Annotated in this window: 42 protein-coding genes and 1 pseudogene (1 of these 43 only partly in view); 25 read left to right on the top strand and 18 right to left on the bottom strand. The window is 51.6% G+C overall.

Features of this window, described 5'->3' with window-relative positions:
- From EOJ37_RS00815 to EOJ37_RS00790, 6 genes are all read right to left on the bottom strand, one after another.
- Nucleotides 1-161, bottom strand: the beginning of a protein-coding gene (locus tag EOJ37_RS00815) for a DcrB-related protein (protein WP_127956680.1). The gene continues 271 nt to the left of window position 1, outside the view; 161 of the gene's 432 nt are visible here — the first part of the coding sequence; the start codon lies at nucleotides 159-161; its stop codon lies off the left edge, out of view.
- A gap of 35 nt (nucleotides 162-196) precedes the next feature.
- Nucleotides 197-2,146 (bottom strand): type VI secretion system Vgr family protein, encoded by a 1,950-nt coding sequence (locus tag EOJ37_RS00810; RefSeq protein WP_240651642.1) that lies wholly within the window; start codon nucleotides 2,144-2,146, stop codon nucleotides 197-199.
- 175 nt (nucleotides 2,147-2,321) lie between these two features.
- Nucleotides 2,322-2,639 (bottom strand): hypothetical protein, encoded by a 318-nt coding sequence (locus tag EOJ37_RS00805; protein ID WP_127956676.1) that lies wholly within the window; start codon nucleotides 2,637-2,639, stop codon nucleotides 2,322-2,324.
- Between the two features lie 177 nt (nucleotides 2,640-2,816).
- Nucleotides 2,817-3,176, bottom strand: coding sequence for a hypothetical protein (locus tag EOJ37_RS00800; protein WP_127956674.1), 360 nt, complete (start codon nucleotides 3,174-3,176; stop codon nucleotides 2,817-2,819).
- 2 nt (nucleotides 3,177-3,178) lie between these two features.
- Nucleotides 3,179-6,007, bottom strand: a complete 2,829-nt coding sequence (gene tssI, locus EOJ37_RS14995) for a type VI secretion system tip protein TssI/VgrG (RefSeq protein ID WP_162473633.1) — start codon at nucleotides 6,005-6,007, stop codon at nucleotides 3,179-3,181.
- A gap of 383 nt (nucleotides 6,008-6,390) precedes the next feature.
- Nucleotides 6,391-7,212, bottom strand: a complete 822-nt coding sequence (locus tag EOJ37_RS00790; RefSeq protein ID WP_127956672.1) for a pyridoxal phosphatase — start codon at nucleotides 7,210-7,212, stop codon at nucleotides 6,391-6,393.
- 433 nt (nucleotides 7,213-7,645) lie between these two features.
- Between EOJ37_RS00790 and EOJ37_RS00785 the strand changes: the two genes are divergently transcribed.
- From EOJ37_RS00785 to darG, 3 genes are read left to right on the top strand one after another with little or no spacing between them, the layout of a single operon-like run.
- Nucleotides 7,646-7,948, top strand: coding sequence for an N-6 DNA methylase (locus EOJ37_RS00785; protein WP_127956671.1), 303 nt, complete (start codon nucleotides 7,646-7,648; stop codon nucleotides 7,946-7,948).
- Entirely contained in the window at nucleotides 7,941-8,591 is a 651-nt protein-coding gene (gene darT, locus EOJ37_RS00780) for a type II toxin-antitoxin system toxin DNA ADP-ribosyl transferase DarT (protein WP_127956669.1), read from the top strand. Before EOJ37_RS00785 ends, darT begins: the two co-directional genes overlap by 8 nt.
- Nucleotides 8,591-9,667 (top strand): type II toxin-antitoxin system antitoxin DNA ADP-ribosyl glycohydrolase DarG, encoded by a 1,077-nt coding sequence (darG, locus tag EOJ37_RS00775; protein WP_127956667.1) that lies wholly within the window; start codon nucleotides 8,591-8,593, stop codon nucleotides 9,665-9,667. Before darT ends, darG begins: the two co-directional genes overlap by 1 nt.
- A gap of 157 nt (nucleotides 9,668-9,824) precedes the next feature.
- Here the strand turns inward: darG and EOJ37_RS00770 are convergent, their stop codons facing one another.
- A complete protein-coding gene (locus EOJ37_RS00770; RefSeq protein ID WP_127956665.1) occupies nucleotides 9,825-10,604 on the bottom strand; it encodes a DeoR/GlpR family DNA-binding transcription regulator in 780 nt (259 codons plus the stop codon).
- Nucleotides 10,605-10,681: 77 nt separating this feature from the next.
- The gene (locus EOJ37_RS00765) at nucleotides 10,682-11,614 is read right to left on the bottom strand and encodes a sugar kinase (protein ID WP_127956663.1); all 933 of its coding nucleotides are present in this window, start codon (nucleotides 11,612-11,614) and stop codon (nucleotides 10,682-10,684) included.
- A 276-nt stretch (nucleotides 11,615-11,890) separates the two neighbouring features.
- Between EOJ37_RS00765 and yihU the strand changes: the two genes are divergently transcribed.
- From yihU to EOJ37_RS00730, 7 genes are all read left to right on the top strand, one after another.
- Nucleotides 11,891-12,781 carry a sulfolactaldehyde 3-reductase gene (yihU, locus tag EOJ37_RS00760; protein ID WP_127956661.1) on the top strand — a complete coding sequence of 297 codons (891 nt, stop codon included), beginning with the start codon at nucleotides 11,891-11,893 and terminating at the stop codon, nucleotides 12,779-12,781.
- A 48-nt stretch (nucleotides 12,782-12,829) separates the two neighbouring features.
- A complete protein-coding gene (locus EOJ37_RS00755; protein WP_127956659.1) occupies nucleotides 12,830-13,693 on the top strand; it encodes a class II fructose-bisphosphate aldolase in 864 nt (287 codons plus the stop codon).
- Nucleotides 13,694-13,740: 47 nt separating this feature from the next.
- On the top strand, nucleotides 13,741-14,799 hold the full coding sequence (locus EOJ37_RS00750) for an aldose epimerase family protein (RefSeq protein ID WP_127956657.1): 1,059 nt from the start codon (nucleotides 13,741-13,743) through the stop codon (nucleotides 14,797-14,799).
- 27 nt (nucleotides 14,800-14,826) lie between these two features.
- Nucleotides 14,827-16,170 (top strand): L-fucose/L-arabinose isomerase family protein, encoded by a 1,344-nt coding sequence (locus EOJ37_RS00745; protein WP_127956655.1) that lies wholly within the window; start codon nucleotides 14,827-14,829, stop codon nucleotides 16,168-16,170.
- 54 nt (nucleotides 16,171-16,224) lie between these two features.
- Entirely contained in the window at nucleotides 16,225-18,258 is a 2,034-nt protein-coding gene (locus EOJ37_RS00740; protein WP_127956653.1) for an alpha-glucosidase, read from the top strand.
- A gap of 76 nt (nucleotides 18,259-18,334) precedes the next feature.
- Nucleotides 18,335-19,726 carry an MFS transporter gene (locus EOJ37_RS00735; RefSeq protein ID WP_127956651.1) on the top strand — a complete coding sequence of 464 codons (1,392 nt, stop codon included), beginning with the start codon at nucleotides 18,335-18,337 and terminating at the stop codon, nucleotides 19,724-19,726.
- A 141-nt stretch (nucleotides 19,727-19,867) separates the two neighbouring features.
- Nucleotides 19,868-21,262: an MFS transporter gene (locus EOJ37_RS00730; RefSeq protein WP_127956649.1), complete on the top strand. Its 1,395-nt coding sequence runs from the start codon at nucleotides 19,868-19,870 to the stop codon at nucleotides 21,260-21,262.
- A gap of 240 nt (nucleotides 21,263-21,502) precedes the next feature.
- On the opposite strand, the gene EOJ37_RS00725 is transcribed toward EOJ37_RS00730, so the two are convergent.
- From EOJ37_RS00725 to EOJ37_RS00715, 3 genes and pseudogenes are all read right to left on the bottom strand, one after another.
- Nucleotides 21,503-21,856, bottom strand: a complete 354-nt coding sequence (locus tag EOJ37_RS00725; RefSeq protein WP_127956647.1) for a VOC family protein — start codon at nucleotides 21,854-21,856, stop codon at nucleotides 21,503-21,505.
- 413 nt (nucleotides 21,857-22,269) lie between these two features.
- Nucleotides 22,270-23,112: pseudogene (locus EOJ37_RS00720) on the bottom strand (IS5 family transposase).
- Nucleotides 23,113-23,283: 171 nt separating this feature from the next.
- The gene (locus EOJ37_RS00715; protein ID WP_127956645.1) at nucleotides 23,284-30,999 is read right to left on the bottom strand and encodes an invasin domain 3-containing protein; all 7,716 of its coding nucleotides are present in this window, start codon (nucleotides 30,997-30,999) and stop codon (nucleotides 23,284-23,286) included.
- A gap of 500 nt (nucleotides 31,000-31,499) precedes the next feature.
- Between EOJ37_RS00715 and EOJ37_RS00710 the strand changes: the two genes are divergently transcribed.
- Nucleotides 31,500-32,378, top strand: a complete 879-nt coding sequence (locus EOJ37_RS00710; RefSeq protein WP_127956643.1) for a phosphatidate cytidylyltransferase — start codon at nucleotides 31,500-31,502, stop codon at nucleotides 32,376-32,378.
- Nucleotides 32,379-32,391: 13 nt separating this feature from the next.
- Nucleotides 32,392-34,182, top strand: coding sequence for a bifunctional alpha/beta hydrolase/class I SAM-dependent methyltransferase (locus EOJ37_RS00705; RefSeq protein ID WP_127956641.1), 1,791 nt, complete (start codon nucleotides 32,392-32,394; stop codon nucleotides 34,180-34,182).
- On the opposite strand, the gene EOJ37_RS00700 is transcribed toward EOJ37_RS00705, so the two are convergent.
- Nucleotides 34,133-34,747 carry a CDP-alcohol phosphatidyltransferase family protein gene (locus EOJ37_RS00700; RefSeq protein WP_127956639.1) on the bottom strand — a complete coding sequence of 205 codons (615 nt, stop codon included), beginning with the start codon at nucleotides 34,745-34,747 and terminating at the stop codon, nucleotides 34,133-34,135. The genes EOJ37_RS00705 and EOJ37_RS00700 overlap by 50 nt on opposite strands.
- Nucleotides 34,748-34,760: 13 nt before the next feature.
- Nucleotides 34,761-35,912, bottom strand: coding sequence for a phosphatase PAP2 family protein (locus EOJ37_RS00695; RefSeq protein WP_127956637.1), 1,152 nt, complete (start codon nucleotides 35,910-35,912; stop codon nucleotides 34,761-34,763).
- 21 nt (nucleotides 35,913-35,933) lie between these two features.
- On the opposite strand from EOJ37_RS00695, the gene EOJ37_RS00690 reads away from it, so the two are divergent.
- Together EOJ37_RS00690 and EOJ37_RS00685 are read left to right on the top strand one after the other, a co-directional pair.
- The gene (locus EOJ37_RS00690) at nucleotides 35,934-37,052 is read left to right on the top strand and encodes a patatin-like phospholipase domain-containing protein (protein ID WP_127956635.1); all 1,119 of its coding nucleotides are present in this window, start codon (nucleotides 35,934-35,936) and stop codon (nucleotides 37,050-37,052) included.
- A 5-nt stretch (nucleotides 37,053-37,057) separates the two neighbouring features.
- Nucleotides 37,058-37,777, top strand: a complete 720-nt coding sequence (locus EOJ37_RS00685; RefSeq protein ID WP_240651645.1) for an SDR family NAD(P)-dependent oxidoreductase — start codon at nucleotides 37,058-37,060, stop codon at nucleotides 37,775-37,777.
- 149 nt (nucleotides 37,778-37,926) lie between these two features.
- On the opposite strand, the gene EOJ37_RS00680 is transcribed toward EOJ37_RS00685, so the two are convergent.
- From EOJ37_RS00680 to otnK, 3 genes are read right to left on the bottom strand one after another with little or no spacing between them, the layout of a single operon-like run.
- A complete protein-coding gene (locus EOJ37_RS00680; protein WP_127956630.1) occupies nucleotides 37,927-38,703 on the bottom strand; it encodes an HPr family phosphocarrier protein in 777 nt (258 codons plus the stop codon).
- Nucleotides 38,703-39,338 carry a 3-oxo-tetronate 4-phosphate decarboxylase gene (gene otnC, locus EOJ37_RS00675; protein ID WP_127956628.1) on the bottom strand — a complete coding sequence of 212 codons (636 nt, stop codon included), beginning with the start codon at nucleotides 39,336-39,338 and terminating at the stop codon, nucleotides 38,703-38,705. Before otnC ends, EOJ37_RS00680 begins: the two co-directional genes overlap by 1 nt.
- Nucleotides 39,335-40,597 carry a 3-oxo-tetronate kinase gene (otnK, locus tag EOJ37_RS00670; RefSeq protein ID WP_127956626.1) on the bottom strand — a complete coding sequence of 421 codons (1,263 nt, stop codon included), beginning with the start codon at nucleotides 40,595-40,597 and terminating at the stop codon, nucleotides 39,335-39,337. The genes otnC and otnK overlap by 4 nt, the downstream gene beginning before the upstream one ends.
- A gap of 395 nt (nucleotides 40,598-40,992) precedes the next feature.
- Between otnK and acuI the strand changes: the two genes are divergently transcribed.
- From acuI to rimI, 3 genes are read left to right on the top strand one after another with little or no spacing between them, the layout of a single operon-like run.
- Nucleotides 40,993-41,979 carry an acrylyl-CoA reductase (NADPH) gene (gene acuI, locus EOJ37_RS00665; RefSeq protein ID WP_127956625.1) on the top strand — a complete coding sequence of 329 codons (987 nt, stop codon included), beginning with the start codon at nucleotides 40,993-40,995 and terminating at the stop codon, nucleotides 41,977-41,979.
- A gap of 48 nt (nucleotides 41,980-42,027) precedes the next feature.
- Nucleotides 42,028-42,465 (top strand): DNA polymerase III subunit psi, encoded by a 438-nt coding sequence (locus tag EOJ37_RS00660; protein WP_127956622.1) that lies wholly within the window; start codon nucleotides 42,028-42,030, stop codon nucleotides 42,463-42,465.
- The gene (gene rimI, locus EOJ37_RS00655) at nucleotides 42,410-42,853 is read left to right on the top strand and encodes a ribosomal protein S18-alanine N-acetyltransferase (RefSeq protein ID WP_127956620.1); all 444 of its coding nucleotides are present in this window, start codon (nucleotides 42,410-42,412) and stop codon (nucleotides 42,851-42,853) included. The genes EOJ37_RS00660 and rimI overlap by 56 nt, the downstream gene beginning before the upstream one ends.
- A gap of 105 nt (nucleotides 42,854-42,958) precedes the next feature.
- Here rimI and EOJ37_RS00650 read toward each other — a convergent pair whose 3' ends face one another.
- Nucleotides 42,959-44,308, bottom strand: coding sequence for an amino acid permease (locus EOJ37_RS00650; RefSeq protein WP_127956619.1), 1,350 nt, complete (start codon nucleotides 44,306-44,308; stop codon nucleotides 42,959-42,961).
- A 684-nt stretch (nucleotides 44,309-44,992) separates the two neighbouring features.
- On the opposite strand from EOJ37_RS00650, the gene pdhR reads away from it, so the two are divergent.
- The 6 genes from pdhR (at nucleotide 44,993) to EOJ37_RS00620 (ending at nucleotide 55,612) form a co-directional block, all read left to right on the top strand.
- Nucleotides 44,993-45,757 (top strand): pyruvate dehydrogenase complex transcriptional repressor PdhR, encoded by a 765-nt coding sequence (gene pdhR, locus EOJ37_RS00645; protein WP_127956617.1) that lies wholly within the window; start codon nucleotides 44,993-44,995, stop codon nucleotides 45,755-45,757.
- 167 nt (nucleotides 45,758-45,924) lie between these two features.
- The gene (gene aceE, locus EOJ37_RS00640) at nucleotides 45,925-48,588 is read left to right on the top strand and encodes a pyruvate dehydrogenase (acetyl-transferring), homodimeric type (RefSeq protein ID WP_127956616.1); all 2,664 of its coding nucleotides are present in this window, start codon (nucleotides 45,925-45,927) and stop codon (nucleotides 48,586-48,588) included.
- Nucleotides 48,589-48,602: 14 nt separating this feature from the next.
- Complete coding sequence (aceF, locus tag EOJ37_RS00635; protein WP_127956615.1) at nucleotides 48,603-50,216, top strand: pyruvate dehydrogenase complex dihydrolipoyllysine-residue acetyltransferase; 1,614 nt, start codon at nucleotides 48,603-48,605, stop codon at nucleotides 50,214-50,216.
- 421 nt (nucleotides 50,217-50,637) lie between these two features.
- A complete protein-coding gene (gene lpdA / locus EOJ37_RS00630; protein WP_162473632.1) occupies nucleotides 50,638-52,062 on the top strand; it encodes a dihydrolipoyl dehydrogenase in 1,425 nt (474 codons plus the stop codon).
- A 368-nt stretch (nucleotides 52,063-52,430) separates the two neighbouring features.
- Complete coding sequence (gene acnB / locus EOJ37_RS00625; RefSeq protein ID WP_127956612.1) at nucleotides 52,431-55,028, top strand: bifunctional aconitate hydratase 2/2-methylisocitrate dehydratase; 2,598 nt, start codon at nucleotides 52,431-52,433, stop codon at nucleotides 55,026-55,028.
- A gap of 158 nt (nucleotides 55,029-55,186) precedes the next feature.
- Entirely contained in the window at nucleotides 55,187-55,612 is a 426-nt protein-coding gene (locus tag EOJ37_RS00620; RefSeq protein WP_127956610.1) for a hypothetical protein, read from the top strand.
- 42 nt (nucleotides 55,613-55,654) lie between these two features.
- Here the strand turns inward: EOJ37_RS00620 and EOJ37_RS00615 are convergent, their stop codons facing one another.
- Nucleotides 55,655-56,314, bottom strand: coding sequence for a glutathione S-transferase family protein (locus EOJ37_RS00615; RefSeq protein ID WP_206193999.1), 660 nt, complete (start codon nucleotides 56,312-56,314; stop codon nucleotides 55,655-55,657).
- A 542-nt stretch (nucleotides 56,315-56,856) separates the two neighbouring features.
- On the opposite strand from EOJ37_RS00615, the gene EOJ37_RS00610 reads away from it, so the two are divergent.
- Both EOJ37_RS00610 and EOJ37_RS00605 read left to right on the top strand, forming a co-directional pair.
- Nucleotides 56,857-57,156: a PAAR domain-containing protein gene (locus tag EOJ37_RS00610; protein ID WP_127956608.1), complete on the top strand. Its 300-nt coding sequence runs from the start codon at nucleotides 56,857-56,859 to the stop codon at nucleotides 57,154-57,156.
- Nucleotides 57,153-57,671, top strand: a 519-nt coding sequence (locus EOJ37_RS00605) for a PAAR domain-containing protein (protein WP_155522467.1), incomplete at its 3' end; no start/stop codon positions are given. The genes EOJ37_RS00610 and EOJ37_RS00605, both read left to right, overlap by 4 nt.

Here is a 57,671-nt window from a genome sequence, read left to right as displayed (position 1 = left end):
TGGTAGTAGGCGTCGAGCGACTGCCCGTCAGGCAGTACCGCACGGGTGATCACCAGTGCCGATTGCCGTGCTGGGAATTTGAGGATGTTGAGGCTTTCGTCCTGGATCTGTTCTTTCTCTTCGGCCAGGGTAAATACGCCTTCTAGCATGTGATATTGCATGTGCTGTTCCTGTCTGTTGGCGGTGCGAACCGGAATTATTTTTTCGTTGGTGGAAAGGCCTGTTGTAACGCAGCCTGGATCTCTTCCGGGCTAGGGCCAGTGCTGATACCCGGTCCAGCACCATCCATGTTGAGATCTAACCCCCCGGTCGCGGTGATCTGGCCACGCTGGCTGGCATAGAAGGTGAAGTTTTTGCAAATTAAGCTGATGTTACCGCTGGCATCGAGTTGTATTGCCGAATCACCGCTGACCAGACGGATGCCGGTGGCTGAGCTGAGTATCATCGGGCCGACTACGCTTTCAATGTGTTCACCGCCAATCAGTGTGTTTTGATCGCCCTGGATGTTGACTTGGTGCTGGGCATGTACCGTGAGTCCGTGGCTTTGCAGGATTTCGATAATCTGGTTCTGCTGTACTTTTTCCAGGTGGTTTGCCCCCACTTCGGTGACGCGGTTGTTCAGCACCTGGGTGGTCATGTCACGCTGGGCGTGCAGGAATAGCCCTTCCATGCCTTTGGCATCTTCAAAGCGCAGTTCGTTGTAGCCTTCGCCTTTGTGGGTTTTGCTGCGCAATACCATCTGGGTTTTTGCCATCGGCAGTGGGAAGGTTGCTCGATTGACGGCGTGGTAAGTACGGCCGGTGACGATCGGTTGATCCGGGTCGCCGTGCAGGAAGTCGACCACCACTTCTTGGCCAACGCGTGGGATGGCGATCATCCCCCAGCCTTGTCCTGCCCACGGCTGGCTGACGCGGATCCAGCATGAGCTGTGGTCGTCGCTGTTGCCGTAGCGATCCCACGGGAATTGTACCCGCACGCGGCCGTGTTCATCGCAGAAGATCTCTTCGTTACCGGGGCCGACCACTTTGGCGATTTGTGGGCCATCCATCAGCGGTTTTGGCAGTGGGCTAGGGCGCCAGGTCTGGGTGCGCGGGATAAATTGGAACTCGGTATTGAGGTGAGTGCCTTTGTCACCGGCTTCTTGCTCCATGGCTTGCGGTTGTTGGCCGCTGTGGCGGGTGGCGATCAGTTGCCAGGCGCAGTTGAGGTCAGCGCGCGGGTGCTGGCTCAGCGTCAGGCGGATGCCGGGTTGCAGGCGGAAGTCGTTGCTGTGGCCGTGGCCGAGGCTGGCATCATTGCGCAGGGCGTCCAGCCGGTAGCGGGTGAAGTCTTTGCCGTGCTGCTCATCTTTGAAGCGACCAGGAAAATCAAAGTGTTCGTAGCTGGTGCGCTGGTAGATTTGGCCGCTGGCCTGTTGGGTGAATGTTGCATCCCAGCGTGGGTTTTTGAAGGTGTAATCCTTCATTTGTACCACGGCGGGGCGCACTTGGGCGCTGCGGATAAAGCTGTTGACGCACAGCTCTTGCGCTTGTGCCGCGACGTTCGGGTTGTAGGGTAGGCTGGCTTTTTTCGGGATGATGCCGTTGTCATCGGCAAACACCACGGTGTGGCGGCCTTGGTTGAACTCAAAGTAGTAGAAGATGCCCTCTTCGGCGGCCAGGCGCTGGATAAACTCAAGGTCGGTCTCTTGATACTGCACGCAGAATTCGCGTGCTGGGTGCGGGTGGCGCAGACCGAAGGCGTAGTCGACGATTTGTGCTTCACGCAGCAGTTTGCTGATGATCTCCTCAATCGTTTCAAGCTGGAAGATGCGTGAGTTGCGGCGTAAGCCTAAGCGCCACAGGCTGGGGCGCACTTCCATGCGGTAGCGGGTTTGGTGGAAGCCGGTGTCGCCCTGTTCAAAGCGGGTGACGATGCCGGAAACCGCGCGTTGTAGCACGCCGTCGCGCCACACCGAGAGTTTGGCGCCGCGATCGAGCACCGCATCAAAGTCAATCGCCGGATCGGCGCTGGCGAGGTTAAGTTCCAGTTCAAACAGCGAGGAGTAGTGTTCGTTCAGGGTGAAATCGACTACGGCGAAGGTGCCAGCCGGTTGGCCGCCGGCACTGAGGGTAAAATAGAGGCCATTCGGTTGCTTATCACTCACCGGCATAACGTTTCCTTGATCTGGTGTTAATGTGCTGCGTAATAATGGGCTTTAATTTTTTGTCTTATTGACTGTTGATACAGAAACGACTGAAAAGCACAATTTGCGCGATATGTTAACAACTATTTCCGGATTAAATCACGTAATCACATGGAAAGAAAGTGGTTTTCTCACCCTACTTTAATACAGGGTGTCTGATTGTTACAGGGCAATAATCGGTGTTCGTGTGCTGGCGAAGGCAGGGTAAGATCACGAACTTACCATACAGCCGTTGTTTGGCTACCAACGTCTCTAATTGGCTCGCCTCTTCAACCCACTTCGACGCCCCGGCGACATCGCCTTTTTTCAACGCGTGTTTCGCTGCTTTCAGCGCGTTGCCAGCGACGTCGCCGACAACCGGGATCACGCCGATAGCGGCGGCGAGAAAGTCGAGCGTGTCTTCCGCTTCAGCAAAGCCTTTAATATCACCGACTACCGGGACAAAATCGGCCAAGGTTGAGAGCTGGCCGATCCCTTCTTCAGCGCATAGAACGTAGTGCTCATTGTTACAAGTGGCGAGTATTTTGCCATTCTTAGGTTCGGTAGAGTTGCCAATTTCATAATAGAACCAGCAATTCTATTATAGGGTAAGAGTAATAAAAAATCAGACTAACATCACTGAGGATTTTTATTATTCCTCACCTTTAAGAAAAATAGGGTTATAGAGCGGTGATACTTGCATTTTTGGCTTTATTTCATTATGCCAAATTATAACAGCCCACTCATAGGAACGACCATTGATAACTGGTTCAGCTGTTAAGTCTACTTCAAATGCCTTTGCTAGCTGTTTGTAACATTTCATGTAATCTTCAGTTGATAAGTTTGAGAAATCTAGCGTGTCATCAAAAAGATCGTAAGTTTCATAAACTTGATTTACTGTATGTTTGTTAACTGCAGCAATGTATGGACGCAAGTAATAGGCAATGAAGTCTATTAATTGAGAACCCAATGAAACACCATTTTTTTTGGAAAAATACAAAAAGCCGGCCATGATTACCTCATAATTACAATTTTCGCTTTATATTCTGGTTTCAATGAATTGATATACTCAATCATTTTTAATTTATTTTCAGCGTTAAGATTTCTGAAATCTAGTGGTACTATATCCGATTTTTGCAAGTGGATGTGTAATTGTTCAATATTCTTACTCCAGTTCTTATCAAAAAACTTATTCATGCCTTCTATTTCTTTCTGAGTTCCTCCTGCGGTTGTAAACATAAAGTCAACAGTTTTTCCTTTACTGGGTCCACTCGTAAAAATGAAGTCAGCGTTACTAATTCTTTCGTCCACGCGCTCTAGGTTTCCATCCAAATATTTTTGCAATTCAACCGCAGCTGAACTTTCCGCCATCTTACTCTTACCTGCGTGAGGATCATATTTCAGTCGATTGACCTCTTTGAGATCAACGGCATTTCCTGTATTAACAACAGCGGAAATTTCCTCGCTGGCCTGATTAACCAACTTCGACGCCCCAGCGACATCGCCTTTTTTCAGTGCTTGTTTCGCTGCTTTCAGCGCTTTGCCAGCGGCGTCGCCGACAACCGGGATCACCCCGATAGCGGCAGCGAGAAAGTCGAGCGTGTCTTCCGCTTCGGCAAAGCCCTTAATATCGCCTACCACCGGGACAAAATCGGCCAAGGTTGAGAGTTGGCTGATGACCTCTTGGGAGCGTGGGTCTTGGTAATCAGCATGATAGGCGTTTAGCGCTTCGCCGCCCAACTGTTCGGCGATAGTAGCAAATGTTTCTGGGTTTTGGTGATACAGCGCACCGGCGGCCAGTAATCGCCCCACCGCTGCACTGTTGAGTGTGCTCAATGTCGGTTCAGTGCGGTTGTGCTCGCCGTCCGCTGTGGTGTTTGCCGTGGCAGCCGCTTCCGCTGTGATATTGGCAGCGGTTTCGACCGTTAATGGCTGGCCAACCAACGCATTTTTTATCCATTGGCTGGCTTCGGCAAGCTGCTGTTCATCGTTGAGATCGAGCGCTTGGCTGGCGGTGATCTGGCCGTTGTGTGTGGCATAGAGGTTGAAGTTTTTGCCGTGTAGGCTGATACGCCCATCGGCGTGCAGTTCCAGTGCCGATGCGCCGCTCTCCAGTCGAATGCCGCGCGCCGAGGCCAGTTCCAGCACCTGTTGTACCGTGCGTTGCTGTTGGCCGTTGATTTCTGTGCGTTGATCACCCTGAACCGTCAGGGTGTGGTTGCCGTGCGCGGTGAAATGATAATGTTGGCCAATTTCAATCTGCTGATTTTGTTGCACCGTTTCGATGTGGTTAGCCCCCACTTCGGTGACACGGTTGTTCAGCACTTGGGTGGTCATGTCGCGCTGGGCGCGCAGGAACAGGCCTTCCCTGCCTTTGGCATCTTCAAAACGCAGTTCGTTGTAGCCTTCGCCTTTGTGGGTTTTGCTGCGCAGCACCATCTGGGTTTTCGCCATCGGCAGTTTCAGCGCAGCGCGGTTGACCGCGTGATAGGTACGCCCAGTCACTATCGGTTGATCCGGGTCGCCGTGCAGGAAGTGGATCACCACTTCCTGGCCGACGCGCGGGATGGCGATCATGCCCCAGCCTTGTCCTGCCCACGGCTGGCTGACGCGGATCCAGCATGAGCTGTGGTCGTCGCTGTTGCCGTAGCGATCCCAACGGAACTGTACGCGGATGCGGCCATGTTCATCGCAGAAGATCTCTTCGTTGCCGGGGCCGACCACGTTGGCCAGATGTGGCCCGTCGATGACCGGTTTCGGCAGTGGCGTTGGCCGCCAGGTTTGGCTACGCGGGATAAATTGGAACTCGGTATTGAGGTGGGTGCCTTGCTCGCCGGCTTCTTGTTGCAGCGCTTGCGGCTGTTGGCCGTGATGCTGGGTCGCCACCAGTTGCCAGGCACAGTTCAGGTCGGCGCGCGGGTGCTGGCTCAGCGTCAGGAGAATGCCAGGTTGCAGGCGGAAGTCGTTGCTGTGGCCGCGCCCCAAACGGGCGTCGTTGCGCAGCGCCTCCAGCCGGTAGCGGGTGAAGTCTTTGCCGTGCTGCTGATCTTTGAAGCGACCAGGAAAATCAAACTGTTGGTAGCTGCGACGCTGAGCGATTTCACCGCTGGCCTGTTGGCTGAATGTCGCATCCCAGCGCGGGTTTTTGAAGGTGTGATCCTTCAGTTGCACCTCTGCCGGGCGCACTTGCGCGCTGCAGATAAAGCGGTTGACGCACAACTCGTTGGCTTGTGCCGCGACGTTCGGGTTGTAGGGCAGGCTGGCTTTTTTCCGGATGATGCCGCAGTCATCGGCAAACACCACGGTGTGGCGGCCCTGGTTGAACTCAAAATAGAAGAAAATACCCTCCTCGGCGGCTAGGCGCTGGATAAATTCAAGGTCGCTCTCTTGGTACTGCACGCAAAATTCGCGTGCCGGGTGCGGGTGGCGTAGGCCGAAGGCGTAGTCGACGATTTGCGCTTCGCGCAGCAGTGTGCTGATGATCTGTTCGATGGTTTCAAGCTGAAAGATGCGTGAGTTACGGCGTAAGCCTAAGCGCCACAGGCTGGGGCGCACTTCCATGCGGTAACGGGTTTGCTGGAAGCCGCTGTCGCCCTGTTCAAAGCGGGTGACGATGCCGGAAACCGCGCGTTGTAGCACGCCGTCGCGCCACACCGAGAGTTTGGCGCCGCGATCGAGCACCGCATCAAAATCAACCGCCGGGTTGCGGCTGGCGAGGTTAAGCTCCAGTTCAAACAGTGAAGAATAGTGTTCGTGCAGGGTGAAATCGACCACCGCGAAGGTGCCAGCCGGTTGGCCTCCGGCGCTGAGGGTGAATTGCAATCCACTGGCTTGAGTGCGCATGTTCACATTCCCTGTTATCACGTTGATTGTGCGCGTAAATGGCTTGGTTTTAGTGGTTCTGATCACGGTGAGTGATGGTCGGTACAGAAACGGCTAAAAAGCCTAATCGAGACGATAGCTTAATCACTGCTTGCGGATTAAATCACGCAATTACATGGAAAGAAAGTGGTTTTCTTACCCTACTTTAATACAGGGTGTCTGGCTGTTACAGATTAATAATCGGCGTTCGTGGGCGGGCGGAGGTGCAAACCCGCTACCGACTGGCGCCCTATTAGCGGGAGATATGGGTTGGCTTGCACCTGGTGTGCCGTTTTCTCGGGGAGGAAACGGCCCGTTGTGGCGATCAGCGCGCGGCTTAGGCCAGTGTTTTTTTGTCCAGTCGGTCAATGTGCCAGTTGTTGTAGGATCAGTTGTGCGATGCCGGGTTGTTGGTGGTCGGCAATCACCAGATCGGCGCGCTGTTTGACTGCCTGGTCTGCATTGCCCATTGCCACACCAAGCCCAGCCGCTTCCAACATGCTCAGATCATTATAGTTGTCGCCAAAAGCGATCACCTGTTCCATGCTGAGGCCTTGTGATTCGACCCACTCTCGCAGGCGTTTCCCTTTGCTGTTGCCTGATTTGGCGATGTCGATCTGATCATGCCATGACCATTCACAACTTAGCCCTAATTCAGCTTCGACCTGCTGGGCAAACTGGCGTAGCGCTGGCAGGTTTTCATGTGCGATGGCAAATTTCCAGATGGTGTGTACTTGTTCTACTGCTTGGTGCAGGCTGTCGACCTGTTGCAGTATTGGGCGCAGTGCTGCCGGTAAACTGCTGGCCCAGTTCAATGTGCGTGTGACGTGGCCGGTCGGCTGTTGGTATAGCATGGCGTCATCCACATACATTAGGCCGTTGATCGCGCTGCGCTCCAGCAGTTGCAGTACCTGTTGTGCCTGCGGTTTTGCCAGTGGATCTGCCGCCAGTACCTGCTGTTTGAGTGGGTCATACAGGTAGGTGCCGTTGCAGCAGATGGCGGGGGTGTCCAGTTGTAGCGCTTGGTAGAACGGGCGGATCGCGACATGGTGGCGGCCGGTAACCAGGAGTACTTTGATACCGGCGGCACGTGCTTGTGCCAGTGCATGGAGTGATTCAGGCAGGATGCGCTTTTGGCTGTCGAGCAGGGTGCCATCCAGATCAAGGGCGATTACACGGTAACGCATAAGATTTCCATCACGCAAAAGGTAGGGTGGCTGCGATGGTACACCGCTTCAGTGCTGAATAAAACTACGGTTAATCAAAGGATGCTTAGCTTGCTCGGAATTGTTGTCGAGTATCACCATCATTTGCACGTTTGCAGCAGAACAACGTCAATACGACCTGCCGCAGCATTCAGTTTCAGGCGCTGCAATGCAAACCTCGTCATAGCGCTATCTGACTGTTAGAATCAGAACCGTTTCCCAACTGTAAAAACGCTCTGTAATGAGGTTTCAGGCAGATGCTCAACCTGTGTGCGTAGTGTGCTAATGATGCAACAATATTCTCTGATTATTTTGATAAAGAACCGAAACACGAGCCCCCTGCACTGGTAACCAAATTTCTGATGCCACTGATTTGAACTACAGTGGCGATAACAATCGAGGAATAGACTGAATAATGTCATCCCAAAAGCTCACACTGGTTGGTTCGGAGCCTTTGCGACTTACTGCATGTGATGACCTGCTTGGCAACATAGATGCCGGTGAGTTTTACGCCCCAGTCAAGGTGGTATGTATCTGTGCCGAGATTTGCCACACCAAAGAGGGAATGCGTATGTTCAATCAAACTGCCGGCTCGGGCGGCATGTTGATCCAGACTCAGGTTGTTAAGTTGCAGAACCCAAAATCCAGTCAGATGCAAGACCTGTTAATTGGTAAAGCGCTGTTCAAGGTTGAAGAACCCGAGGTGTTCGATGGCTAAGGTCTATCGTAACCTTAATCCCAATAAGGCGCTGATCTGGCGGATTGTCCACCGAGACAATCTGCCGTGGGTGCTGGATAATGGCCTGCATTGCGGCAACAGTACGGTGAAAGCACCAAGTTGGGTGCCTATCGGTAACCCGGAGTTGATCAACAAGCGTGCTTATCATCCAGTACCGTTACCGCCGGGCGGTCGGTTGAATGACTACGTGCCGTTCTACTTCACCCCCTTCTCGCCAATGTTGCGCAACATCTACACCGGCAGGGGGGGAGTGCAGAAGCGGTCCAATGATGAGATCGTGATTCTAGTCTCCAGCCTGCACCGCATTGCCGAGTTGGGTTTGCCGTTTCTGTTCACTAACAGTCATGCTTATTACCAATGGGCAGACTATTACTCGGACTTGGCCGATCTTGACAAAATTAACTGGCCCTTGCTACAACGGCGCGATTTCAAACGCGATCCGGACGATCCGGCCAAGTTTGAGCACTACCAGGCCGAGGCACTGATTCATCAGTACTTGCCAGTCATTGGGCTTCTCGGCATTGTATGCTACACAGAAACATTGAAACAATGCATTGAGCAACAAGTTCAGGATCGCCATCTGGACCTTCCGGTTCATGCTAGAACAGAGTGGTACTTCTGATGATCACATTTACTCAAGGCAACTTGTTGGAGGCCCGCGTTGAGGCGTTGGTCAACACCGTCAACACTGTTGGTGTGATGGGCAAAGGCATTGCGCTGATGTTCAAGGAACGCTTCACCGAAAACTTTCGCCGTTATGCTGCCGCCTGCAAGGCCAAGGAAGTGCAGACCGGCAAAATGTTCGTGACGCCTGTAGATGAGTTGGACGGCCCGCGTTGGATTGTCAACTTCCCTACCAAGCAGCACTGGCGTGCTCCATCACAAATGGAATGGATCGTTGAGGGCTTGCAGGATTTGCGTCGCTTCCTGATCGAGCAGCAGGTTCAGTCCATCGCGATCCCGCCATTGGGTGCAGGCAATGGTGGTTTGGAATGGGCCGAAGTACGTAAGCTGATCGAGCAGGTTCTGGGTGATCTGAACCTCAACATTCTGGTGTTTGAACCTACCCAACAGTACCAGAATGTCGTCAAGCGTGTGGGTGTTGAGAAGCTGACTCCCTCCCGTGCGCTGATTGCTGAGTTGGTGCGACGTTACTGGGTGCTGGGAATGGAATGTAGTTTGCTGGAGATCCAGAAGCTGGCATGGTTCTTAGAACGAACCATCAAACACTACAATCATGCAGATAACCCATTAAATTTAGATTTTATTCCACATAAATATGGCCCTTACGCCAACCGACTCGATCATCTGTTGAACAACTTGGATGGTAGCTACCTACACTGCGAAAAGCGCATCAGCGACGCTGAACCATTGGATGTGATTTGGTTTGACGATCAACGCAAGGCTTTTGTGCAGACTTATCTCAAGAACGAGGCTAAAGCCTACACGCAAGCACTAGAGGCTACCACCGTACTGATTGATGGCTTTGAATCTCCTTTTGGTATGGAACTGTTGGCCACTGTAGACTGGCTGCTAGTCCGCGAAGGTGTGGCACCTAACGTGCCTGCCTTGCGTGAAGGGCTGCGCCACTGGCCGGCTGGCTCAGATGCTGCTGCACGTAAGGATCGTCTGTTCAATGATCGAGCGTTGTCCATTGCCCTGGCGCGGCTGACTGAGCCCGAAACTATTCAGCTTTGAAGGGGGAATACAAGCAGAAAAGCGTATTGCATTCCATCAGCCTTAGAGGACGCAATAGATCAACGTGCTGCTGATCCTGCTCTCTCTTTCTAGCCACTCTATTTCTGATTGCTAACCTGCCGTCGCACTCAGTTGTTAAGTCTTCTGGCAGCTTCGGTTATGGCGGTGTCAGCACCACCTCTACCTGCTGTTGTTCCAGTAACGAGGCCAGTGCTGCGGGCGGCGCTGCGTCGGTGAACAATGTAGTGACTTGGCGGGTGTTGCCAATCTCGACTGCCGCCGAGGTGTGAAACTTGGTGTGATCTGCTGCCAGTAGGATATGGCGTGAATGGGCCATCATTGCTTTGGCGACGCTCGATTCGTTGACATCAAATTCCAGTAGATCACCATTGGTTTCAATCGCGCCGATGCTGGTGATCAGGTAATCAGCACGGAAGCCGCTGACGAAGCTGACCGCGCTGGGGCCGATGATGCCGCCGTTGTTCGGGCGTAGGGTTCCCCCTGGGATCATCACTTCAAATTGGGTGTTTTTGTACAGGATGTGTGCGACACGCAGGCTGTTGGTGATGATGCGCAGGTGGTTATGGTGCATCAGCGCGCGTGCAATGTGTTCAACTGTGGTGCCAATGGTGATAAAGATGGTTGAGCGATCCGGGATGTGGCTGGCGATTGCGCGCGCAATCGCCATTTTTTCGTTGGTGTAGGAGATTTCGCGCTGTTCGAAGGCCGTGTTGACGACGCTGGATGCTCGACCGGCTCCGCCATGATGGCGGGTGATCAAGCCCTGTTCACTCAGTTTGCGGATATCGCGTCTGACCGTTTGTGTCGAGACTGCCAGCAGTTCGGCTAATTCGTCGATGTTCATGTAGCCACGTTTGGTGATCAGTTCTATCAGTTGATCATGACGTGGGTTCCCGGTTAATGCGGTCGGACTCATGCGCTATTCTCTGGTTGTTATTTCAACTGATGTTATTTCGGCTGATGTTATTTCGGCTGATGGTATTTCGGCGGGTATTATACCGCAGCGGCCAAAAATGCGTCAGCCTGTTCCTTGGTCGGGATACCTGCTCGCCCACCCGGGCGGGTACATTTCAATGCCGCAACCGCATTCGCGTAACGCACTGCTTCAGCAATGGTTGGCTGGCTGGCCAGTGCAACCGCGAGTGCGCCATGAAAAACGTCGCCTGCACCTGTGGTATCGACCACATCAACCTTGAAACCCGGCTGGTGATGTAACTGATTATCCTGTAACCAGAAACAGCCCTGTTTGCCTTTGGTGACGTAAACTTGTCCGTTTTTGTCATTTTCGGCGCTGCTTAATCCGTTGGTTGCGCTTAGCGCTTTGGCCATGCGTAGTCCGCGTTCAACTTCACTTTCGCCTGTCATGCGCAGGAGTCCCGGTTCTGAGAATGCGGCGTGATCGGCCAGTGCCACCAGCGGTTCGATCTGTTGTGGTGTTACGTCGGCATCCAGCAGTGTGGTTACACCCGCCTGCCGCGCCAGTGTGAAAGCGGTCAGTGCGCCTTGATGCCAGCGCACATCAGCCAGCACCAGATGATACTGGCTAAAGTCGATGTCGTGTAACCAAGCCGCATCTTCAGGCAGATCCGGGCTGGGGTGGTTGATGATCATCCGTTCACCCTGGCTGTCAACGATGATCGCGGATTGTGACGAACGCGCCTGTGGGTAACGGCGGCAGTGTTCAACATTCACGGCGTAACTTTGTAGTTCATTCAGTAAGGTCTGTCCGGTGGCGTCGTCACCTACGCGACCAATAAAATCAACTTGTGCCCCTAGCCGTGCCGCCGCTACCGCTGCTGTTGCCGCTGGGCCGCCGCCGATTTCACGGTAGTCACCAGCAACATATTTGCCGCCAGCGGTCGGTAACTTCTCAACGTAGTACAAGCGATCTTGCACCGTAATACCTACACAGGCGATTCGCATCATAGCTTGGATACCTTATTTGTTTATTGATTTGTTTGTTTATTGATTGTTTTTACAACAACAGCCTAGTGAGTTGTCGCTGATTTGCAAAACGTGTTCAGAAAAAAGTAGCGGTCGATCACGCTCTGGCTATTTTAATTTTCTCAAATGTTAAAAAAGTGACCAGCGTCAATTTTTTGACCATAAATTACAAATACGATCAAAAACAGACAAAAATAATCTGACTCATGGCGACCAAGTTGACATGAAAATGACATTTCTAACCAATAGGAGATAACCATGGCACAGATCGGATTTATTGGGCTTGGCCAAATGGGTGCCCCAATGGCCAGTAATCTGCTTAAGGCCGGGCATCAGCTCGCCGTTTTTGATGTGAGTCCTGCGGCGGTTAATGCGTTAGTCGCACAGGGTGCTCAGGCGGCAGGTAGCCCAGCTCAAGCCGCTGAGGGTGCTGAGTTCGTTATCACTATGCTGCCAAACGGTGATTTGGTGCGTGAGGTGCTGTTTGGTGAGCAGGGCGTTTGTGACGGTTTGTCTGCCTCTGCGCTGGTGATTGATATGTCTACTATTCACCCACTACAGACTGATCGCTTGATCGCCGATATGAATCAGCGCGGTTTCAGCCTGATGGATGCGCCTGTTGGCCGTACTTCGGATCACGCGATTGCCGGTACGCTGCTGATCCTGGCTGGCGGTACTGGTGAGCAGGTTGAGCGCGCAACACCTTTGCTGATGGCAATGGGTTCCGAGCTGATTAATGCCGGTGGCCCAGGTATGGGGATCCGCGTGAAGCTGATTAATAACTACATGAGTATCGCGTTGAATGCACTGTCGGCAGAAGCCACGGTGCTGTGTGAGGCGCTGGGGCTGTCGTTTGATGTCGCGCTGAAGGTGATGAGCGGTACCCCGGCCGGTAAAGGGCATTTCACGACCACTTGGCCGAATAAGGTGCTGAAAGGTGATCTTAGCCCGGCGTTTATGATCGATTTGGCGCATAAAGATCTCGGTATTGCGCTCGATGTCGCCAATCAGTTGCATGTCGCTATGCCGATGGGAGCCGCTTCGCGTGAGGTTTACAGCCAGGCGCGTGCCAGTGGACGTGGGCGGCAGGATTGGAGTGCCATTCTTGAACAGGTTCGTGCGGTCTCTGGCCGAGCGAACAAACAGTAATTTTATTTGCAACGACGGCTGAGTGTCAGTTCGTCAAGGGGAGTTAAAATGCCGTACATATCGGGTAACACCATGATCCAACAGGCGTGGAAGAATGGTTATTCCATTGGTGCCTTCAGTGCGCATAACGCCGAGACTATCCGCGCGATTCTGTTGGCCGCTCAGCAGGAGCAGGCACCGATCATGATCCAGGTCGGTCAGAAGGTGATCAGCGTGATGGGGCTACAGCCAATGAAAGCGATGATCGATGCCTTTATGCACGATATTACCGTGCCGGTCTGTATCCATCTCGATCACAGCCGTAATTTCAAGCAGACCATGCAGGCGGTGCAGGCAGGGTTCCAGTCAGTGATGTTTGATGGTTCACATCTATCATTTGATGAAAATGTGCGTATTACCCGTGCGGTGGCCGATGTTGCTCATGCGCTCGACATTGGTGTTGAGGGGGAGATTGGCAAAATTGGTGGCACTGAAGATGATATTTCGGTCGATGAAAAAGATGCTCTGATCACCAGTTGCGATGAAGCATTGCAGTTTTCTGAGTTGACCACGGTCGATTATCTGGCGGTCTCTATCGGTACTGCACACGGCCTGTATAAGCAGGAGCCTCAGTTGGCACTGGATCGCTTAAGGGAGATCCGTGAGGTGGTGAAGAAGCCGATTGTGCTGCACGGTGGTTCTGGTGTGCCGGACGATCAGATCCGTGAAGCGATCGCTAGAGGGGTTGCCAAGATTAATGTCGACACCGAATTGCGCCAGGCTTTCACTCAAGGGGTTTCCGAGGTGTTGAACCGTGATCCGGAGGAGTTTGTGTTAGCGGTGTCGCTCGGTCATGGACGCGACATGATGCAAGCCAAGGTAGCAGAAAAAATAAGGCTGTTTGGCAGCCAGGGTAAGGCTGCTCAGTTTTAACGTTCTGTCGCGCGGTGAATGCCGCGCTAACCATGAAGGCTCAGATTATGACCACCATTCAACGCCAACACTTTGGCGATCACCAAGGGCAGGCCGTCACCCTGTTCACCTTGACCAATAGCCAGGGTATGCGGCTGTGTGTCACTAATTATGGTTGTATTATCACCCAACTCTGGGTGCCTGATCGGCATGGCCAGTTAGAGGATGTGGTGCTGGGATTTGATCAGTTGGCTGACTATCAGGCTGGGCATCCATTCTTTGGCGCCATTGCCGGCCGTTGTGCTAACCGTATCGCCGGTGGGCGTTTCACTCTCGATGGCGAAGAGTTCATTCTGGCGACTAATGAAGCACCAACCGGGCAGCATCTGCACGGTGGTCGCCACGGTTTTGACAAATATGTCTGGCAGGCTGAAGAGGATGGCGACGGTGTTATTTTCCGCCGCACCTCAGTTGATGGCGAGGAGGGCTATCCTGGCAATCTACAGGTTGAGCACCGTATCGGTTTGAGCGAAGAGAATGTGATGACGCTCAGTTTTAATGCCCGTACTGATCGCCCAACACTGGTGAACTTGGTCAATCACAGCTACTACAACTTGCAAGGGCATCAGCGGCGGATTGACGATCAGTGGTTGAAGATTGAAGCCGATTTCATTACGCCGGTCGATGATAGCACCATGCTGCCAACCGGTGAGATTGTGCGTGTTGCCGCAAGTGCATTTGATTTCCGTAGCGCGCGGCGGATTGGTGATGCGATGTTGCACCGTCCGGCACAGGATTTTGATGTTAACTACATGCTGAAACCGGCTGCCGGCTCAGCAGGCAAGGCCGTGGTGCGCCCTGCTGCGACGCTGAGTTGTCCACACAGTGGGCGCGTGATGGAGGTACACACCTGTCTGCCTGGTATCCAGTTTTACAACGGATTTAAGCTCTCTAACAAAGTTTGGAACGGTAAGGCCGGGCAGCGCTATCAGGCTTTCTCTGGTCTCTGCCTGGAAACACAGGCGTTCCCGGACAGTATTCACCATGCCCACTTCGGCAATGTGGTGCTGCGCCCCGGCGAGGAGTACCACAGTCGGACGGAACACCGTTTTAGCACTGTGGCATAACCCTGTTAGATTACTGGAAGCAATAAAATGAAAAATAAAGCAAAAGTTGGCATTTTAGCCTTAGGTAGAACCACCTTTGATGTGCCTTATGCTGAGCAGATGTTGGCACAGGCGTGGCAGACGCTAAATGGGCTGAATATTGAGCTGGTTGGTGAGGCAGTGCTGCATTTTGACGCCGATTCGGCGCTACAGGCACTGCCAGCACTGAAGCAGGCCGATCTCGACCTGCTATTGATTCTGCAAGTCACGTTTACCGATGCCTCACTCACTACCGAGGTACTGGGTGAGTTTTCGGTGCCCGCAGTGATGTGGTCGTTCCCAGAGGCGCGTACCGGTGGCCGTTTACGTCTGAATTCGTTCTGTGGTGTCAACTTGGCCTGTCATGCGTTGAGCCGTGCCGGGATCAAAGTGCAGACACTGCACGGTGTGCCAGATGATCAGCGCGTTGTGCAAGAGTTGCAACAGTTGGCTGATGCTGCTGCCATTGTTAAGCGTTTCAAACAAGCCAAAGTGATGGTGATTGGTGAGCACCCACTCGGTTTTGATGCCTGTAACTATAACCAGCAGCAACTGACTGAGCATTTTGGTGTTTCGGTGGATCGTCAGCCGGTGCTCGATTTTATCGAGCAAGTGAAAGTGCTGCCGGACAGTGTCGCGGATCAGCCATATGCACGTAGAGCGAAAGATTTCGCTAATCTGGCCGAGATGGATCAGACCGCGACGCGTAAGACGCTTAAGGTGTATGCCGCACTGCGTGAAAAAGCACAACGCGAGGGTTACAACGGTATTGCTGTTCGCTGTTGGCCAGACTTCTTTACTGACTACGGCTGTGCGGCTTGTGGTGCGTTGGCTCTGATGAATGAAGATAAGGTGCCTTGCGGCTGTGAGGCCGATATGTTTGGCGTGCTCTCTTCGCTGATGGCGCAATGGGCTTCAGGCAATGCGGTGTTTAATACCGATCTGGTCGATATCGATCCACAGGATGATAGCGTGGTGTTCTGGCACTGCGGCCAGGCACCGATCGAGATGGCGGATCGCGATGGCCCGGTACAAGCCACGATCCACTCTAACCGCAAGTTGCCGCTGTTGTCTGAATTTGCACTGAAACCCGGTCGTATCACTCTCTGCCGTATCACTCAGGGCGAGGGCAAGTTGCGCCTGATGCTGGCTGGCGGTGAGATGATCAAAGCGCCACTGGCTTTTTCCGGTACCGCAGGCACTGCACGCCTTGATGTACCCGCCGATCTTTACCGTCAGCGTTTGATTGCTGCCGGTATGGAGCATCACACCTCGCTGGTTTACGGCGAACACCGTCCACTGCTACGGAAAGTGGCCGATCTGCTTGGCTTAGAGGTTATTGAACTGACTTAACTGTGGCGCTATCGCATGAAATAACACCCTCTTTCATTTTTTGGAGAATTGATCATGACTTCTCAGCAAGGCTTAGAACTGACGCAGCATGAGCACGGATTCACCCTGACATTTCAACGCCGTGTGCTGTTGCAGCATACGACACAAGCACCCTGCCTATGGATTGGCCGTGGTAAAGCGGACATCGATATGTTCCGTGGCAACTTCAGTATTAAAGATCAGCTCAGTGAGAAACTGGCACTGACCGATGCGCAGATCACACCACAAGCGGGTGGCTGGTCAATCTGCTTTAGTCGTGGCAATGTCGCGCACTGCACGCTGGAGATCGGCACTGATGCGCAAGGGCGCTTGCAGATGCAGTTGCGCAATGGTGATGCCGATAATAACCGCATGTGGCTACGCCTGGCGGCACAACCGGAAGATCATGTCTATGGTTGTGGCGAGCAGTTTTCCTATTTTGATCTGCGTGGCAAACCGTTCCCACTCTGGACCAGTGAACAGGGTGTTGGCCGTAATAAGCAGAGTTACGTCACTTGGCTGGCAGACTGCAAAGAGAATGCCGGTGGTGATTACTACTGGACGTTCTTCCCGCAGCCTACCTTTGTCAGTAGCCAGAAGTATTACTGCCATGTCGAAAATAGCTGCTACATGAATTTCGATTTCTCTGCCGAACAGTTTCATGAGTTGGCGATCTGGCAAGATCATGCGGTGCTGCGCTTTGAGTGCGCCGATAGCTACATCAGCCTGCTGGAAAAACTGACCGCGCTGCTCGGGCGTCAGCCTGAATTGCCGGATTGGGTCTATGACGGCGTTATTCTCGGTATCCAGGGCGGCACCGAAGTGTGTCAGAAAAAGCTGGATCTGATGCGCGAACATGGCGTTAAGGTCAGTGGCATTTGGGCGCAAGACTGGGAAGGGCGACGCATTACGTCGTTCGGTAAGCGCTTAATGTGGAACTGGCGTTGGGACAGTGAACTCTACCCTGAACTGGATAAACGTATTCCAGAATGGAAAAAACAAGGGGTGCGTTTCCTCGGCTATATCAACCCTTATGTGGCGATTGAGAAAGAGCTTTATGCCGAAGCGGCTGAGAAAGGCTATCTCACCAAAGATTATAGTGGTAATGACTATCAGGTTGAATTTGGAGAGTTTTATGCCGGTGTGGTTGATCTGACCAAGCCTGAGGCCTATGACTGGTACAAGAATGTTATCAAGAAGAATCTGATCGAATTTGGCCTTGATGGCTGGATGGCGGATTTTGGCGAATATCTGCCGACCGATACGGTGATGTATAACGGTGTTGATGCTGAGATTATGCATAACGCGTGGCCGGCGTTGTGGGCGAAGTGTAACTACGATGCCCTGGTCGAAACCGGTAAACTGGGTGAAATTCTGTTCTTTATGCGCGCGGGTTACACCGGCAGCCAAAAATATTCGGTGATGATGTGGGCCGGTGACCAGAATGTTGACTGGAGCTTGGATGATGGGTTGGCTTCGGTGATCCCGGCAGCGTTGTCACTGGCCATGACCGGTCATGGCCTGCACCACAGTGATATCGGTGGCTACACCACGCTGTTTGATATGAAGCGCAATAAAGAGTTACTGATGCGCTGGTGTGAGTTCAGTGCCTTTACCCCACTGATGCGTACCCATGAGGGTAACCGCCCGGACGATAACTGGCAGTTTGATCATGATGTTGAGACCATTCGTCAATTTGCCCGTATGAGCCTGGTCTTCACCACACTGAAGCCGTATATCAAGCAGGCGGTGGCGCTCAATGCGCAATCTGGTTTGCCGGTAATGCGCCCACTGTTCCTGCATTATGAAGATGATGCCGAAACCTATCGTCTGAAATATCAGTATCTGTTTGGTCGTGATCTGCTGGTTGCACCGGTGTATGAAGAAGGACGTAGCGATTGGACACTCTATCTGCCAAAAGATAACTGGATCAACCTGTGGACGGGTGAGGCACACAGTGGTGGTGGTGAAGTGACGGTTGCGGCTCCAATTGGACAACCGCCAGTGTTTTATCGTGCCAGCAGTGAGTGGGCAACGCTGTTCGCATCACTACGCACCAGCACACTGTAATTGCCGTTTATTAGCCGCTATCTCTTGCCAGAAATAGCGGCAATTTCTGATTAGGCTGTTTTCAAGGAGAGTCACCATGAGTGAAGCTACTCAGGATCCGGTTAAGCTAGTATTGCCATTGCGCGAAAAATTCGCTTATGGCATCGGCGATATCGGCTCCAATTTGCTGTTAAGTGTTGGCACACTGTATTTACTGAAATTCTATACTGACGTTTTGGGTATTCCCGCTGCGTATGGCGGCCTGATTTTTTTGATTTCGCGTTTCTTTACCGCATTCACCGATATTGGTACCGGGGTAATTCTTGATTCACGCCGTAATATTGGCCCAAAAGGTAAATTCCGACCATTTATATTTTATGCTTCAATGCCGGTCGCCCTGTTGGTGATTGCTAACTTCATCGGTACACCGTTTGCGATCACCACCAAAACCGTGATTGCCACCTTGCTGTTTATGACTTTCGGGTTGTTCTTCAGCCTGATGAACTGCTCGTATGGCGCAATGGTTCCTGCAATGACCAAAAACCCACAGGAGCGGGCGCAATTGGCCGCTTGGCGTCAGGGTGGTGCGACCGTTGGTCTGTTGCTGTGTACTGTCGGTTTCGTGCCGATCCTGTCGCTGTTTGATGGCCGCCCGCAGCTTGGTTATATCGTCGCAGCCAGTGCCTTCGCCTTCTCGGGTATGCTCTGCATGTGGTGGTGCTATTCAGGTGTTAGGGAACGCTATGTCGAATTGCCGAAACCCGGCACACCAAAACCCGGCCTGCTGAAATCATTTGCGGCTATCACCGGTAATAAACCCCTGTTTGTGCTCTGTGTGGCTAACCTGTGCACCTTGGCCGCTTTCAACGTCAAACTGGCGATCCAGGTCTACTACACGCAATACGTGCTCAATGATATCAGCCTGCTCTCCTATATGGGCTTCTTCAGCATGGGCTGTATTTTGGTTGGGGTGTTGCTGGTGCCGACAGTGGTTAAGCTGTTTGGTAAGAAAACGGTTTACCTCGGTGGCCTGTCATTATGGATTATCGGCGATGTGATGAATTACCTGTGGGGCAGTACCAGTACCATGTTTGTGCTGTTCTCCTGCCTGGCGTTTTTCGGCACTGCTTTTGTTAACAGCCTCAACTGGGCGCTGGTATCCGACACCGTGGAATACGGTGAATGGAAAACCGGTGTACGTTCTGAAGGTACCGTCTATACCGGCTTTACCTTCTTTCGCAAAGTGTCACAAGGTCTGGCCGGTTTTTTCCCCGGCGTGATGTTGACCTACATCGGCTATGTGCCGAATGTGGCACAAGACGCTGACACGCTGGAGGGGATGCGGCAGTTGATCTTCCTCTACCCCGGTGGTCTGGCGGTGGTCACGGCACTTACGATGGGATTGTTCTACACCCTGACTGAGAAAAATTACATCAAGATTATCAGCGAACTGGAAGAGAGAAAACGCAATGTAAAACCTGCTGTGTGATGCTTGGTTTGCTGGTGCGGCGGCTCATCTTGCGGTGGCTGCCGCACCGGTCATCTGGCTAAACACAAAATAAATTAACCCGCATCAGACAGACCAGCATCGCAGCAATTCGCGGGTTAACACACTATAAGGATCTGTCAAATGGCTAATTTTACAACTGATCAAGACCCAACCACACTGAAATTACCTCTGCGTGAAAAATTTGCCTACGGCATTGGTGATTTCGGTTCAAACCTGATGTTGTGTATCGGAACGCTCTACCTGCTAAAGTTTTATACCGATGTGCTTGGCCTGCCAGCAGCCTATGGCGGGGTGATATTTTTAATCGCTAAATTCTTTACCTCCTTCACCGATATTCTTACCGGTGTATTGCTCGATTCACGGCGCAATATTGGCCCGAAAGGCAAGTTCCGTCCATTTATTCTCTATGCTTCGCTGCCTGTGGCGTTGGTCGCGGTAGCTAACTTTGTTAATACTGGTTTTAGCATCACCATAAAGACGGTATTGGCCACGGTATTATTTATGTTATTCGGGCTGTTCTACAGTCTGATGAACTGTTCCTATGGCGCAATGGTTCCTGCTATCAGTAAAAACCCGCAAGAGCGCGCACAACTTGCCGCTTGGCGGCAGGGCGGTGCCACGCTCGGCCTGATGCTCTGCACCGTCGCTTTTGTACCGCTACAGATGCTGTTTACTGATCCACCTGAAGTGGGTTACTTGGTTGCTGCCATTACTTTCGCCAGTGCCGGTGTGTTCTGTATGTACTGCTGTTATCGGGGAGTCAAAGAACGCTATGTCGAGGTGGTGCCACACCATCATAAACCAGGTATTTTCAAATCGTTCCGCGCCATCTTTAACAATCCGCCACTGCTGGTACTCTGCCTGGCTAATCTCTGTACTCTGGCTGCGTTTAATATCAAGTTGGCGATCCAGGTCTACTACACCCAATACGTGCTCAATGATGTTTCGCTGCTCTCCTATATGGGCTTTTTCAGTATGGGCTGTATTCTGATTGGCGTATTGATGGTGCCTGCTGCGGTGCAGCGCTTCGGCAAAAAACGGGTTTACCTCAGCGGGTTGCTGTTGTGGTGCATCGGCGATTTGCTCAACTATTTCTGGGGGCACAACTCGTTCTCCTTTGTTGCCTTCTCTTGCGTTGCTTTCTTTGGTACCGCGTTTGTTAACAGCCTCAACTGGGCACTGGTTCCCGACACCGTCGATTATGGTGAATGGAAAACCGGCATTCGTGCAGAAGGTTCGGTCTATACCGGTTATACCTTTTCTCGCAAAATCTCAGCCGCGCTGGCGGGGTTTTTGCCAGGAATCATGCTGATGCAGATCGGTTACGTACCCAATATTGAGCAGTCGCCAGCCGTGCTGGAAGGGCTGCGCCAGTTGATCTTTATTTACCCTTGCCTATTGGCGATGAGCGCAGCAATCATGATGGGCGCATTCTATAAACTGAATGAGTCGCTGTTTATGAAGATTATCAGCGAGATTAACCTGAGAAAGGGATTGGCTGAAGAGTCCGCCTAACCGCTCTTCCGGGGCAGTGCAGCTAGGCTGCCCCATCACAGCAGGTGACTATTTTGTTACCTCAACGTCGTGCGAACTGCTCTTTGTGTCAGGCCGGTTGTCCTTCTCGGCTGTGCTCATTTTAACCAACAACGGGTTTTAACCGGCGGAGAAACATTACGTTACTCTATGGAGAAAAGAGCAGTATTAATGGCTAAAATGGTACCACCCGACGGTATTAGCCCTGGCGAGCGGTTGGTGCTACATTTCTTGGACAAACATCACGGTGTTTCCGGCGGGATCGCTGATTTGCGCAAGTTTGATGAATCCTAGATCCTGTATTTCACTCGTGCTAACCCCAGCATCTTGACAAATTGCCCTCTGTACTTCGATGTCACGGACACCGCAAACTACAAATGATTTACCAGCAAGGTTTGGCTCTGGAGCCATCGATACTTGAATCCAGGCATTCTCTGTGAGCTGCCATTCGGCGATCCCCTCATCAGGTGTTACATCTGGCTTGCGCCCAAGCCATTTGACGTACCATTCAACGGCGGCATCGAAATCATTCACGTGAAGAACGGAAAATACACTGGTAAAGTTGTTATTCGACATTTTATTAATTCTCCTTAAAATGTATTGTTCTATAAATTCAAGGTATTTTTAGCTAAATAAAGAGTTATCTAACATTCTGTACCTGATTTACAAATAAATTTGCTGCTAGCATTGTGTCGCTTAGGTGATTGATTGCAAAAATACACACTGCTGCCAGCTTGCGTGCCTCTGCTGCGCATGATAAATCAGCAGCCATTGAGCCGTTAATATAAAACAGATAGCAGGTAAACAAAACACCAAGTGCATAATTTTTTCAATGGGTTAAGTTTTTTAGCGCTCTCTTTCAGTAGGTTTGTGATGAGGGTACCCTGTGGCAGGATAGTGGTTACTATCAAAAAATGACCACATTGGGGTAGGGCAGAGTAAATCATGACGAAGTATTCTCCTGGGCATAATGCATTAGGGTGTGTCCCTTAATTTGATAATCGCTTTAAAAATAACCGAATAGCACCCAGTTTCAACATGCTCAGGTAATTTCTGGCTGTTTTTCCGAACGGGTAGCGATACGGCGATGTTCTTTAAGCTTGGCGAAGCAACATTGAACGACATTACGCTTTTTGTATCAGCGAGTATCGAGTTTTCGGCGTTTATCCTGACTAGCATTTTCATTTGATTTAAAAGGAATAACCGCTCTTATCCCTTTATTTCTCAGTCGATTACGCAATGCCTGACTTGAGTATCCCTTATCAGCCAACACCGCTTTAGGCCGCGACTTTAGGTGCCCACTTTGTCGGATGATCCCAACCCGGCCAAGCAACGTTTCTGCGTATCTGATCTCATGGGCTTGTCCACCACTCAGACAAAAACTCAGTGGTCATCCTGTGCTCTCTGTCGCCATATGGATTTTGGTACCAAAGCCACCTCGAGAGCGACCCAATCCATGACAACTGAGTTCATAGGGGCGTTTTTTTAGCACCCGCAGCGGCTTTCAGGGCCCGAATGTGACTGTCATCCAACGCGATAGCATCCCAGTCAATCAACATTTTCGCATCAAGTATCTTAGGTAATTTATTGAAAATAGATTTTATTATTCTAGCCTTGGACCACCGATTAAACCGGTTGTAAATTGTTTTCCAGTGACCATAACGTTCAGGAAGGTCTCGCTAGGGAGCACCTGAACACTGTAGCCAAAATAGGCCATTCATCACTTTCCTGTGCTCAAGATAAGGACGATCGGCCTTAAAAAGGCTTCGCTCAGGCGGTAACGAGGAGAAAATCAACGTCCAAGCGTCATCGGGAAAATCGTAACGAACCACGTAAAAGACTTCTTCTGATTAAAATAGGCGTTTGATTGTAAAAAGAATAATTATGGGATACAGCCTGGCACTTGCGTTAGTGATTAAAAATAAGCTAAATAAAAAAGCCAGTTACCGTGTGGTACGGTAACTGGCTGGTGTGTGTTATCTCCGAGTGGTTTATTGTGGTGGTTAGATGTCAGTCACGCAACTTACCGCAATGTCAACCGCTGTGGTGTAATTTGCACGTTGCCCAGTGGTTAGGTAAGTGTAGATGTTCGTTGTTGACCATATGTTGTGGTGCCAAGAACTCGGCTTTTGCCATTCGCCAAACAGTGTCCCCATGACAGCTTTGCTACCATTACCTGATGACCCTGCATTGGTTAACTCTTCAATACTTGGCACTCTGGCTGGACTCACGCATTGTGAACTGGCAATTGCTTGTGTCATGTTAGTTTGTGATGTTCCTGGTGTGTTGAACCACTTTTTCACGGTGAACTCATATCTGGCTTGTTTGCCCCCCGCTTTAGGCGTGGCTTTGATGATCACCGAGTTGTTACTGGAGGTTGGTTTGCTGACCAGGGTGACCACACCGGTAGGGGTTACTGTGGCCCAACTCTGGGAGCTACTCCAGTTGTAGTCACTGTTAGCTTTATCCATCGCGGCTGTTAGCGTGAACGATGCTGAAGGGTAACCAATACTTGGGTAACGACTATAGACAGAAAAGGCATCGTTTTGCTTAGATAACACCATCCACATGGCTACCCAAGCATCGGCAAAGGTTAGCAGCGCAGTACGTGAGGTGCCATTCACTGTTGCCGTGACGGTATATGAGCCATATATAGCACTGGTCAAGGTGGCGGTAGCATTACCTGATGCATCGGTGATCCCGCCGTTGACTGCGGTCAGTGTTGCTCCACTGGTGACAGAGAAGGTGACAGTCGCTCCAGCAACCGGATTGCCATATTTGTCGGTCACGTTGGCGCGCACGCTGTTCTGAGTCAGATTGTCAGCAATCGCGTTATTTTGGGTGACGGTCAGGCTGTCACTGGTCAGTGTTGCGCTGCTCAGGTCTGCAGTAAACGTGACCGTTACTTTAGTCACTGCAAAGCTGTTGTTGTTAACCTTGACCGTGATATCAGCATTGCCTAGTTGGGTGCTCGTCAGCGTTGCAGTGTAGGTGCCGTCATTGTTATTCGTCACCGCACTTACTGTGCTACTCGCCAGTGAGCTGATCAAGATAACGCTCTGATCATTAACCAGGTTGCCGTTAGCATCCTTCAGGGTGAAGGTCAATGTCGCCTTGCTGCTACCGTCGACGATTACAGTAGACTTATCACTCTGCAGGGTTGACTGCGTAGTACTTAGGTTATTGCTGTCTGCGGTGAGTTGCACACTGACACGGATGATGCCAGCGGCGAAATTAGAATTGTTCACCTTGACATCAATATTGGTATTACCCGCCGTAGTTCCGGTGAGCGTTGCGGTATAGGTTCCGTCTTGGTTATCAGTCACAGCACTGATTTTAGTGTTGGTCAACGAACTGATGAATGACACAGTTTGGCCACTGACAGGGTTGTTATATTTATCTCCTAATCTAAAGGTGAGTGTTGCTTTGCTACTACCGTCAGCGACGATGGTTGTTACATCGCTGGTCAACGTCGAGTTGCTAATCAACAGATTGCTGCTGTCCGCAATCAGTTTCACGCTAACTTGCGGTGTGGCAAAGGCATTACCGTTCACGTTGGCAGTGATCACCGCATCACCCGCTTTGGTACCGGTGAAGGTGACCGTATAGGTGCCGTTCTGATTATCGGTGACACTAGCAAAACTGCTGTTCGCCAGTGAACTGGTGAAAGTCACGGTTTGGCCGCTTACCGGGTTGTCGTTGGCGTCCTTCAGTGTGAAGGTTAGCGTTGCTTTGCTACTACCATCAGCGACCAGTGTAGTGATATCGCTGGTTAACGCCGATTTTGTGCTCGAGAGATTGCTGCTGTCTGCGATCAATTTCACACTGACTTGCTGGTTGGCAAGGTCATTACCGTTCACTTTGACAGTGATTAGCGCATCGCCGATCTTGGTGCCGCTGAGGGTAGCGGTGTAGGTACCATCCTGGTTATCGGTGACGGTACTGAAGACGCTGTTGGTTAGCGAGCTGTTAAACAGCACGGTTTGACCGATGACTGGGTTGTCATTGGCATCCTTCAACGTAAAGGTCAGGGTAGCCTTGTTGGTGCCGTTAGCAATCAACGAGGTAACACTGCTTTGCAGCGTTGACTTAGTGGTGGAGAGGGTGCTGCTGTCACCAATCAGTTTCACGCTAACTTGCGGTGTGGTAAAGGCATTACCGTTCACCTTGGCCGTGATCACCGCATCACCCGCTTTGGTACCGGTGAAGGCGACCGTGTAGCTGCCGTCCTGGTTATCGGTGACGCTAGCAAAACTGCTGTTCGCCAGTGAGCTGGTGAAAGTGACGGTTTGGCCGCTTACTGGGTTGTCGTTGGCATCCTTCAGCGTGAAGGTCAAGGTCGCTTTGCTGCTACCGTTGGCAACTAACGTGCCGATGTCACTGGTCAGCGTCGCTTTGGCCGCAGAGATTGTGCTGCTGTCGGCGATCAGTTTCACGCTAACTTGTGGTGTGGTAAAGGCGGTGCTGTTCACGTTGGCAGTGATGATGGCATCACCGGCTTTGGTTCCACTGAAGGTGGCGGTGTAGGTGCCGTCTTTATTGTCACTGACAGTACCAAAAGTGGTGTTGGCGAGCGAACTGCTAAAGGTCACTGTTTGGCCGGCAACCGGGTTACTGTTGGCATCCATCAAGGTAAAGGTGACAGTGGCTTTACTGTTGCCATTGGCGACCAGTGTTGCTAGATCGCTGCTCAGTGTTGAGTTAGTGGTGCTTAGTTTACTGCTGTCAGCAATCAGTTTGACACTGACCTGAGGATCACTAAATGCGCTACCGTTCACGTTAGCAGTGATGATGGCATCACCGGCTTTGGTGCCACTGAATTTCACTGTATAAGTGCCATCCAGGTTATCGGTGGTGGCGCTAAAGCTACTGTTTGTCAGCGAGCTGCTAAAGGTGACGGTTTGACCTTTGACTGGGTTGTCATTGGCATCCTTCAGGGTGAAGGTTAACGTCGAGTACTGACTACCAGTCGCAACCAGCGTTGAGGTATCGGCTACCAGCGTTGATTGGGTGCTAGAGAGATTATCAGTGTCTGCCGTGAGGGTGATAGTCAACTGCGGGTTAACAAACTCAGTTCCGTTGACACTGGCAGTGATCACGCTATCGCCCGCCTTGCTACCGCTGAAGGTGGTGGTGTAGCTGCCATCTTGGTTGTCGGTGACAGTGCCAAAGCTGCCATTCGCCAGTGAGCTGTTAAAGGTGATGGTTTGACCTGCAACTGGGTTGCTATTGATGTCTCTCAGGGTAAAGGTCAGGGTCGCTTTGCGCTTGCCGTCGGCGACAATTGAGCTGCTGTCTGCGCTTAAGGTTGACAGGGTGGTGCTCAGTGCGCTGCTGTCTCCTTGCAGTGTGATACTCAGTTTCGGTTCGGCAAAGTTACTGTTGTTCACCTTGGCTGTAATATCGGCTATGCCAGCACGGGTACCGCTGAGGGTAGCGGTGTAGGTACCATCCTGGTTATCGGTGACGGCACTGAAGACGCTGTCTGCTAACGAACTGTTAAACAACACAGTTTGACCGATAACTGGGTTGTCATTGGCATCCTTCAACGTAAAGGTCAGGGTAGCCTTGCTGGTGCCGTTAGCAATCAACGAGGTAACACTGCTTTGCAGCGTTGACTTAGTGGTGGAGAGGGTGCTGCTGTCACCAATCAATGTCACGCTAACTTGCGGTGTGGTAAAGGCATTACCGTTCACCTTGGCCGTGATCACCGCATCACCTGCTTGGGTGCCAGTCAGTGCGACCGTGTAGCTGCCGTCCTGGTTATCGGTGACGCTGGTAAAACTGCTGTTCGCCAGTGAGCTGGTGAAGGTGACGGTTTGGCCGCTTACCGGGTTGTCGTTGGCATCCTTCAGCGTGAAGGTCAAGGTCGCTTTGCTATTACCGTTGGCAACTAACGTGCCGATGTCACTGGTCAGCGTCGCTTTGGCCGCAGAGATTGTGCTGCTGTCGGCGATCAGTTTCACGCTAACTTGTGGTGTGGTAAAGGCGGTGCTGTTCACGTTGGCAGTGATGATGGCATCACCGGCTTTGGTTCCACTGAAGGTGGCGGTGTAGGTGCCGTCTTTATTGTCACTGACAGTACCAAAAGTGGTGTTGGCGAGTGAACTGCTAAAGGTGACGGTTTGGTCGGCAACCGGGTTACTGTTGGCATCCATCAAGGTAAAGGTGACAGTGGCTTTACTGTTGCCATTGGCGACCAGTGTTGCTAGATCGCTGCTCAGTGTTGACTGAGTGGTACTGAGCTTACTGAGGTCGGCAGTGAGTTGGATGCTGACTTGAGGATCACTAAATGCGCTACCGTTCACGTTGGCAGTGACGATGGCCTCACCGGCTTTGGTGCCGCTCAAGGTGACGGTATAGGTGCCATCCAGGTTATCGGTGGTGGTGCTAAAGGTGGTGTTAGCCAGTGAGCTGTTGAAGGTCACTGTCTCGCCACTTACCGGGTTATCGTTGCTATCCTTCAGGGTGAAAGTCAGCGTCACTTTGCTACTGCCGTCAGCAACCAGCGTCGTGGCATTGCTTGCCAACGTTGATTGGGTGCTAGAGAGATTATCAGCGTCTGCCGTGAGGGTGATAGTCAACTGCGGGTTAACAAACTCAGTTCCGTTGACACTGGCAGTGATCACGCTATCGCCCGCCTTGGTACCGCTGAAGGTGGTGGTGTAGCTGCCATCTTGGTTGTCGGTGACAGTGCCAAAGCTGCCATTCGCCAGTGAGCTGTTAAAGGTGATGGTTTGGCCGTTAACCGGGTTGCCGTTACCGTCCTTCAGGGTGAAGGTCAGGGTGGCTTTGCTGTTAACGTTAGCCACTAATGTTGTTGCATCGGCTGTCAGGGTTGACTCAGTGGTGCTTAGATTTGCGCTGTCAGCTAACAGCTCCAGATCAACGTTGAGTGTGGTGTTACCGAAGTCCGCATTATTGACTTTCACGCTAATGCGGGTGTTGCCTGCTTGGGTGCCGCTGAGCGTTGCGCTGTAGGTTCCATCCAGATTGTCAGTGACGGCACTGAGGGTGCTGTTTGCCAATGTACTGTTAAATAGCACGGTTTGCCCAGTGACTGGGTTGTTATTGGCATCCTTCAGCGTAAAGGTCAGGGTAGCCTTGCTGGTGCCATTAGCGATGAGTGTTGGCGTATCAGTGGTCAGTGCCGAGCTGTTGATGCTCAGGTTGCTACTGTCAGCGGTCAACGGGATACTCACCTGAGGTTGTGCGAATGCTTTACCATTGACGTTAACCGTGATCACGGCATCACCGGCTTGGGTGCCGCTTAGCGTCACGCTATAAGTACCGTCCTGATTATCGGTGACATTGCCGAACGTGACGTTGGCAAGTGAGCTAATGAACGCGATCTCTTGATCACTTACCGGGTTATCGTTGGCATCTTTCAGGGTGAAGGTCAGGGTGGCTTTACTGGTGCCGTTGGCGACCAGTGTTGCCACATCACTGGCCAGTGTTGATTTGGCGGCACTGAGGTTATTGCTGTCAGCCAGCAGTGTTACGCTGCTCTTTGGTTCAGCAAAATCACTGCCGTTAACATTCACACCAATGTCAGTGTGTCCGGTACTGGTGCTGCTGAGTGTGGCGGAGTAAGTGCCATCACCGTTGTCTGTGACTTGGCTGATAGTGACCGTTGGCAACGAGCTGCTGAACGTCACGTTCTGGCCATATACTCGGTTGTTGTGAGCATCGACCAAGGTAAAAGTCAGGGTAGAGGTGTCACGGCCGTCGGCGACAATGCTGTCAGGCAAGCTGGTTAACAGCGATTGAGCCTGATTGAGGTTAGTGCTGTCTGGTATGAACTCAATACCTATCTGACGACTGGTTTGATTGACGGTGACGGTAACTTGCGTGGTGCCCGACGTGGTGTTGGTGATCGACGCAATCGCGATACCTTCGCTATCGGTGAGGGTGGTGGCACTTGCTGAGGCGACTTGCGCGACAACAGCCGCTTTTGCCTTAGTCGGTGCAGCGAGTGCATCTGGCGTCGAGACTTTGGCGTTATTGTTCACGCTGAAAGTGACCGACTGTTCGGGTACTGGGTTACCATCCATGTCAGTGACTTTGACTGTCACTAGGTTGGCATCAATCCCATTACTGACCGCGCTGTTGGCGACGATGTTCAGGTTGTTATCCAGAATGGTGGCTTTGCTCGGCAGCACTTCTATCTGCATGATGGCGCGTGGCGAGGCATTGCCTTGATTGTCGTAGGCGACCGCACTCAAGGTGTAGCTGTTGTTGCCGTTCTGTGGTTTATAAGGTGGCAGTTTTAGCGTGGCTATCTGTGGTGATGTTTGCACGATGCTACCACCGGCTGCGATTAAGCTAGCTGCATCCCATTCGATACGATCAAGACGGTATTTTGCCGTCACAGCGGTGTTTACTGTAACGGTTGAACTGGCTTCAGCGCTGAGCTGTTGAGGTAGCGTCAAGCGGATCAGTTGCTGTTTTTGATAATCCAGAACGATGCTGTTATTGCGCTCAACCAGTGCATAACGGCTGCCGGTCAAGGTGCGGCTAGCGGCTACCGCTGCGGGATCAAGATGTGATTGCCAGGAGTCGCCAAAGCGATAATTCAGTTGCATTGATAGCAGGCTGTCTGATTCGCCACCTTTACCAATACGATGCTCTGCTGCAAACGACAACAGCGGAACTGGGGTGTAACTCAGCCCAGCAGTCAGTGCATACGGGTTTTTCTGGCGGTTATCTTTACCAAACAGTGCCACTTCATGGCCGAAGTAGTGCTCAAACATCAACTTTCCACCGAGCTGTGGGTAGCTCGGCCAATAGCCTTCAGCACGAATATCATAACCGTTGGCTGGGCGTTCGTTGTAGTCGGCAAAATCACGTGACTGGTGCCAGTCGGTCAAGCCAACATAGCCGTTGGCGGAGAGTTTGAAGTAGTCACCCGCTATTTCTGCGCCAATACCCAACCGGTGGTTATGGCCGGTTAAGTCGCTGTCGATAAAGCTGTTCAGGCCATACATCCACTGTGGTTGAAAATGACGCCAGCCGGCTCCGATGTTGACAGTGGTTCGGCTGTCTTTATTGCGTACCCCAATCTGGGTAAATAATAGATTATTCTCGCGATCGAGGAGTGGCAGTAGCAGGTCAGCTTCACTGCCATCAAGCCGATAATCTTCGTTCAGATTTAACTGAATACGTGCAGTCCCGAAGCGACCTAACCAATCTTGCGCTGACTGGTTGAACGCATTGCTGGCAGAGGCGCGTGCCATCTGCTCGGCTGATTTAGCCTTATTGTCGCTGGACAAGAGTGTCGCGCCACCGACCAAATAGCCAGCCAGTTGATTTTCCAGCGTTGCTTTTGTGACGTTATCGGCTGAAAATGGTGACCGTTTGGCGGGAACATCAAGTTCGTCACCCTGGCTGAGTTTCATAAAAGGTTTGGCAAAGCTACGATAGATATTGAGCTTTTTTAACTCATCAACCGAGATGTCATAGCGTTTTGCCACGGTTTTTACGTTCTCACCTGGCCCCAATACATAGGGGATAGTGGCGGTATTGTGTGTCGCCGTGTTAGGTGCAGAATGAAGAAAACCGCCTGCAATAGCAGGAGTAAAAGAGAGTGACAGCGGAAACAGCGCTTGCGTGGCAATCACCGCCCATGCGACGGTTTTAACTCCCCGTTGCTGTGTTGCCACCAGTTCCCGCTTGGCTAAAGCGGGAGTGGCAGATTTTTTCCCAAAGTGTTCAAACATATTACATCGCCCTGTGTCAAAATTTTTGTTCTTTTTCGCTATCTTAGCAACTATCTTATTGTTTCCTTTCTGTAAATTTTTTGTTTCCTGATTGCTTCATGCAAAAATGTTGTTGGTAAAGTTAGTGTTAGCTTTCTTTTAGCCTTCAAAAATGCAGATTAAAAAATCAACAAAAAGGTAAAAATAAGCATAATATCTTGTCAAACTGCGACCAATCACAGGTTACCTGATTTTATATGTAACAGAAAGTTTTTATAAGTAAAAAAATTATAATTTAACTTTTTGTTTTTACATATTTTTATTTATCGCCTGTTTTTTTTTGTTGATTTTGAATCGTTTTTTATTTTTTTTTGCGAAGAAAGTTATCCGGCTGTTAACTTGTTGAGAATTTGTTAAATTACTTCTATTGCAGCATTAACACTGGTTATTCTAGGTGCTGTCTGTGACCAAACTGTCCACATCAATGACGCCTAGTGGTATAGGCTCTCGGTATTATATTTATGTTTTTTGACAATGCGTTATCTATTGCCAATGGTGTGCTATATGCTTTGTTAGCGTTGGCTTCACTATTTACAATGCGCTTAACAAAAAGTGCTGCTTCTCACCAGCTCTGTTTGCAGGTCAACGCATGGTGGCGAATATTTCCACTGGTTACTGTTGCGTTGCTTTTCTACCCGCAGGGGCTGGTTGGGCTGGCCATTCTGATTTCCATGCTGGCAATTCACGAGTTAGCTGCCCATATCGCTGACTCAACAACACCGTTTCGGTTTCCAGCCATGGTGCTGGCACTTGTTGTTATCGCTTACTGTGACATCTACCCGCTTCTTGTGCTGTTTTTAGTGCTAGGCACTGGCTTGCTGTGCGTCCTGTTCTGGCTATCGAAGCGCGATATTGTGCTGATCTGGGCACTGCTTGGCATCACGCTGTTGTGCGTCTGTACCCTGATCCGCCTCACTCGTCTTCCTCTAGCAGCAACAACGGCACGCGACTGGATCTTTTTTCTGCTGGTCGTGACTGCAGTTAACGATATTGGCCAGTTCGTGTTTGGTAAATGGTTGGGACGGCGCAAAATAGTGCCCACTATTAGCCCCAATAAAACCTGGGAAGGGCTGATTGGCGGTGTGACACTATCACTGGTGGTATCACTGCTGCTTGGCAGTTGGCTGGAGTTGGCTGCAGTACTGCCATTGATCAGTAGCGCTATCATCTTGGCATTGGTCGGTTTCTTGGGTGACATTCTGTTCTCCGCAGCCAAGCGCTTTATCGGCATCAAGGATTTCTCTAGCTTGATCCCAGGACACGGTGGCATTCTGGATCGAGTGGATAGCCTGACCATGACTGCACCAGCGCTCTACGTTCTGTTATCCATCCTCTATTGAGACGAACCTATCTATGAATAATCAATCCATTAACTGGTTTGAGCGGGAGACAAATTTCCGATCTCACGACGGTACTTACCTGTTTTACCGTGTTTGGCAACCAAGGCAGTTTCATCAGGGCACTGGTGCACGCGTGATAGTATTTTTGCACCGGGGACATGAGCATTCTGGGCGCATTGCACCCCTGCTCGCTCAACTCTGCCGACCAGTGGACTGGGGATTTGCCTATGATGCGCGTGGTCACGGTTACTCGCCTGGGCAGCGTGGTGATGCCCCCGATGTTGCCTGTTTGGTCGCGGATCTGGACACATTTGTCAACCATCTCTGTGAGCAGTACGGTTTTACCAGCAGCGATATTTTGGTGGTAGCCAACAGTGTCGGTGCGGTGGTGGCTGCCACTTGGCTGCATGACTATGCGCCACGTATTCGTGGTGTGATCATGGCCGCCGCCGCATTTCATATCAAACTCTATGTTCCTCTTGCCAAACCGGCTCTTCGGGTGATGAGCACTTTCAAACCGAACTTGTTTGTCAGCAGCTATATTCGTTCCTCGATGCTGACCCACTCCGTTCAGCAGGCGGAGGCCTATGATGCCGATCCGCTGATTACCAAAGCCATTTCCGCCAACATATTGCTGGATTTGGCTGATACTGCCGAGCGTATTGTCAGCGATGCCAGCGCGATCGATACACCAATATTGATGTTGGTGGCGAGCGAAGATTATGTGGTGAGTGAGAAGCCGCAGTGGAGCTTCTTCGAGCGGCTCTCTTCCCGATTGAAACGTTATGTGAAGCTCCCAGCCTGCCGCCATGCGGTGTTTTATGAGCAGAACACCGACATGGCATTTAGCGAGAGTCGCTATTTTATTGACCAGTGCTTTGCCAACCCGATCACTGAGCCAGAACGCTATCTGCTTGCTGATCAACAGAGTGCCAGCGCCGAGGCGTACCGTTTATTGCAACAACCACATACGGGTAGTCTCTGGTTGCGCGCTTGGTTCGCACTGCAGCGCAAGATGTTGCGGCATTTTGGCCATTTGAGCGATGGTATGCAGATTGGTCTGACATACGGTTTTGATTCGGGTGAGTCACTCGACTATGTCTATCGCAATCAAGCAGGTGGACGTTGGGGGATCGGTAAACTGCTCGACCGTGGCTATCTTGATGCCGTTGGCTGGCAGGGGATTAGAGTACGTAAACTGCAACTGCAGCAGATGCTGGCACAGAGAATAGCGACCTATCAGGGGCAACAGCCGTTTCGGATTTTGGATATTGCCGCCGGTTCTGGGCGTTACCTATTGGAAACACTTAAGCGTTTTCAGCACCAAGAGATTGAAGTGACCTTGTGTGATGTCAGTCAGTTTAATCTCGATCAGGCTCGGACATTGGCTGAACGGTTAGGATTGCGTGCGACTATCCGCTATGTTCAACGCGATGCATTTGATCCGGCCAGCTATCAGGGCGAGGAGGGAAACTACCATCTTGCGATTATCTCCGGACTGTACGAGCTGTTTAGCGATAACCAGAAGGTATTGTGTTCGCTACGGGGCGTGAGTGCCTCGCTGCGTGCTGACGGTATGCTGCTGTATACCGCCCAGCCGTGGCATCCGCAGTTGCATACCATTGCCCATACGCTGATCAATCACCAAGGTGAGGCGTGGAAGATGAGGCCGCGCCCTCAATGCGAGATGGATGCCTTGGTAGTGCTGAGCGGCTGCCGCAAACTGATGACCAACATTGGGCTACAAGGGATTTTTACTGTGTCGCTGGCCGAGAAGTTGCCAGTGCCCCACGTAGACGGTTGATGATTGTCAGCATGCTCAGTAGTAGCACCAGTGCGAGTAGGCTATTGAGCCAGAGAGGCGTGACCTGATAGCTGTGCATTATTGCCAGCAGGCCAAATGCCACAGCTCGATCGCTTTTGCCCATTGGGCCGTCAAAGCGGCGCGCTACGCCAATACTGCAGGCTAACACGCCAGCAAATTCGGTTAGCAGTGCGCAGAACAGGGTAGCGAGCAGTAGCTGGGGATTGAGTGTGCTCAGCACAATAAATGGCAGATAGAGTGCGAGATCGGAGATCTGGTCGCACAACTCGTTGAGTAGTGCGCCGAGCTTGGTTTTATTACCGCAAGCGTTCGCCAACATGCCATCGAGAGCGTTTAGTGCCATGCGAAGCAGTAAGATCAGCGGTAGAGCAACCCAAAGCCCCTGCCATGGTAGCAAGGCCAGCATAGTGCCATAACCGATCGACAGTGCCATCGCTGCCAAGGTGACTTGGTTGGGTGTGATCCCTTTGCGGCTTAACCAGATCAAGCTCGGTTGTAGTAACTGTTGGAAGCGGGGCTTAAGTTGATAGATAGAAAAGTTCATCGGCAGTTCTCTGTTATTGAAGTTTTTTTAGATATCGTTGTGCAACGAATTGGCTGCGGCTTAGGCCCATTGCACAATGTAAGTAGACGGTGCGACCAGCCTGCTGTTCGATTTGCAATCGTGCGAGGATTGGGCGCAACTGCGAAACGGTGGGTGCGCACAGGTCAAGCAGTGGAAAGTGCCAGTAGCGTTGGCACAGTGTGCTGGGTTCGCTTAGTTCTGGGCTGAGGTCGATCACGCTACAGTCGGCAGGAAGCGTGCTGGCTTCAGCGCTAGAGAGTCGGCGGCCGACTAGCAGCGTGGCTGTTTTGCTTTGCCACGGCTGACGGTAATGGTGACGCACCCATAGCCAGCAGAGGCGATAGCCGATCAGATAGGGCCAATAGAGTAACCAACGTGATATTGGATGGTGGCCGGTTTGCTTGGCGAGAAAATCGGTATCGTGCAACAGGTATGCTCGGGCGATCAGTGTCAGTGACAAGGCGAGGTAACCCGCTAGCCAAACGGTGGTGGTGCTCGTGAGCCACAATAGTGCCAGTGCAGCGGCGATCAGGTAGTAAAATGCCACGCGTTGTCGGCTATTGAGTCTCTTCGGCAGTAGCCAGCAGACCAGCAATGCGAGCACAGCACCACCAGCGACATCTGCCAGTAGATGCTGCCAAGTTAGCAGTGTGCTGGCGGCGACCACGCTGAGCCAGAGCGTGAGCCAGAACTGTCTGGGCAAGGTGCGCCAGAGCATCACGCAGTAAGCAACATGCAGCGACGGCAACTGGTTGTAGGGTTGATCGACTATGCCGAGCAGCCGATAACCGCTGGCGAGTAACGGCTGATTTGATTCTGGTCGTGGCAGAGGAAAATGCAGCGGCATTGCCGCAAAAATCAGGCAGGCTAGTAGGGTGCATAGCATCATCCTGTGACTGAGGGTGAGTAGTTCAGTCGGTTGTTGCCGGATGAAAAAGCTGGCTATCAGTAGCAGTGGCAAGCTGGCATAGGGCACAATCATCCACGGGATAAATGGCAGCAGAGGTTCAATAGGCAGCATGACGTTAGCCTGCACATCAGCCTGCTGAGCCAGATAGTTGGTCAGTGGATAGCCGAGTGCGAACAAGATGCCATTACACAGAAGATGTAACCCACGGCGTTGCGCTAATAAGGGTTGTCCCATGTTATATCCTGCAGTGAAAAGTTGAAAATCAATCTATTATGTCATGCCATGAATAATCGACAAAAATTCAAGCGCTGCTTGATACTCTCCGGTGGTGGCAGCCGATTTGCTTATTACCTTGGCATTCATGCGGCGGCTGAGCACTGCCATCAAGCACCGGATCTGTTGCTGGCTAGCTGTGGCGGAGCGATTGCGGGTGCCATTATTCAAGGCTTGCCAAACAGTGCAGAGCGTAAACAGTGGGTGCTGTCGCGTGCGATGTATCACTATCTGCAACGGTTGCAGGTTGCCCCTGAGGTCAGGCTGTATCCGCAGTTGCTGCGCGCATTGGCTCGCTATCTTGCCAGTTATACTAACCGAGAGGGAGTAGCACGGATACCTGATCTCTATGCAGATTATCTGGTCGATGTGTCACCAGCGATCCCGTTACCGCCACATGCGATAGATGGGCCAACACTGGCGATTGTCGGGGGGCGACTGCTCTATCAGCGCAGTGATAGCGGCAGATTGCGCAATGGCCAACCGTTGTTTAGTGAAGTGATATTTGCTAATCAAACTATTCGGGCGCTGTTGGAGGGTGTCCTATCGCCAATCAGTGGTGCTTATGGCAGTGGCTCGGTGATACTGCCGATGCTGGAGGTGATGAGTGATGTGCCCGTTGCTGATGCGGTGCGTATTTCGCTGGCCGATATTTTCTATGCCCAGTGCCAGCGCTATGGTTTGCACCATTATTGTGGCGGCGTTATTGACCTTTATCCGCTGGAGCTTGCACGTACACTGGCAACTGAGATTGCGATGGAATTGAAACCACCATTTAATCGGCAGTTGGCTAATCCTGCCCTGCGTGCGGTATTTGGCTTTGATGGCAATGCACGATTGCGTCATGTCCACGCTCAAGCGACAGAGGTACGTATCGACACCAGCGACATGGCATATGTGATTGCTGCTAGTGTCAACAAACGCATCCAACTGTTGGCTAACCGGATTGTATTTAGCTCGTGCAGTTATCCGGAGTATGTGGCTACGGTTGAGGCGCAGTGGCAGTACGGTTTTTCGCGTGGTCTTGAAGGCTATCGCCGTGCAGCAGGGAGTCGGGTGCGTCCACGCCTTTGCAATAATGACAACTGGAGTGAAGTGTGAGGGTGATGATTATCGGTGGCACCAGCGGTATTGGGTTGGCGCTTGGCAGATATTACGTCGGTGCGGGGGCTGAGGTGGCGCTGTGTGGTCGAGATCCGGCTCGGTTAGTGAGTGATCCGTTGTTGTCACATCAGCGGGTACAGCTTTATCGCGTCGATATCAGTGAACGGATGATGTTGTCACAGGTGATGACGCAGTTTACCAGCCAACGCACTGGCGGGCTGGATCTGCTGATTGTCACTGCAGGCCACTACATTGATGCAGAACAAGCACAAGAGAATGAGCGGGTCGATGCTTTGCTGGCGACCAATATTCGCGGGTTGTGTAATGCGTTTGATCTGGCACTGACATTTGGTGCGCGGCAGTTAGTTGCGGTGGCATCGATAGCGGGTTTGCTGCCGGATTATCCCGGGCTTTCTCTCTACGCTGCCAGCAAACGCGCCACTATCGCCATCTGTGACGCCTACCGGATTGGGTTGTCGCCAAGGGGAGTTGCGGTCACCACGTTAGTGCCGGGATATATTGATACCCAGCGTTTGCGTGAGCTAAATTTCGGCAGTGCGGCTCACAAGCCCTTTCTGCAACATGAGGATAGGGCAGTTCAGTTAATGGTGGCTGCGATACAGCGCAAGTCGCCAAGGTACATATTTCCCTGGCAACTGCATTTAATGGTGAAGATATTTAGCCTGTTGCCGCGTTGGCTGCAACGGCTGCGTCAGCGTTAGCTTAAAACACCAGGGCTGATGTCGTGATTAACTGTGGCTACTGGGTGTTGCTTGGTTTATATCCACACTGTGGATCATCAAGCGCAGTATTCAATGTTAACACCCCACCTAGCGCCGATGGATGTCATCGCTGGTGGGGTGTGTGGTGGTTAAAGGTAGGGTGTTACCCAGCCCAAGCCCGCGTTGGTTTCGCCGCGCGGCCGATATTCACAGCCAATCCAGCCTTGATAGCCAAGTTGATCCAGCAGATTAAACAACCACGGGTAGTTTAGCTCGCCCTGATCGGGTTCATGCCGTTCGGGCACCGAGGCAATCTGAATATGGCTATAGCGCCCTGCCAGTGAGGTGAGCAGGTTGCTGATATTGCCATCGACCTGTTGTGCATGGAAAAAATCGAACTGAATAAACAGGTTGGAACGGTCAATCTTGTTAGCCAGCGCCAGGGCTTGATGTTGGCTGGAAAAGAGATAGTTGGGTTTGATCGGTGGGCTGAGTGCTTCGATCAATACCTTGATGCCGAGGGGCGCGCACTGGTCTGCGGCGTAACGCACATTCTGGATAAAGGTTTCACGGTAGGCAGCAATATCTTGCCCTGGTGGTACAACGCCGGCCATTACATGGATTTGTGGGCAGTTTAGGGCCACAGCATATTTTATTGCCAGATCGATATCGGCACGTGCCTGCTGTTCACGCCCTGGTAGTGCCGCCAAGCCCCATTCGCCAGCATCGATGTTGCCTGGCGAGGTATTGAATAGCACCAATTGCAGGCCATTTTGTGCCAGTTTTTCCGCTAACTGCTCCGCTGGGTAGTCGTAGGGAAACAGAAATTCAACCGCTTTAAATCCGGCACGCGCCGCTGCGGCAAAGCGATCTAAAAATGGCACTTCATTGAACATCATCGATAAGTTAGCTGCAAACTTAGCCATTATTTACTCCTTAATTCGGCAATTTCATCATCGGTTAGGTAACGGATGGGGCGGTTGCCAAGGGTAAAAATCAGCCTGGCGGCATCTTCCATCTCTTCGGTGTTGTTGGCGGCTTCGCGCAGTGTGCTTCCCATCACCACCGGGCCGTGGTTGGCTAATAAAAAAGCTTGGTAGTTTGGTGCCAAACGCGCCAGATCTTCTGCTAAACGCAGATCGCCCGGGCGGTAGTAGGGGATGACCGGTACTTTGCCAACACGCATCACCACATAAGGGGTGAACGGTTTCAGTGCGTTGTCATAATCTAAATCCTGCAGGCAGGATAAGGCGGTGAGGTAGGTGCAGTGCAGATGAACCACCGCTTTACAGGCAGCATTATTCTGGTAGAGCGCGCGATGGAAACTGACCTCTTTCGACGGTTTGTCTCCGCTGATCCACTCACCGCTGAGGCTCACCTTCGATAGCCGATCAGCGTCCAATTCGCCCAGACAGGAACCGGTTGGTGTTGCCAGCAGTGTGCCATCGGGCAATAACAGTGACAGGTTACCGGCTGAACCGGTCGCGTAGCCGCGTCGGAAAAAGGAGGCACCCAAATGCACCATCTCTTCTCTTGCTTGTTGTTCAACAGTGCTGGTCATACAGGGAACTCCGTTTGTGCGCGGGCAAAAAAGTTTTCATCACCAAAATTACCCGATTTCAAGGCCAGTGAGATCGGTTGTTCAATCGCACGTACCCAAGGGACACCGGGAGAGATGCAGGGGCCAATGTGGAAACCGCTAATGCCGAGTGCTTGTGTCACGACGCCAGAGGTTTCCCCGCCTGCGACAATAAAGCGACTGAAACCGCACTGTTGCAAGCGTTTAACCAGTTCGGCGAACAGCGCTTCCACAGCCAGACTAGCGGCTTCGGTGCCATATTGTTGTTGTATTTTCTGGAGTTGTTCTGGTTGTGCGGTGGCAAATAGCAACGGTGCTAGCGCTGCGCCGCTCTGTTGTGCCACCCACTCGCTTAACTCGGCAGCGTAGTCAGAACGTGCCTCAGCGGTAAGGCAGCGTGCAACATCGATTGCCAGCGCTGGCGCTTGTTGACGGTAGCAAGCCACTTGTTTGTTGGTCATTGTTGAGCAGGAGCCAGAGAGCACCACCGCTTTTTCGCCTTGTGGCGCACCGGCTGATTGTGCGTGGTGCTGACCCGGTTGCGCCCATTGACGAGCGATGCCGATCGCCAGCCCGGAACCGCCTGTGACCAGTTTTTGTTGCTTCAGTGCTTCACCCTGGGTTAACAGATGCTGTTCATTCAGGGTGTCCAGCACCACATAACGCACGCCTTGCTGTGCCAGTTGCTGTAATTTCTCTTTCACTGCCGCTGCACCGCGATCGACTTCTGCTGCTGAGATCAATCCACAACGCCCACGCGCTTGGGCTTCCATCAAGCGTAGCAGGTTGCTATCGGTCATCGGTGTGACGGGGTGATTGCGCATACCTGACTCGGACAGCAATTGATCGAGCACAAACAGATAGCCTTGATAGACGGTGCGTCCATTGACCGGTAACGCAGGGGAAATCACAGTCAGTTGTTCGCCCAGAGCATCGAGCAGAGCATCAGTGACAGGGCCAATATTGCCGTTAGCCGTGCTGTCAAAGGTTGAACAGTATTTGAAGTAGAACTGCTGGCACCCTTGGCGCTGTAACCAGGCGAGAGCTTGTAAGGATTGCGCTACCGCCGTTTCTACCGGGCAGGAGCGCGATTTTAAACTAATTACCACCGCTTGAGCATCGACAGGAGTGTCTGATGGCGGTACACCATTCAGTTGTACCGTCGATAACCCATTCTCAACCAGAAAACTGGCAATATCGGTCGCCCCGGTAAAGTCATCTGCAATCACACCAAGTAACATTGTGAACTCTCCTTATTATCAAATGATCCCACCTCTTCAGGGGTGGGGTTGTTGGCTGCTCTGTTTCACCTTAGTCAGCAATCTCGGTAAACTGGCTGGCGGTGGTTCAACGACCACAGGCTACAGCTTAGTGGTGCTTCGGTTGCTGCTGTTTTGTGAATTTTAGTGATTATTTGTTTTATTATGTTAAATATAGCGCTTGTTGGCTGATGAGTGTAGCTTAATTCACAATTATTAACAGCAAACCGCCTAATACTCAATCAGAAAGTGTAATCTGTTGCCGAGTCGTTGTTCAGATTATTGCCATCAGTGCGCAGTATTGCAGTGAGTTGGCGGTGTTATTGAGGTACTGCACAAAGCTGAAAACGAGCAGCGGGTTGTCAAAGGGGGAGGTTATGTTCAAAGCGATTTTGATTGAAAAGGATCAGCACGGTGGTCGTGCCGAGCTGGCTGATCTGGCTGAAAGCCAGTTACCTGCGGGTGATGTGACCATTGCCGTTGATTACTCGTCACTGAACTATAAAGATGGCCTGGCTATCACCGGTCAAGCGCCGGTGGTGCGTCAGTTTCCGATGGTTGCAGGCATCGATTTGGCCGGAACCGTGATTGCCAGTCAGCAGCCAGATTACCGCGTTGGTGACCAGGTGTTAGCGAATGGCTGGGGCTTGGGTGAGAAGCATTGGGGCGGTTTGGCACAAATGGCGCGTGTTAACGGCGCGTGGTTGATCCGGCTACCTGCCGGCTTGACTCCCCGACAAGCGATGAGTATTGGCACTGCTGGATACACTGCAATGCTGGCGGTGATCGCGCTGGAGGATCATGGCATCTCTCCCAAGAGCGGAAAAATATTGGTGACCGGTGCTTGTGGTGGTGTCGGCAGTTTTGCGGTCGCTCTGTTGTCACGTTTGGGCTATCAGGTGATTGCCGCTACAGGACGCCCAGAGCAGGCAGAGTATCTGTTAACACAACTGGGGGCGATAGAGCTGATTGATCGTCAATCGTTAGCAACTCCCAGTAAGCCGCTGATGGCGGAGCGCTGGATCGGTGCGATCGACAGTGTAGGTAGCCATACGTTGGCTAATGTTTGTGCCAGTACCGCTTATGGCGGCGTGGTCGCTGCGTGTGGTTTGGCTCAAGGGCTTGATTTTAGCAGTAGCGTTGCGCCGTTTATCTTACGTGGTGTCACGCTAGCCGGTATTGATAGTGTGTTCTGCCGCTATCAACAACGCGTTGCCGCCTGGCAGCGTTTGGCGCAATTGATCGAGCCGGCACTGTTGCCACTGATCACCACCGAGATTGGATTGAGTGAGGTGATCCCAGCGGCGGCAAAACTGATGGCCGGAGAAGTGCGTGGTCGGTTGCTGGTTAACGTGGCAAAATAAGCCACCGCTGGCCGTATATCGGCTGGCGAAATATTGACGGAAGGCGATATGACATCAAGACGTGACTGGTTACTGCAACAGATGGGGGTTGACCAGTGGGAATTGCGCAATCCAGCCGCATTGCGCGGTGAAATTGCGATACAGTTACCGGCGGCTGTCCGTCTGCTGGTGGTGGCTGAACCGTTGCCAGCGCTGGACGATCCGTTGTTTGCTGATGTGTTGCGTACCCTGGGCCTCAGCGAGGGCGAGATCTACCGCCTAACGCCGCAGCAGGCGGTGATGTTGCCACCACAAACGGCGTGCCACTGTTGGCGGTTGGGGATTGAAACCCAATTGCCGCTAGCAGGGGTGCAGCTATTTAGCCCGGCATTAGCCGAACTTTCTCACAGTGTTGAGGCGAAACGTTCGCTTTGGCAGCAGATTTGTCATTATGAATCAGATTTCTATCCTTACAGCCGCCGATCTGCCTCTGGCGCTGAATATTGAACAGGCCAGCCATCAGTTTCCGTGGAGTGCGGCAACATTGGCAAGTAATCAAGGAGAACGCTATCTCAATCTTAAACTGAGCGTAGCAGGCCAGATGGTAGGCTTTGCTATTTGCCAGGTCGTGCTTGATGAGGCCACGCTGTTCAATATTGCCATTGATCCCGCCTGGCAGCGCCGTGGCTTGGGGGCACAGTTATTGAGTGAGTTGATCGTGCAACTGAACCAACGTGCGATCACCACGCTGTGGCTGGAGGTGCGGGTTTCCAATCGTGCGGCGATTGCGCTCTATCATCAGCTCGGATTTAATCAAGTCACGGTTCGACGCAACTATTATCCGGCGACTCAGGGACGTGAGGATGCCTGGGTGATGGCGTTGCCATTGGGGTAGCGGTATGCGAGTGGTAGAGTGCGAGCCGAATTGTGGTGATGGTCAAATGTGGATAACTGTCAGTGAGTGCCTGGGGGCAGGTGGTTTTCCCCCAGGCAGCGAGCGCTAGAGGCGCTTTTTCACGGTGTAACTGATTGCCAGTAGCAATAACCAGAATGGGATCAGGATCACCGAAATCTGGATGCCGGGTGTCAGGTACATAATGGTCAGCACGCCAACAATGTAGGCCAGGCAGAGGTAGTTACTGAATGGCGACCACAATGCTTTAAACTTCGGCGTGAAGCTTTGACCACGTTTAGCAGCGCGGAATTTCAAGTGGGCAAGGCTAATCATCGCCCAGTTGATCACCAGCGCAGAGACTACCAGTGACATTAACAGTTCAAATGCACGTTCGGGCATCAGGTAGTTGATCAACACACCCAGTGCAGTGGCCAATGCTGAGAAGGCAATCGCTGCCACTGGCACACCACGACCATCCACTTTCAGTAGTGCTTTCGGAGCGTTCCCCTGTTTTGCCAGACCGTACAGCATGCGGCTGTTGCAATAGACGCTGCTGTTGTAGACCGAAAGTGCCGCCGTCAGGATCACCGCGTTGAGCGCATGGGCAATGATGTTTTGATCTAACTCACGGAAGATCAGCACAAATGGGCTGCCACCTTCTACCACTTTACCCCAGGGATAGAGTGACAGCAGTACCGCCAGCGCACCGATATAAAAAATCAAGATACGGTAGATCACTTGGTTGGTGGCTTTCGGGATGCTCTTCTCCGGGTTATCTGCTTCTGCAGCGGTAATACCAACCAGTTCCAGGCCACCAAATGAGAAGGTGATCATCGCCATTGCCATCAGTAGCCCGCCCCAGCCATTAGGGAAGAAGCCGCCTTGCGCCCACAGGTTGGTGACGCTGGCTTCCGGCCCTCCACGCCCAGTGAACAGCAGGTAACAGCCAAAGCTAATCATGGCGATAATCGCTAGTACTTTGATGATGGAAAACCAGAACTCCATCTCGCCATAGACTTTAACGTTTGCCAGGTTAATCGCATTGATCAGCAGGAAGAATGCGCAGGCAGAGACCCAGGTCGGGATCTCCGGCCACCACTGTTGGATATAGATGCCGACTGCGGTCAGTTCAGCCATACCTACCAACACATACAGTACCCAGTAGTTCCAGCCGGAAGCAAAACCGGCGAAGTTACCCCAATATTTATTGGCGAAGTGGCTAAATGAACCTGCTACTGGCTCTTCCACCACCATTTCGGCCAGATGACGCATAATCAGAAAAACAATCAAGCCACCGATCGCATAGCCTAATAGTACTGATGGGCCAGCCGATTTTACTGTTTGTCCGGCACCGAGAAACAGTCCGGTACCGATTGAACCGCCTAGGGCGATGAGCTGAATATGGCGGTTTTTTAGACCGCGCCTGAGCTTATCGCCACTCCGTTGAGCATCCATCACTAACACCCTCTGTTGTTGCAACCTAACACTGCATGAAAAATCGCAATGCTGTAAAACGCCTCTGACGGCATGTGTTGTTTTTTGTTTACAAGCGAGACTGCGCAAGTTGCTTTGTTACGCTATCGCCAGGCAGAGAATAATGATATGCGGGCAAGTTTGCATCTGCTTTCTGGTGCTTAATGGCAAAAAGTCAGTGCGTTTAGCTAATCGTTAGCTATCAACTGTGCGTGATTGCTTACAATTGGAGCAGAGTATCTACTGTTTTCTGCTCGGCAACAGCGTTACTGTCTGCCATGTTTCAGGTTGCCAACAGTTAGCAGACTCACTTGGATGGTGCGGGTGGATGATTGTTCTGTTGGAGGATGGTGCTGGGGTTGTTGCGCTAACCCAGATGGCACTGGCCTAAAAGTGTTAAGCGGTGTGGTGAGGGTGATTGTGTCGCAAAGGGAGAACCTTGTGCTGATGCTGTACCGTTTTTGCAAATGGTATTACCAATCTTAGGTTTCTTGATTGCAACAGCAGATATAAGGAAATGTTAAATCCTGCACAATAAATGATGTTGGTCAATATTTGTGTGGACATCTGCCAGTTGTTTTGTTAGCTTACTGCCGCGCACTAGAATTGGTATTACCAATTAACTTGGCATATTAACTTCTCATCTTGTGCAGGTAAAAATCACTCATGGCCTACCACAAAATCCGCCAACCCAAGTTGTCTGATGTGATCGAACAGCAACTTGAGCACTTGATCCTCGAAGGGACTCTCAGCCCTGGGGAGCAGTTGCCGCCGGAGCGCGAGTTGGCAAAAGAGTTTGATGTTTCCCGCCCCTCTCTTCGAGAAGCCATTCAAAGTTTGGAAGCCAAAGGGTTGCTAACGCGTCGTCAAGGCGGCGGTACTTTTGTTAAGAGCAACCTGTGGCAGAGCTTTATCGATCCGCTGCCAGCACTGCTGGCCGATCACCCCGAATCACAATTTGATCTGCTAGAGACCCGTCACGCATTAGAGGGTATTGCTGCCTATTACGCAGCACTGCGCGGAACTGACCAGGATTTTTCCCGCATTCGTGACTGCCATCTACAGATTGCTAATGCACAACAAAACGGTGATCTCGACGCTGAAGCCGAGGCGGTGATGCAGTACCAAATCGCCGTCACTGAGGCAGCGCACAATGTGGTGCTGCTTCATCTGCTGCGCTGTATGGGGCCGATGCTCAAGCAAAATGTTCGCCAGAATTTTGAGCTGCTTCACTTGCGCCATGAGGTGTTGGCTAACGTGAGCAGCCACCGTGCCGAGGTTTTTACTGCGATCGTGGCACGCCAACCTGAAAAGGCGCGTGAAGCGTCGCACCGCCATTTGGCTTTTATTGAGGAAATTTTGTTGGATCTCAGCAGAGAACAGACGCGGCGCGAGAGATCGTTACGGCGTCTCCAACAACGCAGGGAGTGAGGAGGCAGACTCTCCGGGGACACCAGCTGGTAGAGATGCTCTCAGAGACTTGGTCAAGCACCTAAGCGGCAACTAAACTTACCAACCAGCCTGTGTGTGCATCTATTGTCACCGCGCACATTAAGGTGAGTTGCAAATAAACCATTAGACAGATAAGGAATACCACCATGTCAGAACGTTTAAACCATGACGTGGACCCGATCGAAACCCGCGACTGGCTACAGGCGATCGAATCGGTCATCCGTGAAGAGGGTGTTGAGCGCGCCGAGTTTCTCATTGAGCAACTTTTGGGGCAAGCACGCCAGGGCGGTGTTAACGTGGCAGCCGGTAGTGCTGCCAGCAATTATATCAACACGATTGCAGTAGAAGATGAGCCAGCCTATCCGGGTGACTTGTCACTGGAGCGTCGTATTCGCTCAGCGATCCGCTGGAATGCGATCATGACGGTGTTGCGTGCTTCGAAGAAAGATCTCGATCTGGGCGGCCATATGGCCTCTTTCCAATCTTCAGCGACTTTTTATGAAGTCTGCTTTAACCACTTCTTCCGCGCACGTAATGAGAAAGATGGCGGCGATCTGGTTTACTTCCAGGGGCACATTTCACCCGGTGTTTATGCGCGTGCTTTCCTTGAAGGGCGTCTGACTGAAGAGCAGATGAATAACTTCCGCCAAGAGGTGGATGGTAAAGGGTTGTCTTCTTATCCACACCCGAAACTGATGCCAGATTTCTGGCAATTCCCGACTGTATCTATGGGCCTTGGCCCAATTTCGGCGATCTATCAGGCCAGATTCCTGAAATACCTTGAACATCGTGGGCTGAAAGATACCTCTGCACAGACCGTGTACGCCTTCCTGGGCGATGGTGAGATGGATGAGCCAGAGTCTAAAGGTTCCATCACGGTCGCCACGCGTGAGAAACTGGATAACCTGGTGTTCGTGATCAACTGTAACCTACAGCGTCTCGATGGCCCAGTAACCGGTAATGGTAAGATTATCAATGAGCTGGAAGGTATCTTTGCTGGTGCCGGTTGGCAGGTGCTGAAAGTGCTTTGGGGTGAGCGTTGGGATGCGCTGCTGCGTAAAGACACCAGCGGTAAACTGATCCAACTGATGAACGAGACGGTTGACGGCGACTATCAGACCTTTAAATCAAAAGACGGCGCTTATGTGCGTAAGCACTTCTTTGGCCGCTATCCAGAGACAGCAGAGTTGGTCAAAGATATGACTGACGATGAGATTTGGGCACTGAACCGTGGTGGTCATGATCCGAAGAAAATCTACGCAGCACTGAAAAAAGCACAGGAGACCAAAGGCAAACCCACCGTGATCTTGGCTCATACCATCAAAGGTTATGGAATGGGTGAGACGGCGGAAGGTAAGAATATTGCTCACCAGGTGAAGAAAATGAACATGGAAGGGCTACAGCGCTTCCGCGATCGTTTCAATGTGCCGGTAGCAGACAGCGAAGTAGAAAAGCTGCCATTTATCACCTTTGATCCTGCCTCTGAAGAGTACCAGTACCTGCATCAACGCCGTCAGGCACTGCATGGTTATGTGCCAACTCGTCTGCCAGCCTTCACCGAGAAACTGGCGATGCCGACGCTGGCTGAGTTTGGGCCACTGCTGGAAGAGCAGAATAAAGAGATCTCAACCACCATTGCCTTTGTGCGAGTGTTGAACGTGTTGCTGAAGAACCCGTCGATCAAAGATCGTCTGGTGCCGATCATCGCCGATGAAGCACGTACCTTTGGTATGGAAGGGCTATTCCGTCAGATCGGTATCTACAGTCCGAAAGGCCAGCAATACACGCCACAAGATCGTGAGCAAGTGGCGTACTACAAAGAAGATGAGAAAGGACAGATCCTGCAAGAAGGTATCAATGAGCTGGGTGCTGCCTCTTCATGGCTGGCAGCGGCGACGTCATACAGCACCAACGATCTGCCGATGATCCCGTTCTACATCTATTACTCAATGTTCGGTTTCCAACGTATTGGTGATCTCTGCTGGTTGGCGGGTGATCAGCAGGCGCGTGGCTTCTTGGTGGGTGGGACTTCTGGCCGTACCACCCTGAATGGTGAAGGTTTGCAGCATGAAGATGGTCACAGCCATATTCAGTCACTGACGATCCCGAACTGTATCTCTTACGATCCGGCTTACGCGTATGAAGTGGCAGTGATTGTGCATGATGGTTTGGTGCGGATGTATGGTGAGGCACAGGAAAATGTCTACTACTACCTGACCACACTGAATGAAAACTACCACATGCCAGCGATGCCGAAAGGGGCAGAAGAGGGGATCCGTAAAGGGATCTACCGCCTGGAGAGTGTCGCGGGTGATAACGGTAAGGTACAACTGCTGGGTTCTGGTGCCATTTTGCGCCATGTGCGTGAAGCCGCGCAGATCCTGTCCAGTGAGTACGGTATTGGCAGCGATGTTTATAGTGTCACTTCATTTACCGAACTGGCTCGTGAAGGCCAGGATTGTGATCGCTGGAATATGCTGCACCCAACTGAAACGCCACGCGTGCCATATGTGGCGCAAGTGATGGGTGATGCACCTGCGGTAGCAGCGACCGATTACATGAAGCTGTTTGCCGAGCAGATCCGTAATTTCGTTCCGGCCAGCAGCTACCGCGTACTGGGTACGGATGGTTTTGGTCGCTCAGATAGCCGTGAAAACTTGCGCCGTCACTTTGAAGTGAATGCCGGTTATGTGGTGGTGGCCGCTCTCGGTGAACTGGCTAAGCGTGGCGAAATCGATAAGCAGGTGGTAGCAGAGGCGATCACTAAATTTGCTATCGATGCCGATAAAGTCAACCCGCGTCTGGCATAAGAGGTTAAAAGAGAATGTCTATTGAAATCAAAGTGCCGGATATCGGTGCAGATGAAGTTGAAGTGACAGAGATCCTGGTTAAGGTGGGCGATAGCGTTGCAGAAGAGCAGTCGCTGATCACCGTCGAGGGCGATAAAGCTTCAATGGAAGTGCCAGCACCTTTCGCCGGTACGGTGAAAGAGATCAAGATTACCACTGGGGATAAAGTACAAACCGGTTCACTGATCATGGTGTTCGAAGCGGCCGCACAAGCGAGTGCTGCTGCTGTCAGTACCAGCAGTGAACCTGTCCAGCCGGTTGCCACTCCCGCTCCAGCCGCTGCGACCGCAGCGCTGCAGAACGTCGAAGTGCCGGATATCGGTGGTGATGAAGTTGAAGTGACCGAAGTGATGGTGAAAGTGGGTGATCAGGTCGCGGCTGAACAGTCACTGATCACGGTTGAAGGCGATAAAGCCTCAATGGAAGTGCCGGCTCCGTTTGCGGGAACGGTGAAAGAGATCAAGATCAGCACCGGCGATAAAGTGAAAACCGGCTCACTGATTATGGTGTTTGAAGTGGCGGGCAGTGCTGCTGCTCCAGCCGCAGCACCTGTGGCTGCCGCGCCAGCAGCGGCACAGCCGAGCGCTGTAGTGCCACAATCGGTTGCAACTGCACCGGCGGCGACTGCATCGCTGGCAGCAGCGAAAGGCGAATTTACTGAAAACGATGCCTATGTACATGCGACACCGGTGATCCGTCGTTTAGCGCGTGAGTTTGGTGTTGATCTGGCAAAAGTGAAAGGCACTGGTCGCAAAGGACGTATCCTGCGCGAAGATGTACAGGATTATGTCAAACAGGCGATTAAACGTGCCGAGTCAGTATCAGGCTCTGCCGGTGGTGGTTTGCCTGGCATGTTGCCTTGGCCGAAGGTGGACTTCAGCAAGTTTGGCGAAATTGAAGAAGTGGAGATGGGGCGTATCCAGAAGATCTCTGGCGCTAACCTGAGCCGTAACTGGGTAATGATCCCGCATGTTACTCACTTCGACAAAGCGGATATCACTGATCTGGAAGCATTCCGTAAGCAGCAGAATGCCGAAGCGGAGAAACGCAAGCTGGATGTGAAATTCACGCCAGTGGTGTTTATCATGAAAGCAGTGGCAGCCGCTCTGGAGCAGATGCCACGTTTCAACAGCTCGTTGTCGGAAGATGGGCAGAAGCTGACACTGAAAAAATATATCAATATCGGTGTAGCGGTAGATACCCCGAATGGCCTAGTGGTGCCAGTGTTCAAAGATGTTAACAAAAAGAGCATTACTGAACTCTCGCGCGAACTGATGACCATCTCGAAAAAAGCGCGTGATGGCAAGCTCACTGCCGCAGAGATGCAAGGTGGCTGTTTCACGATCTCCAGCCTGGGAGGGATCGGGACGACACACTTTGCCCCGATCGTGAATGCGCCGGAAGTGGCGATCCTCGGTGTTTCCAAATCGGCGATGGAACCGGTGTGGAATGGCAAAGAGTTTACGCCACGCCTGATGATGCCAATGTCACTCTCCTTTGACCATCGGGTGATTGATGGCGCTGACGGGGCGCGCTTTATTACCATCATTGGTAATATACTGGCTGATATTCGCCGCTTGGTGATGTAATACAACAGGGGCAGGAAACTGCCCCTTCTCATTTTGGTGGCTACTCAGATTAAAAATGCGTCACAACCTAAGATTGCGCTGACGCAGGATGATTGGGTCAAGCTGGCAAGTAAAATAGTCCGCATCGGGGCGGCGCTGAAATAGAGACGGTTCCGCTGGCTGTTAATGCGATCGAATTTACATCAATAGCGTGGTTGCTGCGGCGTGATGGATAATCCAGCCCGATTGTTGCGAGCTGGGTCACTGAAAGACGTCTTGCAGGCTATTAACAATTCTGTAAACTGTTCAAGGCATAGGCAAAGGGCGTTATATGCTTTTTTGCTTCAGGCGCGAGTGGACGCAGCCAACACTCCTGTAACTTGAAGTATAACGAGTATACCCAGATATTAGCCCGGCCAGAATAAACAATTAAGAGGTCATGATGAGTACTGAAATTAAAACTCAGGTCGTGGTACTTGGGGCAGGGCCGGCAGGTTATTCAGCCGCCTTTCGTTGCGCTGATTTGGGTCTTGAAACTGTTCTGGTAGAGCGTTACGCCACATTGGGTGGCGTCTGTTTGAATGTGGGTTGTATCCCGTCAAAAGCGTTGTTGCATGTCGCTAAGGTGATTGAAGAGGCGAAAGCGCTGGCAGAGCACGGCATTGTGTTTGATCAGCCGAAAACTGATATCGATAAAGTCCGCCTGTGGAAAGAGAAGGTGATCAACCAGCTTACTGGCGGCCTGGCGGGTATGGCGAAAGGGCGTAAAGTCAATGTAGTCAATGGCGTTGGTAAGTTTACCGGTGCCAATACCTTGGTAGTGGAAGGCGAAGCCGGTAGCACAACGATTAATTTTGATCATGCGATCATTGCCGCTGGTTCACGTCCAATCCAGTTGCCTTTTATTCCTCATGATGATCCGCGCGTTTGGGATTCAACCGACGCACTGGCACTCAGAACAGTTCCTGAGCGGATGCTGGTGATGGGGGGCGGTATTATCGGTCTGGAAATGGGTACCGTGTACCATGCACTGGGTTCACAGATCGACGTAGTTGAGATGCTGGATCAAGTGATCCCAGCCGCAGACAAAGATGTGGTGAAGGTATTTACCAAGCGTATCAGCAAGCAGTTCAACCTGATGCTAGAGACCAAGGTGACTACGGTTGAAGCAAGGGAAGATGGTATCTACGTCACGATGGAAGGCAAGAAAGCGCCTGCCGAGCCACAACGTTACGACGCAGTGCTGGTGGCCATCGGTCGTGTGCCTAACGGCAAACTGCTTGATGCGGGTAAAGCCGGTGTAGAGGTGGATGAGCGCGGTTTCATTCACGTGGATAAGCAACTGCGTACCAATGTGCCGCATATTTTTGCGATCGGCGACATTGTTGGTCAGCCTATGCTGGCGCACAAAGGTGTACATGAAGGCCATGTGGCGGCAGAAGTGATCGCGGGTAAGAAGCACTACTTCGATCCGAAAGTGATCCCTTCCATTGCTTACACTGAGCCGGAAGTCGCTTGGGTCGGTCTGACCGAGAAAGAGGCGAAAGAGAAAGGGATCAGTTATGAAACTGCTACCTTCCCGTGGGCGGCTTCTGGCCGTGCGATCGCTTCTGATTGTGCCGACGGCATGACCAAACTGATTTTCGACAAAGAGAGCAACCGCATTATTGGTGGTGCGATTGTGGGGACTAACGGTGGTGAGCTGTTGGGTGAAATCGGTCTGGCAATTGAGATGGGCTGTGATGCCGAAGATATCTCATTGACCATTCATGCTCACCCAACGCTGCATGAGTCGGTAGGTCTGGCAGCGGAAATTTACGAAGGCAGCATTACTGACTTACCAAATCCAAAAGCCAAGAAGAAGTAATTACCAGCGATTAAAGGATACATACTCCAACTCATTTGAGTTGTATATAGGCGGTCACTTTAGCAGTGCCAGTGAAGGAGTGAATTCACTGGTTCTGCAACAGTGCTGCCGTGGTGAGGTTTAGAAGCCGAATGATGGGCTGTAACCAACGCCGATGCAACTTGAACTGCGAGGAGTATACAACCCGCTCAGGTTGCAGGATAGAATTTGTCGAGGCAGGCCGGTTGGTGAATACCGTATTACCGGTTGACACCGGTCGAACGGAAATCGCGTTGAGTGCCTGCCACCTCTCAGGTAGAAAAAGTTATCGGGGTAAATAACGGCAGTGACCTTCCTGCAACCTCAGCTATAAAAGTGAGGAACAGCCTGTGCTAGAAGAATACCGTAAGCACGTCGCCGAACGTGCGGCTCAGAACATCGCCCCAAAACCGCTTGATGCCGCTCAAATGGCGGCATTGGTGGAACTGTTAAAGGATCCGCCTGCTGGCGAACAGCAGTTTTTACTGGAGTTACTCATCGATCGCGTGCCACCGGGTGTTGATGAGGCGGCCTATGTCAAAGCCGGTTTTCTGGCTGCGATCGCCAAAGGTGAAGCCCACTCACCGCTGGTCAACGCCGAAAAAGCGGTGGAACTGCTCGGTACTATGCAAGGCGGATATAATATTCACCCGCTGATTGATGCACTGGATAATCCGAAACTTGCGCCAATTGCTGCCAAAGCCCTCTCTCATACCCTTCTGATGTTCGACAACTTCTACGACGTAGAACAGAAAGCCAAAGCCGGTAACCAGTACGCACAGCAAATCATACGCTCTTGGGCGGATGCAGAGTGGTATCTGTCACGCCCGGCACTGGCAGAGAAGATCACCGTTACAGTATTTAAGGTGACGGGAGAAACAAACACTGATGATCTCTCTCCAGCGCCTGATGCTTGGTCACGCCCTGATATCCCGCTGCACGCACTGGCGATGTTGAAAAATGCCCGCGAAGGCATTGAGCCTGATCAGCCAGGGGCTGTTGGGCCGATCCGTCAAATCGAACAGCTAAAGCAGAAGGGTTTTCCGTTAGCTTATGTCGGCGACGTAGTGGGGACTGGTTCATCACGCAAATCAGCCACCAACTCGGTGCTGTGGTTTATGGGTGACGATATTCCTCATGTGCCGAATAAGCGTGCTGGTGGGGTGGTGCTAGGTGGCAAAATTGCGCCGATCTTTTTTAACACCATGGAAGATGCTGGTGCACTGCCAATTGAAGTGGATGTCTCTGAATTGAATATGGGGGATGTGATTGACATCTACCCTTATCTGGGTGAAGTGCGTGATCACGTTAGCGGTAATGTACTGGCCAACTTCAGCCTGAAAACTGAGGTTCTGTTGGATGAGGTGCGTGCCGGTGGGCGCATTCCGCTGATTATCGGCCGTGGCTTAACCAGCAAAGCGCGCGAGTCGTTGGGCTTGCCAGCCAGCGATGTTTTCCAAAGCGCCAAACCGGTCGCTGCCAGCCAGCGCGGCTTCTCGCTAGCGCAGAAAATGGTCGGTCGAGCTTGTGGCGTGGCTGGTGTTCGTCCTGGTGAGTATTGTGAACCGAAGATGACTTCGGTCGGCTCACAGGATACCACTGGGCCGATGACGCGTGATGAACTGAAAGATCTCGCTTGCCTCGGTTTCTCGGCTGATCTGGTAATGCAGTCGTTTTGCCACACCGCAGCCTATCCAAAGCCGGTTGATGTTGTCACCCACCACACACTGCCAGATTTTATTATGAATCGTGGTGGGGTGTCGTTACGCCCTGGTGATGGCATTATTCACTCCTGGCTGAACCGAATGCTGTTACCCGACACTGTCGGCACCGGTGGTGACTCACACACACGCTTCCCGATTGGTATCTCTTTCCCGGCGGGCTCGGGGCTGGTGGCGTTTGCGGCGGCAACCGGCGTGATGCCGCTAGATATGCCAGAGTCTGTGCTGGTGCGCTTTAAAGGCGAGATGCAGCCAGGTATCACCCTGCGTGATCTGGTACATGCTATTCCTTACTATGCCATCCAGCAGGGTTTGCTGACGGTGGAGAAGAAAGGCAAAAAGAATATCTTCTCGGGACGGATCTTGGAGATTGAAGGCTTACCACAGTTGAAAGTCGAGCAGGCATTTGAGCTGGCTGATGCTTCGGCTGAGCGCTCTGCGGCTGGTTGCACCATCAAACTGGATAAGGCACCGATCGAGGAGTATCTCAGTTCTAACGTGGTGCTGTTGAAGTGGATGATAGCTGAAGGCTATGGCGATCGTCGCACCTTGGAGCGCCGCATTCAGGCGATGGAGAAATGGCTGGCTGATCCACAGCTACTGTCGGCCGATGCCGATGCTGAGTATGCCGCAGTGATTGAGATCGACCTGGCAGAGATTAAACAGCCAATCTTGTGCGCACCGAATGATCCGGATGATGCACGCCTGCTTTCCGAGGTGGCAAACAGCCCGATCGAGGAGGTGTTTATCGGCTCCTGTATGACCAACATTGGTCATTTCCGTGCTGCTGGTAAACTGCTTGATCAACACAAAGGGCAATTGCCAACTCGGTTATGGGTTGCTCCACCGACCAAAATGGATGCGGCACAATTGACGGAAGAGGGCTACTACAGTGTGTTTGGCAAGAGTGGCGCACGCATTGAGATCCCTGGCTGTTCGCTCTGCATGGGTAACCAGGCGCGCGTCGCTGATGGTGCCACTGTGGTATCAACCTCAACCCGTAACTTCCCTAACCGCCTGGGCACCGATGCGAATGTCTATTTAGCCTCGGCTGAACTGGCGGCGGTTGCGGCACTGTTGGGGCGGCTACCTACACCGGAAGAGTATCAGCGTTATATGGCACAGGTTGATAGCAGTGCTGCTGATACTTACCGTTACCTCAATTTTGATCAATTGAGTCAATATACCGCTAAAGCTAATCAGGTGATTTTCCAGACTGCACTATAGCCTATAACGGTTCTCACTATCGGCAGGCACAACATGTCTGCCGATAGTTGGTTGAATGCGCTAAAGTCACTACTGGGTGTTGATATGTCCAGTAGTACATGATGTTAATTAACATCATGATCCCGAAGACCAACGCTATATCAAACTAAGTATTGAATATGCAAAAAGTAAAGGTTATTAGCTTAATATTAATCGGTTTTTTGCTTGCGATATTGGTCAATTATCTGTTTAAACCGCAGCTTAATCTTGATAAACAGGTTCTCAGTGTCGCGATATCAGATACTCAAACTGTAGTGGGTTATAGAAACAATCAGGGTGGTGCAACAACCGGCTTTAGCTATTACTTCTACTTCAAACCGAGCAATGGGCAGCAGCTAGCAACGCCATTTCTGATCACAGATACATCAGAAGTTAAGATAGAAGTCAAAGGGGTGAACCACTTTTCACTGCATGTAGCAGGAAAAGTGCATCAGTTCACCAATAATATCTGGTTGCCAGAGCCAGGCACTTTGGTGCCAGTGCAGATCGAATTTTCGGCGAACAATCAACCATCGGGTAAACATTCAGTGGTTGATTTAAGTTAGCCCTAGCTTGACCAAACGATGAAGAAGTTAGCAGTTGGTCAGTTAATCAATATTCAACTTGTTACTGTTACCCCAAAAATTAGGTCTACTGCTCAAGCGCTGCACACTAACCTGTGCTAAGGCATCTACAAAAGGTGAATGTGCCAGAAACGCCGCAACGTGCTGCCCGGCACCACAATCAAACAGTTCTCGATGGCGAAATGCGACATAATCAAGCGCGGTATGCAGATATAAGATGGCAAGATTGGGCTGCAAATAGCCAGCATCATGATCAGCCGCTAATTGCTGTTCCAGTTTACTCACCGCTTGCAGTAAGCCGCTTTTTGCCCGCTCACTGAGCGGATTCCCCGCGCCAATAAAACGTTCCAGAGCAACACTACGAAAAGCGGACTCCATCATGGTTTTTGCAAACCCGATGATTGCTACCTGTTCCGCATTTCGATAATCAACCGCACGTAGTCTACTTGGCGAATATGTCTCAATCAGATACTGACAAATCGCCAGGCTCTCTATTAAGGCAGTGCCATCTGCCAGTTCGATGGTTGGAATGATACAGAATGGGTTTGCATTCGCCAGATCTGCCGGGGATTGCCAGGGATCGACCCATTCCAGGGTCAACTGAGGGCCATCACACAATAATGCGGTCGCCAGCACCACGCGTGCAAAAGGGGAGGTTTCATTCAAGTAGAGCTTTATGGTCATTCTTTTTTCCCTAAAATCGGTTGAGTAACGAGCTCACTAACTTGCTGATGAGTAGTGAAAAATACACACAGGATAGATAACACCAATGCGCTAGCACTTAACAGGAACAGTATATGGTAAGAAGTGATTGAAGTTGAATAAAGTGTACTATCTCAAACCTGATCTGACAGTTACCGGTTATTTATACAGGTATCTGTCAGATTACGTCTGGCTCAAATTTTTTTCAGCCCAGATGTGTTTTCCATCACGTAATGTGTCTATTGGCATTTGACCACAGCACATTTTCCCTGATGGGTTCGCTCATTCAGCGTTTACCGGAAGAGGGATTAGGAAAAAATTATCTTGTCTCGACATGGGGTTTTGCTGGTGTATGGAAATGAGGTTTAGTCTCTTTATTTTTGCTGTACGCTATTTTTCCCTGTGTTTAATCGGCTAGTTAACATAACGTTCTTTTATAGGCACTGGTCTTGTGGATGGCATGGACAGAATGATTGGGTATTGGTATAAGAAAGGAAATTGATATTTATACAAGGAATTAGGTAATGACGATATCACAAAAACATCATCAGAAGCATTCCCCTGTTGCGCTCGATGGCGCGTGTACTCGTGATGGTGGGGTTGTTATGATCCCTGAGGGAATAACACGTCCAACAGTTGATGGGTATCGTGTCGCGGTGGTTGGGGATGCGGTGCATTATGTTGATGGTCAATTGGCATACATTCAAACGGGTTCCCTCGCTCCCGCGACCTACCACAATCAGCCTCTAGCGATGATTGGGAGCATCATTGATAACGGAGATGTGATTATCTCGACACCCTCAGAACGTCTGGAGGTGGTATGAGAACCACCTGCGATGGAAAAGGAGTAGTACACAAAGGGGATACCACCACGACGGGAGGTGTTGTTCTTGAGGGGGTGGAAGGGGCAAGCTTATTTTTTAATGACCATGGTTCGGCGGTGGCGTTGAAGGGGCATAAGGTTTTTTGTCCAGCCTGCGAAAGAACGGGCGTGATTGCTGAGGGTTCCAACGTCTTGTTCGTGGGTGATGATGGTGCCGGTGTGGCGTTGGATGGCCATATTGTGGCGTGTGGTTGCCCTTATGGCCGTCATCGGTTGATAGCGAAGGCGAGTTCGAGTCAGGCTCTGGGTTTTTCTGGTCAGTCCTCGGGGGTATCGTCGTCTATTTCTCGCGTATCCTCTGAGTCATGGAGTTCAAGCGCAAGCTTGAGTCGGTCAAACATATCCTCTTCCCCCTCTGCCTATTCTGGTTATTATTCATCGTATGATGAATATGGCGCTGTTGCTACGGCGACATCGGCAACGGAGTCTCAATTAACGTCTTCGGTAAAGCAGGCC

Origin of the sequence: Serratia microhaemolytica (assembly GCF_004011885.1) — a bacterium.
Taxonomy (GTDB): Bacteria; Pseudomonadota; Gammaproteobacteria; order Enterobacterales; family Enterobacteriaceae; genus Serratia_G; species Serratia_G microhaemolytica.
Note: the sequence above shows the minus strand (reverse complement) of the source record. Positions and strands in the feature narration are given on the sequence as shown.

Bases quoted from the DNA above. Each gene is read 5' to 3' on its own strand.
- EOJ37_RS00800 (WP_127956674.1), bottom strand. From the start codon at position 3,176: ATGGCCGGCTTTTTGTATTTTTCCAAAAAAAATGGTGTTTCATTGGGT.
- tssI (WP_162473633.1), bottom strand. From the start codon at position 6,007: ATGCGCACTCAAGCCAGTGGATTGCAATTCACCCTCAGCGCCGGAGGC.
- EOJ37_RS00790 (WP_127956672.1), bottom strand. From the start codon at position 7,212: ATGCGTTACCGTGTAATCGCCCTTGATCTGGATGGCACCCTGCTCGAC.
- EOJ37_RS00785 (WP_127956671.1), top strand. From the start codon at position 7,646: ATGTCATCCCAAAAGCTCACACTGGTTGGTTCGGAGCCTTTGCGACTT.
- darT (WP_127956669.1), top strand. From the start codon at position 7,941: ATGGCTAAGGTCTATCGTAACCTTAATCCCAATAAGGCGCTGATCTGG.
- darG (WP_127956667.1), top strand. From the start codon at position 8,591: ATGATCACATTTACTCAAGGCAACTTGTTGGAGGCCCGCGTTGAGGCG.
- EOJ37_RS00770 (WP_127956665.1), bottom strand. From the start codon at position 10,604: ATGAGTCCGACCGCATTAACCGGGAACCCACGTCATGATCAACTGATA.
- EOJ37_RS00765 (WP_127956663.1), bottom strand. From the start codon at position 11,614: ATGATGCGAATCGCCTGTGTAGGTATTACGGTGCAAGATCGCTTGTAC.
- yihU (WP_127956661.1), top strand. From the start codon at position 11,891: ATGGCACAGATCGGATTTATTGGGCTTGGCCAAATGGGTGCCCCAATG.
- EOJ37_RS00755 (WP_127956659.1), top strand. From the start codon at position 12,830: ATGCCGTACATATCGGGTAACACCATGATCCAACAGGCGTGGAAGAAT.
- EOJ37_RS00750 (WP_127956657.1), top strand. From the start codon at position 13,741: ATGACCACCATTCAACGCCAACACTTTGGCGATCACCAAGGGCAGGCC.
- EOJ37_RS00745 (WP_127956655.1), top strand. From the start codon at position 14,827: ATGAAAAATAAAGCAAAAGTTGGCATTTTAGCCTTAGGTAGAACCACC.
- EOJ37_RS00740 (WP_127956653.1), top strand. From the start codon at position 16,225: ATGACTTCTCAGCAAGGCTTAGAACTGACGCAGCATGAGCACGGATTC.
- EOJ37_RS00735 (WP_127956651.1), top strand. From the start codon at position 18,335: ATGAGTGAAGCTACTCAGGATCCGGTTAAGCTAGTATTGCCATTGCGC.
- EOJ37_RS00730 (WP_127956649.1), top strand. From the start codon at position 19,868: ATGGCTAATTTTACAACTGATCAAGACCCAACCACACTGAAATTACCT.
- EOJ37_RS00725 (WP_127956647.1), bottom strand. From the start codon at position 21,856: ATGTCGAATAACAACTTTACCAGTGTATTTTCCGTTCTTCACGTGAAT.
- EOJ37_RS00715 (WP_127956645.1), bottom strand. From the start codon at position 30,999: ATGTTTGAACACTTTGGGAAAAAATCTGCCACTCCCGCTTTAGCCAAG.
- EOJ37_RS00710 (WP_127956643.1), top strand. From the start codon at position 31,500: ATGTTTTTTGACAATGCGTTATCTATTGCCAATGGTGTGCTATATGCT.
- EOJ37_RS00705 (WP_127956641.1), top strand. From the start codon at position 32,392: ATGAATAATCAATCCATTAACTGGTTTGAGCGGGAGACAAATTTCCGA.
- EOJ37_RS00700 (WP_127956639.1), bottom strand. From the start codon at position 34,747: ATGAACTTTTCTATCTATCAACTTAAGCCCCGCTTCCAACAGTTACTA.
- EOJ37_RS00695 (WP_127956637.1), bottom strand. From the start codon at position 35,912: ATGGGACAACCCTTATTAGCGCAACGCCGTGGGTTACATCTTCTGTGT.
- EOJ37_RS00685 (WP_240651645.1), top strand. From the start codon at position 37,058: ATGATTATCGGTGGCACCAGCGGTATTGGGTTGGCGCTTGGCAGATAT.
- EOJ37_RS00680 (WP_127956630.1), bottom strand. From the start codon at position 38,703: ATGGCTAAGTTTGCAGCTAACTTATCGATGATGTTCAATGAAGTGCCA.
- otnC (WP_127956628.1), bottom strand. From the start codon at position 39,338: ATGACCAGCACTGTTGAACAACAAGCAAGAGAAGAGATGGTGCATTTG.
- otnK (WP_127956626.1), bottom strand. From the start codon at position 40,597: ATGTTACTTGGTGTGATTGCAGATGACTTTACCGGGGCGACCGATATT.
- acuI (WP_127956625.1), top strand. From the start codon at position 40,993: ATGTTCAAAGCGATTTTGATTGAAAAGGATCAGCACGGTGGTCGTGCC.
- EOJ37_RS00660 (WP_127956622.1), top strand. From the start codon at position 42,028: ATGACATCAAGACGTGACTGGTTACTGCAACAGATGGGGGTTGACCAG.
- rimI (WP_127956620.1), top strand. From the start codon at position 42,410: ATGAATCAGATTTCTATCCTTACAGCCGCCGATCTGCCTCTGGCGCTG.
- EOJ37_RS00650 (WP_127956619.1), bottom strand. From the start codon at position 44,308: ATGGATGCTCAACGGAGTGGCGATAAGCTCAGGCGCGGTCTAAAAAAC.
- pdhR (WP_127956617.1), top strand. From the start codon at position 44,993: ATGGCCTACCACAAAATCCGCCAACCCAAGTTGTCTGATGTGATCGAA.
- aceE (WP_127956616.1), top strand. From the start codon at position 45,925: ATGTCAGAACGTTTAAACCATGACGTGGACCCGATCGAAACCCGCGAC.
- aceF (WP_127956615.1), top strand. From the start codon at position 48,603: ATGTCTATTGAAATCAAAGTGCCGGATATCGGTGCAGATGAAGTTGAA.
- lpdA (WP_162473632.1), top strand. From the start codon at position 50,638: ATGAGTACTGAAATTAAAACTCAGGTCGTGGTACTTGGGGCAGGGCCG.
- EOJ37_RS00620 (WP_127956610.1), top strand. From the start codon at position 55,187: ATGCAAAAAGTAAAGGTTATTAGCTTAATATTAATCGGTTTTTTGCTT.
- EOJ37_RS00615 (WP_206193999.1), bottom strand. From the start codon at position 56,314: ATGACCATAAAGCTCTACTTGAATGAAACCTCCCCTTTTGCACGCGTG.
- EOJ37_RS00610 (WP_127956608.1), top strand. From the start codon at position 56,857: ATGACGATATCACAAAAACATCATCAGAAGCATTCCCCTGTTGCGCTC.